At 41.0% G+C, this 57,671-nt stretch carries 48 protein-coding genes, 9 tRNA genes and 2 pseudogenes (1 of these 59 running past the window's edge); 10 read left to right on the plus strand and 49 right to left on the minus strand.

The annotated features are described in order from the left end of the window. Positions 1 to 131: 131 nt before the first annotated feature. From ACTO1Y_RS08095 to ACTO1Y_RS08135, 9 genes and pseudogenes are all read right to left on the minus strand, one after another. Positions 132 to 203 (minus strand) — tRNA-Glu (locus tag ACTO1Y_RS08095). A gap of 240 nt (positions 204 to 443) precedes the next feature. Beyond that, positions 444 to 1,055, minus strand: a complete 612-nt coding sequence (gene rpsD / locus ACTO1Y_RS08100) for a 30S ribosomal protein S4 (RefSeq protein ID WP_006151012.1) — start codon at positions 1,053 to 1,055, stop codon at positions 444 to 446. A 201-nt stretch (positions 1,056 to 1,256) separates the two neighbouring features. Then, positions 1,257 to 2,291, minus strand: coding sequence for a sensor histidine kinase (locus ACTO1Y_RS08105; RefSeq protein WP_025170046.1), 1,035 nt, complete (start codon positions 2,289 to 2,291; stop codon positions 1,257 to 1,259). Then, positions 2,288 to 2,985 (minus strand): annotated as a pseudogene (locus tag ACTO1Y_RS08110) (response regulator transcription factor). The gene ACTO1Y_RS08105 and the pseudogene ACTO1Y_RS08110 overlap by 4 nt, the downstream one beginning before the upstream one ends. A gap of 80 nt (positions 2,986 to 3,065) precedes the next feature. After that, entirely contained in the window at positions 3,066 to 3,476 is a 411-nt protein-coding gene (locus tag ACTO1Y_RS08115) for an LPXTG cell wall anchor domain-containing protein (protein ID WP_441348908.1), read from the minus strand. After that, a pseudogene (locus ACTO1Y_RS08120) lies at positions 3,450 to 4,388 on the minus strand (SSURE domain-containing protein); the annotation flags it as partial. The gene ACTO1Y_RS08115 and the pseudogene ACTO1Y_RS08120, both read right to left, overlap by 27 nt. A gap of 150 nt (positions 4,389 to 4,538) precedes the next feature. Next, positions 4,539 to 5,204, minus strand: coding sequence for a potassium channel family protein (locus ACTO1Y_RS08125; RefSeq protein ID WP_254804375.1), 666 nt, complete (start codon positions 5,202 to 5,204; stop codon positions 4,539 to 4,541). A gap of 13 nt (positions 5,205 to 5,217) precedes the next feature. Beyond that, complete coding sequence (locus ACTO1Y_RS08130) at positions 5,218 to 6,594, minus strand: TrkH family potassium uptake protein (protein ID WP_441348882.1); 1,377 nt, start codon at positions 6,592 to 6,594, stop codon at positions 5,218 to 5,220. A gap of 33 nt (positions 6,595 to 6,627) precedes the next feature. Next, positions 6,628 to 7,392 carry a nucleoside phosphorylase gene (locus ACTO1Y_RS08135; protein ID WP_441348883.1) on the minus strand — a complete coding sequence of 255 codons (765 nt, stop codon included), beginning with the start codon at positions 7,390 to 7,392 and terminating at the stop codon, positions 6,628 to 6,630. 191 nt (positions 7,393 to 7,583) lie between these two features. Here ACTO1Y_RS08135 and ACTO1Y_RS08140 point away from each other — a divergent pair, with 191 nt between their 5' ends. The 3 genes from ACTO1Y_RS08140 to ACTO1Y_RS08150 all read left to right on the plus strand — a co-directional run bounded on the left by ACTO1Y_RS08140 (position 7,584) and on the right by ACTO1Y_RS08150 (position 8,986). Beyond that, a complete protein-coding gene (locus ACTO1Y_RS08140; protein ID WP_006147789.1) occupies positions 7,584 to 8,036 on the plus strand; it encodes a DUF3290 family protein in 453 nt (150 codons plus the stop codon). Continuing rightward, on the plus strand, positions 8,033 to 8,665 hold the full coding sequence (locus ACTO1Y_RS08145; protein ID WP_441348884.1) for a DUF421 domain-containing protein: 633 nt from the start codon (positions 8,033 to 8,035) through the stop codon (positions 8,663 to 8,665). Before ACTO1Y_RS08140 ends, ACTO1Y_RS08145 begins: the two co-directional genes overlap by 4 nt. A 117-nt stretch (positions 8,666 to 8,782) precedes the next feature. Continuing rightward, positions 8,783 to 8,986, plus strand: coding sequence for a CsbD family protein (locus tag ACTO1Y_RS08150; RefSeq protein WP_006151004.1), 204 nt, complete (start codon positions 8,783 to 8,785; stop codon positions 8,984 to 8,986). 60 nt (positions 8,987 to 9,046) lie between these two features. Here the strand turns inward: ACTO1Y_RS08150 and ACTO1Y_RS08155 are convergent, their stop codons facing one another. The 5 genes from ACTO1Y_RS08155 to rpoB form a co-directional block, all read right to left on the minus strand. Next, positions 9,047 to 10,261 (minus strand): carbohydrate-binding domain-containing protein, encoded by a 1,215-nt coding sequence (locus ACTO1Y_RS08155; RefSeq protein ID WP_006151006.1) that lies wholly within the window; start codon positions 10,259 to 10,261, stop codon positions 9,047 to 9,049. Between the two features lie 153 nt (positions 10,262 to 10,414). Beyond that, positions 10,415 to 10,978 (minus strand): sugar O-acetyltransferase, encoded by a 564-nt coding sequence (locus ACTO1Y_RS08160; protein ID WP_441348885.1) that lies wholly within the window; start codon positions 10,976 to 10,978, stop codon positions 10,415 to 10,417. 145 nt (positions 10,979 to 11,123) lie between these two features. Then, on the minus strand, positions 11,124 to 17,351 hold the full coding sequence (locus tag ACTO1Y_RS08165) for a CshA/CshB family fibrillar adhesin-related protein (protein ID WP_441348886.1): 6,228 nt from the start codon (positions 17,349 to 17,351) through the stop codon (positions 11,124 to 11,126). Positions 17,352 to 17,594: 243 nt separating this feature from the next. Continuing rightward, positions 17,595 to 21,242: a DNA-directed RNA polymerase subunit beta' gene (gene rpoC, locus ACTO1Y_RS08170; protein WP_441348887.1), complete on the minus strand. Its 3,648-nt coding sequence runs from the start codon at positions 21,240 to 21,242 to the stop codon at positions 17,595 to 17,597. A 32-nt stretch (positions 21,243 to 21,274) separates the two neighbouring features. Then, a complete protein-coding gene (rpoB, locus tag ACTO1Y_RS08175; RefSeq protein WP_441348888.1) occupies positions 21,275 to 24,877 on the minus strand; it encodes a DNA-directed RNA polymerase subunit beta in 3,603 nt (1,200 codons plus the stop codon). Between the two features lie 532 nt (positions 24,878 to 25,409). Between rpoB and ACTO1Y_RS08180 the strand changes: the two genes are divergently transcribed. Genes ACTO1Y_RS08180 through ACTO1Y_RS08190 form a run of 3 tightly spaced genes read left to right on the plus strand, consistent with a single transcriptional unit; the run spans position 25,410 to position 27,674 of the window. Further along, positions 25,410 to 25,715 carry a rhodanese-like domain-containing protein gene (locus ACTO1Y_RS08180; RefSeq protein ID WP_441348889.1) on the plus strand — a complete coding sequence of 102 codons (306 nt, stop codon included), beginning with the start codon at positions 25,410 to 25,412 and terminating at the stop codon, positions 25,713 to 25,715. A 20-nt stretch (positions 25,716 to 25,735) separates the two neighbouring features. Continuing rightward, positions 25,736 to 27,391: an FAD-dependent oxidoreductase gene (locus ACTO1Y_RS08185; protein WP_441348890.1), complete on the plus strand. Its 1,656-nt coding sequence runs from the start codon at positions 25,736 to 25,738 to the stop codon at positions 27,389 to 27,391. After that, on the plus strand, positions 27,381 to 27,674 hold the full coding sequence (locus ACTO1Y_RS08190) for a rhodanese-like domain-containing protein (RefSeq protein WP_441348891.1): 294 nt from the start codon (positions 27,381 to 27,383) through the stop codon (positions 27,672 to 27,674). Before ACTO1Y_RS08185 ends, ACTO1Y_RS08190 begins: the two co-directional genes overlap by 11 nt. Positions 27,675 to 27,771: 97 nt before the next feature. On the opposite strand, the gene ACTO1Y_RS08195 is transcribed toward ACTO1Y_RS08190, so the two are convergent. The 11 genes from ACTO1Y_RS08195 to ACTO1Y_RS08245 all read right to left on the minus strand — a co-directional run bounded on the left by ACTO1Y_RS08195 (position 27,772) and on the right by ACTO1Y_RS08245 (position 37,276). Further along, a complete protein-coding gene (locus ACTO1Y_RS08195; RefSeq protein ID WP_006150993.1) occupies positions 27,772 to 28,029 on the minus strand; it encodes a metal-sensitive transcriptional regulator in 258 nt (85 codons plus the stop codon). Positions 28,030 to 28,115: 86 nt separating this feature from the next. After that, positions 28,116 to 28,970 carry a VOC family protein gene (locus ACTO1Y_RS08200; protein ID WP_441348892.1) on the minus strand — a complete coding sequence of 285 codons (855 nt, stop codon included), beginning with the start codon at positions 28,968 to 28,970 and terminating at the stop codon, positions 28,116 to 28,118. A 130-nt stretch (positions 28,971 to 29,100) separates the two neighbouring features. Next, positions 29,101 to 30,603: a zinc ABC transporter substrate-binding protein AdcA gene (locus ACTO1Y_RS08205; protein WP_441348893.1), complete on the minus strand. Its 1,503-nt coding sequence runs from the start codon at positions 30,601 to 30,603 to the stop codon at positions 29,101 to 29,103. 9 nt (positions 30,604 to 30,612) lie between these two features. Further along, positions 30,613 to 31,419: a metal ABC transporter permease gene (locus ACTO1Y_RS08210; RefSeq protein WP_006150990.1), complete on the minus strand. Its 807-nt coding sequence runs from the start codon at positions 31,417 to 31,419 to the stop codon at positions 30,613 to 30,615. Next, the gene (locus ACTO1Y_RS08215) at positions 31,412 to 32,116 is read right to left on the minus strand and encodes a metal ABC transporter ATP-binding protein (protein WP_441348894.1); all 705 of its coding nucleotides are present in this window, start codon (positions 32,114 to 32,116) and stop codon (positions 31,412 to 31,414) included. Before ACTO1Y_RS08215 ends, ACTO1Y_RS08210 begins: the two co-directional genes overlap by 8 nt. Beyond that, entirely contained in the window at positions 32,116 to 32,556 is a 441-nt protein-coding gene (gene adcR / locus ACTO1Y_RS08220; protein ID WP_441348895.1) for a zinc-dependent transcriptional regulator AdcR, read from the minus strand. The genes ACTO1Y_RS08215 and adcR overlap by 1 nt, the downstream gene beginning before the upstream one ends. Positions 32,557 to 32,804: 248 nt before the next feature. After that, entirely contained in the window at positions 32,805 to 34,073 is a 1,269-nt protein-coding gene (gene dltD / locus ACTO1Y_RS08225) for a D-alanyl-lipoteichoic acid biosynthesis protein DltD (protein WP_441348896.1), read from the minus strand. Then, positions 34,066 to 34,305 (minus strand): D-alanine--poly(phosphoribitol) ligase subunit DltC, encoded by a 240-nt coding sequence (gene dltC, locus ACTO1Y_RS08230; RefSeq protein WP_006153996.1) that lies wholly within the window; start codon positions 34,303 to 34,305, stop codon positions 34,066 to 34,068. Before dltC ends, dltD begins: the two co-directional genes overlap by 8 nt. A gap of 30 nt (positions 34,306 to 34,335) precedes the next feature. Then, positions 34,336 to 35,580, minus strand: a complete 1,245-nt coding sequence (gene dltB, locus ACTO1Y_RS08235) for a D-alanyl-lipoteichoic acid biosynthesis protein DltB (protein WP_441348897.1) — start codon at positions 35,578 to 35,580, stop codon at positions 34,336 to 34,338. After that, on the minus strand, positions 35,577 to 37,127 hold the full coding sequence (gene dltA, locus ACTO1Y_RS08240; RefSeq protein WP_441348898.1) for a D-alanine--poly(phosphoribitol) ligase subunit DltA: 1,551 nt from the start codon (positions 37,125 to 37,127) through the stop codon (positions 35,577 to 35,579). Before dltA ends, dltB begins: the two co-directional genes overlap by 4 nt. Before the next feature lie 17 nt (positions 37,128 to 37,144). Continuing rightward, positions 37,145 to 37,276, minus strand: coding sequence for a teichoic acid D-Ala incorporation-associated protein DltX (locus tag ACTO1Y_RS08245; protein ID WP_006150987.1), 132 nt, complete (start codon positions 37,274 to 37,276; stop codon positions 37,145 to 37,147). Positions 37,277 to 37,562: 286 nt separating this feature from the next. On the opposite strand from ACTO1Y_RS08245, the gene hslO reads away from it, so the two are divergent. Together hslO and dusB are read left to right on the plus strand one after the other, a co-directional pair. Beyond that, a complete protein-coding gene (gene hslO / locus ACTO1Y_RS08250) occupies positions 37,563 to 38,435 on the plus strand; it encodes an Hsp33 family molecular chaperone HslO (protein WP_441348899.1) in 873 nt (290 codons plus the stop codon). Further along, positions 38,422 to 39,402, plus strand: a complete 981-nt coding sequence (gene dusB, locus ACTO1Y_RS08255; RefSeq protein ID WP_441348900.1) for a tRNA dihydrouridine synthase DusB — start codon at positions 38,422 to 38,424, stop codon at positions 39,400 to 39,402. Before hslO ends, dusB begins: the two co-directional genes overlap by 14 nt. A 47-nt stretch (positions 39,403 to 39,449) precedes the next feature. Here the strand turns inward: dusB and ACTO1Y_RS08260 are convergent, their stop codons facing one another. Continuing rightward, positions 39,450 to 40,136 (minus strand): YoaK family protein, encoded by a 687-nt coding sequence (locus tag ACTO1Y_RS08260; protein WP_441348909.1) that lies wholly within the window; start codon positions 40,134 to 40,136, stop codon positions 39,450 to 39,452. A 122-nt stretch (positions 40,137 to 40,258) separates the two neighbouring features. Next, positions 40,259 to 40,945 (minus strand): hypothetical protein, encoded by a 687-nt coding sequence (locus tag ACTO1Y_RS08265; RefSeq protein WP_441348901.1) that lies wholly within the window; start codon positions 40,943 to 40,945, stop codon positions 40,259 to 40,261. Between the two features lie 255 nt (positions 40,946 to 41,200). Here ACTO1Y_RS08265 and ACTO1Y_RS08270 point away from each other — a divergent pair, with 255 nt between their 5' ends. Continuing rightward, the gene (locus tag ACTO1Y_RS08270; protein ID WP_441348902.1) at positions 41,201 to 41,431 is read left to right on the plus strand and encodes a hypothetical protein; all 231 of its coding nucleotides are present in this window, start codon (positions 41,201 to 41,203) and stop codon (positions 41,429 to 41,431) included. Between the two features lie 51 nt (positions 41,432 to 41,482). Here the strand turns inward: ACTO1Y_RS08270 and ACTO1Y_RS08275 are convergent, their stop codons facing one another. The 3 genes from ACTO1Y_RS08275 to ACTO1Y_RS08285 all read right to left on the minus strand — a co-directional run bounded on the left by ACTO1Y_RS08275 (position 41,483) and on the right by ACTO1Y_RS08285 (position 45,229). Continuing rightward, entirely contained in the window at positions 41,483 to 42,256 is a 774-nt protein-coding gene (locus tag ACTO1Y_RS08275) for an NUDIX domain-containing protein (RefSeq protein WP_441348903.1), read from the minus strand. Positions 42,257 to 42,331: 75 nt separating this feature from the next. After that, on the minus strand, positions 42,332 to 44,764 hold the full coding sequence (locus ACTO1Y_RS08280; RefSeq protein ID WP_441348904.1) for an ATP-dependent Clp protease ATP-binding subunit: 2,433 nt from the start codon (positions 44,762 to 44,764) through the stop codon (positions 42,332 to 42,334). Between the two features lie 6 nt (positions 44,765 to 44,770). After that, positions 44,771 to 45,229: a CtsR family transcriptional regulator gene (locus ACTO1Y_RS08285; protein ID WP_006150983.1), complete on the minus strand. Its 459-nt coding sequence runs from the start codon at positions 45,227 to 45,229 to the stop codon at positions 44,771 to 44,773. A 270-nt stretch (positions 45,230 to 45,499) separates the two neighbouring features. On the opposite strand from ACTO1Y_RS08285, the gene ACTO1Y_RS08290 reads away from it, so the two are divergent. Then, positions 45,500 to 46,060: a hypothetical protein gene (locus ACTO1Y_RS08290; protein WP_006150958.1), complete on the plus strand. Its 561-nt coding sequence runs from the start codon at positions 45,500 to 45,502 to the stop codon at positions 46,058 to 46,060. Positions 46,061 to 46,183: 123 nt separating this feature from the next. Here ACTO1Y_RS08290 and ACTO1Y_RS08295 read toward each other — a convergent pair whose 3' ends face one another. From ACTO1Y_RS08295 to ACTO1Y_RS08385, 19 genes are all read right to left on the minus strand, one after another. After that, on the minus strand, positions 46,184 to 46,477 hold the full coding sequence (locus tag ACTO1Y_RS08295; RefSeq protein ID WP_303941940.1) for a DUF7675 family protein: 294 nt from the start codon (positions 46,475 to 46,477) through the stop codon (positions 46,184 to 46,186). 364 nt (positions 46,478 to 46,841) lie between these two features. Continuing rightward, the gene (locus ACTO1Y_RS08300; RefSeq protein ID WP_006150998.1) at positions 46,842 to 47,570 is read right to left on the minus strand and encodes an ABC transporter ATP-binding protein; all 729 of its coding nucleotides are present in this window, start codon (positions 47,568 to 47,570) and stop codon (positions 46,842 to 46,844) included. Then, the gene (locus ACTO1Y_RS08305) at positions 47,570 to 48,577 is read right to left on the minus strand and encodes an ABC transporter substrate-binding protein (protein WP_254727432.1); all 1,008 of its coding nucleotides are present in this window, start codon (positions 48,575 to 48,577) and stop codon (positions 47,570 to 47,572) included. Before ACTO1Y_RS08305 ends, ACTO1Y_RS08300 begins: the two co-directional genes overlap by 1 nt. 36 nt (positions 48,578 to 48,613) lie before the next feature. After that, complete coding sequence (locus tag ACTO1Y_RS08310; RefSeq protein ID WP_006150980.1) at positions 48,614 to 49,372, minus strand: ABC transporter permease; 759 nt, start codon at positions 49,370 to 49,372, stop codon at positions 48,614 to 48,616. Beyond that, positions 49,335 to 49,625 (minus strand): thiamine-binding protein, encoded by a 291-nt coding sequence (locus ACTO1Y_RS08315; protein WP_006150971.1) that lies wholly within the window; start codon positions 49,623 to 49,625, stop codon positions 49,335 to 49,337. The genes ACTO1Y_RS08310 and ACTO1Y_RS08315 overlap by 38 nt, the downstream gene beginning before the upstream one ends. A 255-nt stretch (positions 49,626 to 49,880) precedes the next feature. Further along, a complete protein-coding gene (cls, locus tag ACTO1Y_RS08320) occupies positions 49,881 to 51,413 on the minus strand; it encodes a cardiolipin synthase (RefSeq protein WP_441348905.1) in 1,533 nt (510 codons plus the stop codon). Between the two features lie 171 nt (positions 51,414 to 51,584). Then, positions 51,585 to 52,529, minus strand: a complete 945-nt coding sequence (locus ACTO1Y_RS08325) for a 3-oxoacyl-[acyl-carrier-protein] synthase III C-terminal domain-containing protein (protein WP_441348906.1) — start codon at positions 52,527 to 52,529, stop codon at positions 51,585 to 51,587. Between the two features lie 14 nt (positions 52,530 to 52,543). Further along, positions 52,544 to 53,806 (minus strand): F390 synthetase-related protein, encoded by a 1,263-nt coding sequence (locus tag ACTO1Y_RS08330; protein ID WP_254727420.1) that lies wholly within the window; start codon positions 53,804 to 53,806, stop codon positions 52,544 to 52,546. Next, on the minus strand, positions 53,784 to 54,599 hold the full coding sequence (locus ACTO1Y_RS08335) for an MBL fold metallo-hydrolase (RefSeq protein WP_247913372.1): 816 nt from the start codon (positions 54,597 to 54,599) through the stop codon (positions 53,784 to 53,786). Before ACTO1Y_RS08335 ends, ACTO1Y_RS08330 begins: the two co-directional genes overlap by 23 nt. Beyond that, the gene (locus ACTO1Y_RS08340) at positions 54,574 to 55,554 is read right to left on the minus strand and encodes an NAD-dependent epimerase/dehydratase family protein (RefSeq protein WP_303941953.1); all 981 of its coding nucleotides are present in this window, start codon (positions 55,552 to 55,554) and stop codon (positions 54,574 to 54,576) included. The genes ACTO1Y_RS08335 and ACTO1Y_RS08340 overlap by 26 nt, the downstream gene beginning before the upstream one ends. Beyond that, positions 55,554 to 56,825, minus strand: coding sequence for a glycosyltransferase (locus tag ACTO1Y_RS08345; protein WP_441348907.1), 1,272 nt, complete (start codon positions 56,823 to 56,825; stop codon positions 55,554 to 55,556). The genes ACTO1Y_RS08340 and ACTO1Y_RS08345 overlap by 1 nt, the downstream gene beginning before the upstream one ends. 188 nt (positions 56,826 to 57,013) lie before the next feature. Continuing rightward, positions 57,014 to 57,087 (minus strand) — tRNA-Pro (locus ACTO1Y_RS08350). Positions 57,088 to 57,101: 14 nt separating this feature from the next. Further along, positions 57,102 to 57,175: transfer RNA gene (locus ACTO1Y_RS08355), tRNA-Arg, on the minus strand. Positions 57,176 to 57,186: 11 nt separating this feature from the next. After that, positions 57,187 to 57,272, minus strand: a tRNA-Leu gene (locus ACTO1Y_RS08360). Positions 57,273 to 57,279: 7 nt separating this feature from the next. Then, positions 57,280 to 57,351, minus strand: a tRNA-Gly gene (locus ACTO1Y_RS08365). 27 nt (positions 57,352 to 57,378) lie between these two features. Next, positions 57,379 to 57,451: transfer RNA gene (locus ACTO1Y_RS08370), tRNA-Thr, on the minus strand. Positions 57,452 to 57,463: 12 nt separating this feature from the next. Continuing rightward, positions 57,464 to 57,545, minus strand: a tRNA-Leu gene (locus ACTO1Y_RS08375). A 5-nt stretch (positions 57,546 to 57,550) separates the two neighbouring features. Further along, a tRNA-Lys gene (locus tag ACTO1Y_RS08380) sits at positions 57,551 to 57,623 on the minus strand. A gap of 18 nt (positions 57,624 to 57,641) precedes the next feature. Further along, positions 57,642 to 57,671: transfer RNA gene (locus ACTO1Y_RS08385), tRNA-Asp, on the minus strand (it continues 43 nt past the right edge of the window).

Raw genomic sequence — 57,671 nt, forward strand, 5'->3', positions numbered from 1 at the left:
GTCTTGTTCAGTTTTCAAAGGTCTTTGTCGCGCTTGCGACAACTATATTAGTATATCACAGTCATTTTTCTCTGTCAACAGGTTTTTTTAACTTTTTTAAAATCCTATCAACCTTAACCGCGATACACCCATAGTCCGTACGGGATTCGAACCCGTGTTACCGCCGTGAAAAGGCGGTGTCTTAACCCCTTGACCAACGGACCCTGAGCTTTTCAACTCTTTCTATTATACCTACTTTTTGACGCTTGTCAACTGGTTTTTCTCATTTTTTGTAAAATTTTTGTTTTTATCTTTTCCTACATATTAACTACCATCTAATAAACTTACTCTTTATATAAGATAAAACACTATTAACTTTTTATTGTAAAATAGGAGAGATCTTGATTTAAAGTGTAAAACAAAAAGCCCACTGTTGTAGGCTTTTCGTAAGATATTTCTTAAAATTAAAGCATTTTGTTGTAGAATTCAACGATAAGTGCTTCGTTGATTTCTGGGTTGATTTCATCACGTTCTGGCAAGCGAGTCAATGAACCTTCCAATTTTTCAGCGTCGAATGATACGAATGCTGGACGTCCAAGAGTTGCCTCAACAGCTTCAAGGATAGCTGGAACTTTCAATGATTTTTCGCGAACTGAGATCACTTGACCTGGAGTTACACGGTATGAAGGGATATCAACGCGTTTTCCGTCAACAAGAATGTGACCGTGGTTTACGAATTGACGTGCTTGACGACGAGTAGTCGCAAGACCAAGACGGTAAACAACGTTATCCAAGCGACGTTCCAAAAGAAGCATGAAGTTGAAACCAAGGATTCCACCTTTGATTTTTGTAGCTTCTACGAACAAGTTACGGAATTGTTTTTCACCAACACCGTATGTGAAACGAAGTTTTTGTTTTTCAGCTAATTGCAAACCGTATTCTGACAATTTTGAACGGTTGTTTGGTCCGTGTTGACCTGGTACGTAGTTACGACGTGCCAATTCTTTACCTGTACCTGTAAGTGAAAGGCCAAGGCGACGAGCTTGTTTCCAAGATGGTCCTGTATAACGTGACATATGTATGTCCTCCTGATATAAATAATATTCGGTGGAAATAGTCACTTAGAAAGCCCTGATTCGTGCAGATGCCCTTCGCCTAAACAGCCAAGGTTACTTATCATAAGACACCTGTTGACGAGCTTCATGCTTGCCTGCTGCTATTTCACACAAAGGCTATTGTATCATGAATCCGTCGATTTGTAAAGAGATTTTACGCCTTTATTTCAAATTAAGGCAGAATGTGAACTTGCTTCCTAAGCCATATTGACTTTCTGCTGTGATTTTGCCACCAAGCTGATGGGCCAATTCTTGTGCAATCGCAAGACCTAATCCATGCCCACCTGTCTTCATATTTCGTGAAGTTTCTACACGATACAATCGGTTAAAAATTTTTCCCAAATCTTCAGGAAGGATACCCTGCCCCTCGTCTTTCACACTGATTGTCAGCTCTTGTTCTGTTAATTGAGCAAGAACCTCGATTCTGGTTCCTGGTTCTGAATATTTAAAGGCATTGTTTAACAAATTGACCAGAATACGAGAAAGTTTGTCAGAATGGCTCTTGATTTTCGCCGACTCAGGTGATACTTGAATGTAAACATCACGCTCCTCTTGTTCAATCTGGAGTTGAAATTCACTCATTGACTCAATCAACAGCTGATCTAAAAAGACCTCTTCGACTTCTTCATCAGCAGTATCTTGAGGTTGTCTGTTAAGAGTCAAAACATCCAATTCCTCCACTAGCTTGTTTAGACGCTCAGTTTGCCGACCAATCGTGGTTAAATAGTGGAACCGCTCCTCTTCTTTAATCACTCCATCTAGAATTCCCTCCACAGTAACCTGAATGGAGGTAATGGGAGTTTTAATATCGTGAGAGAGCTGCGCAATCATCATTCTCTTTTCTTGCTCGCTCTCATCAAGTGATTGAAAGGTAGCCTGCAAATTGTGGGACATGTCATTAAAAGCCTGGCCTAGCTCTTGAAATTCTAATGGGCCTTTGGTTTCGATTTCTGTACTGAAATCCTTGCTTGCTATATCCTGAGCTTGTTTTTTCAAATGTTTCAGAGAAGAGAAAACGGGCGACAAAAGAAAGATGCTCACTGCAGCGCCAATGAAACTAGCAATCAAGGTCATTCCAACTAGAAAGTAAACTTCACTTTTATCAATCAACATTCGTTGGATTGCCCAGAAAACAACCAAAATCGTTAGTAGAGTCGAAACTAGATACCCCACTAAAATATAGCTTTTTAATTTCATTTTTTTTCTCTCGGTCTTTCCATCTTATAGCCCAATCCCCAAACAGTTTTGATAGCAGGAGTGTTTAAATTCGTATACTTACTCAACTCTTGTCTCAAAGCATGAATATGAACATTGAGTGTATTGGTATCATCCACATAGTCCTCTTGCCATACCTTCTCATAAAGTTCAGTCTTTGAAAAGACTCTCTCAGGATTGCTAGCTAATATCCATAGAAGTTCAAAAGATTTCACTGTCAATTCCAAAGGCTGTTCCCCAATGCGAACCTCATGAGTCACATGGTTGATCACTAAGTCACCAAACTCAATTTGCTCGGTCTCTCCGCCACGACTAAGGCGGCACAAGATATTATTCACTCTCAAAACCAATTCCCGTGGGCTAAACGGTTTAGCTATAAAATCATCTGCCCCCAAACTTAATCCATAAATCTTATCTTGTTCGCTTGTCTTAGCAGTTGTAAAGAGAAAGGGTTGATCAGGAGCAATATACTGAACTTCACTGATGAAATCATAACCGTCCATATTAGGCATCATGATATCTGTGATAATGAGGTCGATAGTTTTTTTCTAAAAAGTTCCAATCCTTCCTTACCATCATGGGCGACTAAAACATCGTAGCCTGCCTGTAAAAGATAACGATTTTGAATATCTAGAATATCTATCTCATCATCAACCAACAAAATTGTCTTTTTCATCTGACACTCCTTTGACAAAAACAGTGTTATGCTTGCTTTAGTATAACACTATTTTCCGTAATGTTTAAATGATTTGAACCTTAATCTTCTCTTTTGGTTTTCCAACCCAAAAATCCAACAAGACCGGCCAAGGCGAGTCCAAAGAATCCAAGAGTAGCCATTGCGGTTTGGGCTTCACCGGTATATGGAAGCATGTCTTTTTGGTCTTTCATTTGATCAACCATCATTGGACTTGACACCTTGTTATTAGATGCCATCTTGCCTTCATCAGACGCTTTGCTTGAGGCTGCTAGAGCTTGGTCTTGTTTCATGCTTGGTGTTGCCATTGGCTGGCTAGCGTTCATGGTTTTGTCCTGCTCTTTGCTAGGCATCATCTTATCCTGGCTAGCAGCTGGCATTTGAGATTTCATATTAGACGCATCTTGATGACTATTTATCATTGGAGTCGGCATAGCTGAACCATTAGAAGATGGAGCAAAGCCTGACTGCATCGGAATAGGGGACTGTTGTCCGTTCAAATTCACTGTCAAATCCTTAGTCGCTACGAGGTTGCTCAAATCTGCTTTACCATCTTTCGCACCGTACACCTTAATTGTAGCTTTATAACTTCCGTTTTGTTTTAAGAGGTCAAGCAAGTCTTTATCAGATTTGCCTTGGGTGCCTGCTAAATCTACTTCATAGAAGTAGAGACCTTTGCCCAATTTCTCTACTGGTGGGAGAGCAGGATTTCTTGCTAAACCGTTGTCTGACCATGGAGCCTTGTCTGATGCCTTCAGAATCAAACGAGTCAACATACCGTCACCGGCAAAGAATTCATATGGGATCACTTGGTTGACTCCGGCTGTGAATGGACCTGGGAAATTAGCTCTATCCAAGTAAGAAGCTGGGACTTCTACTGTGTCTTTGGTGTTGTCGGCCACACCTTTTTGCACTTCAGCTGGAGTGGTCGCTGGTTGCGCTTCACTGGCTTCGCGGTCTTGTCCAGAAGCTGTAGACATAGGATCTTCCACAGGTTTAACTGCATCTTCTGTTGGTTTCTTAGAGTCAGGTTGTGCTTGCACTTCTTCTTTTGGTGCTACTACTGGCTCTTTAGCAGTTTCGTCCGCTTTTTCTGAAGAACTTGTCGTATCCACACTTGCTTGAGGTGTTGGAACAGACTGTTCTGAAGGAAGAACTACATCGACTGCTTTTTTTAGAGCCTCTGTTGGTAAGTCGCTCTTTTAACTCACCGAAGTGTCGTTTGGCATGACTTGGGCCGGTGTCGGATTGACGACATCTGCACGTACAGAACCTGGTTGACCGACTAGGACAAAGAAGCCACTAGCCACAACAACTGAAGCAACACCTACACTGAGGTGGCGAATAGACCAACGAGTATATCTCTGATTTGGATTGAATTTCATAGGATTCTCCTTAGAGTTTTCTTTTTTTGATAGCTCTAGTATAATCTCCTAAAATTAAAAAGGATTAAGAAAAAGTTAAAATTTTTCTTAAATCCTTCTTATAAAATACTTATATTGGCTCAATAGGAAAAAAGAATGGTCATTTCTCTTTTAATCATTGAGGTGTGCTAGATTATCCAAATATTGGTTATTGATTACTGCCATCATATAGCCATCAGCTTTCAATTGATCATTCGGCCCAAATTGAACATCCAAGGGAGCATTTTCATAGTCACGAAAACCAAGAATATTGAGATTGTATTGTCCTCGAAGATCAAGTTCACTTAGACTCTTACCTGCCCACGACCTTGGAATTTTCATTTCGACTATCGAGACATTTTTGTCCAACTGAAAAACATCAACGCTGTTATTAAATAAAATAGTCTGTGCCAACGAACGACCCATCTCATATTCTGGTGAAATAACTGAATCTGCACCAATTTTTTCAAGGACTTTTTTTGCTGTATGGCTTTTAACCTTAGCAATAACAGTTGGTACTCCTAGACTCTTGCAATGCATGACTGCAAGCACACTAGATTCTAAATTTTCCCCAGTTGCCACCACAACTGTATCGCAGGTATCAATTCCTGCTGAGAGTAAGAGCTCTTCATCGGTAATATCTCCAACAACTCCACGTACCAAGACTGGTTCGAACTGATTGATTCGTTCCTCATGGTCGTCAATGGCGATAATATTTATATCATGCTGAGCGAGAGCGGTAAGTACACTACTCCCAAAAATACCCAAACCTAAAATTCCAATTGTCCGATCTGACATAGTTTATCCTTTCTTATCCTATCGTAATATCTGCTTTCATATAGTGGATCATATCTTTCTTATCTGGTTGATACTCAGCCAAACTAACTAATAGTGTCAGTGGCCCAATTCGTCCGATAAACATCAGTAGCATGATAATGCTAAGAGCTAATCTGCCTAACTCTGGTGTCAGATTGGCAGTCACTCCGACCGTGGCAAGCGCTGAAATTGTCTCGAACATGATGTAGATAAAGCGCGGATTCCCTTCTGCTGTTACCCCTAACAGGATCAAGCCCAGCAAGAAAGTTAGCAAGAAGATAATAAAGACACTGAATGATTTTTGGACTGTCCGAGGTAAAATTGTTCTTCGAGCTACATTGGCATGAGGCAAGCCTAAAAGCTCACTGCGTGCAAATACTAATAATACAAAGAAGGTTGTGATTTTAAGCCCCCCGGCTGTTCCACCAGGCGCCCCACCGAGAAACATTTGTAAGATATAAATCAGCAAAGTAACAGGCCTAGCCTGAGTAAAATCAATAGAAGCGAAGCCTGCCGTCCGCATGCTGACAGTTTGGAAGAAACTGACTAGCAATTTATCTGGGAAGTTGAGATTTCCAATCGTTCCCGGATTGTTCCACTCTATCAAGAGGGTTGAAACTGTTCCAGTAAATAAAATTCCAGCTGTCAAGAAGAGAACCAACTTGGTATGGAAGCGAAGCCGACGTTTTTTCTTGCTCAACTGCGTGGCCAGGTCAAACCAAACCATGAACCCTAGACCACCTGTGATGATCAAAGCAGCAAGCACTAGATTAATCAAAGGATCAGTTTGAAAAGCTACTAAACTTGTACTTCCAAAATTATCAAAACCAGCATTACAGAAAGCTGAAATAGCTACGAAGATAGATGTAAAAATTCCTCGGCCCCAACCAAATTCCGGAACAAAACGAAAACTTAACAGGAAGGCTCCGAGTCCTTCAACGATAAAAGTCGTCAAGAAAATCGAACGTATGAAAACCATTAAAGACTGAGTTTCTCCATAACTAAAGCTCTCCAGAATTGTTTCACGGCTACGAAGGCTGAGCTTTTGCTTACTTTGAATATAAAAGACCCCTATAAAGGTCATGAGACCCAAACCACCAATCTGGATCAAAAACATACAGATTAACTGACCCCAGATGTTATATGTAGTAGCTACTGGTTGAGTAAAGAGTCCTGTCACACAGACCATGGATACTGCTGTAAAGAGATGGTCGAAATAGGTCGCTTGGGAGCTTGTTGCTTGCACAAATGGCAGACTCAAAAGGAGAGAGCCTGCGAAAATAACCAAAGCAAAACTTAAAAAAATTCGACGAGCAGGTGATAAACGTCCCAAGGTCGTGTTTATTTTTTCCGAAAATGATTTGAATAACATAGTTACATTGTACCATAAAAACAATTAAAGCAGTCACATATGACTAACGATTTCAAGACATAGTTCTAAGGCCTTGTTAAAAGCTTCTGCACCCCAATCACGGCTATCATAATTTTCTAAATCCGCTAGAGAGTCGGCTGTAAATAGAAGTTGACCCCAAACGACTCCTCGAAGCTGGGCAACTGCTGCAAGAGCTGCACACTCCATCTCCACAACTGCACAGCCTTCTTTCTTACGATAGGCAACTTTTTCAGCTGTTTCTCGGTAAAAACCATCTGTCGACCAAGTCATAACCTCTTCATAAGGAATGCCTAGTTGTTCCAAGACTTGCTCAATGGCAGAGATAGCCTCAATCTGCATCTCCATATAACGAGAAGGCGCTACATAGTGGTAGCTGGCCCCCTCATTTCGCAGAGCGCGAACAGGGACGAGAAAGGCATTTTCCTCTATATCGGCTAGGACTCCACAAGTACCAGTGGAAATGATTTGCTGCACACCATAGCCAATCAACCAATCCATAAACTGGGCCGCTGGAGCGGAACCGACAGGCGCTTGGGCAAGACACACTTTTTCACCTTTGTAGTCCATGACATAAACCGGGTAGGTCTTAGTGGCAGAAACAAACTCCCCTACGCAATCTGCTTCTACTTCCTGAGCATAGCGGTCAATCTCTTCTTCCAAAAATGCATAGATGCACTTCTTTGGTAACTGTAAATCCAAGCCTTCGTGATTCGGCACGATGACTGCCTGAGGATTATCGTCAAACTCTAAAATAGGAATAGCATGTTTTTGAATCATAGAATACCTCCTCTAAATTTTTACTATTATAACAAAAGCCAAACGAAAGTCAAGACGGGAGGCTAAGTCAAATCATAAAAAACCTACCTTAAGTAGGAAACAACAATTAAATGCTTTTTCCTCTACTAACAAAATTGCTAAAACTTAGGAATTAGTTTATAATAGATTGAATTTGAAAAAGGGAGGTTCTTATGAAATTCTATTCATATGACTATGTTCTAAGCCAGATCAGTCAACAGGATTGGGTCATGATTATTGTGTCGACGCTCTTAGTGATTGTGACTGGATTCTTTGCATTTAAGGCTTTCAAAGATAAAAGAGGGAGTAAGTTCCGTGAATTATCGCTCATTTCTATTTTGACGTTAATTGCTTTTGTATTGATTAGCATTACGAATCTTCAAAACAACCAATCCAATGATAATCAATTTCGTAGTTCCTTGCACTTCATCGAAATTGTATCAAAAGAGTTAGGTGTTGATAAGAAAAATGTTTATGTCAACACATCAGCAGTGACTGATGGGGCGATTATTAAAGTAGGTGACAATTTTTATCGTGCCATTAGTGGGACTGACCAAGATAGCTATTTATTAGAAAAGATGGAACTCTATAAATCAGATGTGGAACTCGTGGAGGTTGAAAAATGATAAGCTTTTTTGCTACAATTGCAATTAAATTAGCCTTGGGGCTACTTTCTCTTGTTTTTGTTATTAACGTAACAGGTAAAGGAAATTTAGCACCAAGTTCTGCAGTAGATCAAATCCAGAACTTTGTTCTCGGGGGTATTATCGGTGGGGTTATCTACAATAGCTCGATTACCATCATCCAATACGTAACAATCTTAATCATCTGGACTATTCTCATCCTGCTCCTTAAATGGTTGAATACCAATATTTCCTTTTTCAAACACTTAATTGACGGGAAACCAACTATTATCATCAAAAATGGTAAGTTAGATCCTGAAGCCTGTCGCACAAAAGGTCTAGCTGCGGCTGATGTTGCTCTTAAATTGCGCTCTCAAGGAATTTTCCAATTGAAGGATGTCAAGAGAGCTGTGATTGAGCAAAACGGACAGCTGATTGTCGTAAGAATGGGTGACGAAAATCCAAAATATCCTCTCATTACCGATGGTGTTGTCCAAGTTGAAATCCTAGAAACCATTGGCAAATCCGAGGAGTGGCTAACTGAGAAATTGAAAGAAGAAGGTTTCGAAGAAGTCTCAAATATCTTTATTGCTGAATATGATAAAGGTCAATTGAATGTTGTAACCTATTAAAAAAATAAACTGATGCTTTTCGTATCAGTTTTTTGCTTTTTAGCATAAAAGGGTATATACTTAAATTAGTATCTGATGTAATTTAGATAATACAAAAAATTAACGGAGGTATCCCCCATGTCAATCGAAGAAAAATTCAACCAAGCTAAAGGTTCTGTCAAAGAAAGTTTTGGTAAACTTACTGGCGATACTAAAACTCAAGCGGAAGGAGCTGCAGAAAAAGTAGCTTCAAAAGCTAAAGAAGTTGCTGAAGATGCTAAAGAAGCTGTCGAAGGTGCAGTATCTGGCGTGAAAAACATCTTTAAAAAAGACGGAGAATAATTCTTTCTCATCCTAATATCATAAAAATCTCCCTTCTCTTTCGAGAAAGGAGATTTTCTTTTATGGTCGTCCACCAGGTGCACCACCAGGTGCTCCTCCGCCTCCAGGAATAGAGTTAACGATTTCAGTTTGTTTTTCACCATTGAGGTAGATATCTCCACCTGTATAGCTAGCTGTTCCATCAAAGTCAAATCCTGTTTGACCAGTCATCTTAATAGTTCCACCTGTGACAGTGATATTCCCATTTGAGTCAATCGGATCAGTGTCTCCTTGACCAACTTCAACGGTCAAGTTCCCACCATTCATGGTGAAGAAGATTTCACTTTGCTGGGCATTTTTGTTGGCTGCATTAACACCATCGTCTGTCGCGTAAATAGTAATGTCCCCACCGTTAATAGTGATTGACTTACCTTCAAGACCTTCTGTAGAATTCTTAACTGTGTAGGTTCCGCTATCGATAACCAAATCACCTGATGCATGGATACCATCATCACCAGCAGTAACAGTGATAGTATTATCAGAGAGATACATGGTTCCAACAGATGTATCGTCATCATTGTCTACCTTGACACCGTCCTCCTTGGCATCTACGGTCATGGTTGTGCCAGTAATGTTAAGTTCATCATTGACATTAAAGGCATCTCCGACTGCTGTGATGTTGTAGGTTCCACCTGTGATGTGAAGTGTATCGTTAGCCTTGATAGCATTGTTTTTCTTGCCATCTACATTGAGAGTTCCTTTACCGTTGATGGTTAAGTCCACTTTAGAGAAGAGTGCTGCATCCGCCTTTTCATCACTATTCGTTGCTGAATCTGACAGGCTATTGGTTGTACCATCTGCTAGAGTTAAGTAAACATGACCGGCTGATGTGGCAGAAATAGCTGCATTAGTATTGGTCATGGTAACGCCATTTAGAACAATATGTACATCATCAGTCTTTTCAGCTTCAATTTTGATTTGAACACCGTCAGATTGACCTGAAATCACATAGGTACCAGACTTAGAAATTGTGACGGTAGAATCTGATACGGCAACTCCGTCACCAGATACTGTCGCTGTTGATCCTGACAGCGTTACAGTTGATGCAGACTTTTCATCGTAAGAAGTATCATAGTCTTTATCCGTAAAATAGCTAGTTTTCTTAGCGTTTGTAGTTGATGTGGTGCTTGTTGCGGTATTGCTAGTTGTTGAATTTGATGTTGACTGGGCACATGCCGTCACCAGAGACAGAGTAGCAATCGTCGTTAATAAGAAAGTCCATTTTTTTGTTTTCATACTAGTTTCCTCATCTTCATTTTACTTAGTATCATTCTATAGAAACTCCCTAAAAATAACCTAAATTTTTTCTGAAAATTTTCTTAAACCTACTTAGCACTATTGATAAGTAAAATCATTTACAAATAAAAAGAACAGCTTTTCGCTGTTCTTTTAGTTTTTTTTGACTGGAATTTCTTTGATAACTCGTGCTGGATTTCCTGCAAGGACTACATTGTCGCCAAACGACTTAGTAATAACTGCTCCTGCTCCTGCAAGAACATTATCACCTAAAGTAACACCCGGTAGGACAATGACTCCACCACCTGCCCAGAAATTTTTCCCAATCGTAATGGGTTTCCCAAATTCTATCCCAGAATTTCGTTCGTCGGGATCAAGGGGATGAAGAGGGGTTAAAAATTGGCAGTTGGGTCCAATCATGGCATTGTCTCCAATGGTAATCGGACAAACATCCAACATGGTTAAATTCCAATTGGAATAAAAATTCTCTCCCAAATAGATATTGACACCATAATCAACCATCAAACGAGTATTGACATAGAGATTTTCACCAGTTGAGCCAAACCATCCTTTGATGATTTCCAAACCTTTTACTGGATCGACTTCTTCATTAAATGAGGCTTGCTTTTGTCGTGCTATTTGTGCTAGAGCACGAAGTTCTGGATCGAACGGGTGATAAGGTTCTCCCGCAATCATTTTTTGATATTCACTTTTCATCGTTTGACTTCCTTGTTTGCTTTACAAGATTGTAGCATAGTTCTATCCTTAAAACAAGCAGCAAAGAGATTAAAAAAACTAGTACATCTAATGATGTACTAGTTTTTAAGTAGAAAGTTAACTATTCCTATCTTTAAAAGTCAGATTAGTCTTCTTTCTTTTTACGAGCGATAAGTCCAAATCCACTCAAGACACCTACTAAACCAAGGGCAGCAAGGCTAGCATGATCTTCAGTACCAGTATTTGGCAATTGGTCAGTTGTCCAAACGACCTCTTCAGCAACTGGGGCTGGTTTTTCTTGAACTGGTGCTGGCACCGGAGCTGGTGTTGGTGCTGGCGTTGGCACTGGTGCTGGCGTTGGCACTGGTGTTGGTGCTGGCGTTGGCACTGGTGCTGGTGCTGGCGTTGGTGTTGGAGTTGGTGTTGGAGTTGGTGTTGGAGTTGGTGTTGGCGTTGGTGTTGGAGTTGGTGTCACTTTCTTCTTGTAAATGTGTTGGACATTACCATCTTTATCAACAACTGTCTTCACAAACTCGTAACCTGGAATATCTTTCTTAGGTTGTTCGCCATCTTCTGTTGGGTAGCCTGGAATTGGTTTACCATTTTCATCAACATATGAAGTTGTTACTTTTTCGTAGACATGGACTGTATCCCCGTTAGGCAATTTCTTAGTTTCAACGAAGCGGTAACCTGGGATATCTTTCTTAGGTTGTTCACCGTCTTCTGTTGGGTTACCTGGAATTGGTTTACCATCTTTGTCTACAAACGTAGTAACTGGGGTTACAGTTGGTGTGTAAGTTGCAGAAACTTTTGTTCCGTTAACATCTTCACGCACAACTGTCACTGATGGAGCAGTTCCAGTAAATTCTGGTTCTGGTTTAAAGGTTACTGTTCCATCTGGAGCTACTGTGTATGTACCAACTCCTTCAACAGTCTTAGTTGTTGAACCATCTTCAAATGTAGCTGGAACATCATTATTCATAGGCACATCTGGGTTACCTGGTGTAAAGGTTGGTTTACCAGATTGTTCTTTACCTTTTGGTCCAATAGATGTAGCTGGTTCCGCTGTAGGAGTTACTGGAGTTACAGTTGGTGTGTACTTAGCTGTAACTGGCGTACCATTCTTGTCAACACGTTTAACAGTCACGCCTGTTCCTGTTCCTGTGAATGATTTTTCTGGTACGAATGTAACGGTTCCATCTGGGGCTACTGTGTATGTTCCTTCGCCTGGAATTACCTTAGTTGTTGAACCATCTTCAAATGTAGCTGGAACATCTTCATCCATCGGCACATCTGGGTTACCTGGTGTGAAGGTTGGTGTACCTGTTTGTGTCTTGCCTTGGATATCTGTTGATGTTGTTGGTTCCGCTGTTGGTGTTACTGGAGTTACAGTTGGGGTGTACTTAGCTGTAACTGGTGTACCGTTCTTGTCAACACGTTTAACAGTCACGCCTGTTCCTGTTCCTGTGAATGATTTTTCTGGTACAAATGTAACGGTTCCGTCTGGAGCTACTGTGTAAGTTCCTTCACCTGGAATTACCTTAGTTGTTGAACCATCTTCGAAGGTTGCAGGTGTATCATCATCCATTGGTACACTTGGGTTACCTTCTGTAAAGTTTGGTTTGCCTGTTTGTGTCTTACCTTGGATATCTGTTGATGTTGCCGGTTCTGCTGTTGGCACAACTGGAGTAATCTTAGGTGTGTATGTTGTTTCAGCCGGAGTGCCGTTGGCGTCTTTAGCTTGAACCTTAACTGGAACGACTTCACCTGAGTAAGATTTATCAGTTGGTGTGAAGGTTACAAGGCCTGTTTCTTTATCGACTGTGAAAGTACCGATTTCTTTCCCTTCTGGTGATTTAGCGACTACTGATGCAGCTGGTTGACCGTTTTCATCAAGGAGAGTAATGGTATCCTTGTCGATTGGTGCTACTGGATCACCTTCTGTGAAGGTTACAGTTCCAGTTTGAACGACACCTTGAGGTGCTTCTGATTCAGCTGGAGTTGCTGTAGGAGTTACTGGAGTTACAGTTGGTGTGTACTTAGCTGTAACTGGTGTACCATTCTTATCTACACGTTTAACAGTTACGCCTGTTCCTTTACCTGTGAATGATTTTTCTGGTACGAAAGTAACAGTTCCATCTGGTGCTACTGTGTAAGTTCCTTCACCTTCAACTGTCTTAGTTGTTGAACCATCTTCAAAGGTTGCAGGTGTATCATCATCCATTGGGACATTTTCATTACCTGGTGTGAAGGTTGGTTTACCTGTTTGTTTTTGACCTTGTTTGTCAGTTGATGTTGCATCTTCAGCTGTTGGTTTAACTGGTGTTACTGTTGGTGTGTATGTCGCAGAAGCTTTTGTTCCGTTCTTATCTTCGCGGACAACTGTCACGGCTGGAGCAGTTCCTACGAATGATTTTTCTGGTACAAATGTGACAGTACCGTCTGGAGCAACTGTGTAAGTACCAACACCTTCAACGGTCTTAGTTGTTGATCCATCGTCAAATGTCGCTGGAACATCTTCGTTGATTTCAACAGTTTTCTCAACGCCATCAACCGTTACAGTTCCACCCTTGAATTCAGGCTTACCTGTTTGAGTAGCACCTTGGATATCTGTAGTTTCAACTGGTGTTGCAGTTGGTGTTACTGGTAATACTGTTGGTGTGTAGGTCGCTGAAGCTTTTGTTCCATTCTTATCTTCGCGGACAACTGTCACTGCTGGAGCAGTTCCTACGAATGATTTTTCTGGTACAAATGTGACAGTACCGTCTGCTGCTACTGTGTATGTACCAACACCTTCAACTGTCTTAGTTGTTGAACCATCGTCAAATGTTGCTGGAACATCTTCGTTGATTTCAACAGTTTTCTCAACACCGTTAACTTCAACTGTACCACCCTTGAATTCAGGCTTACCTGTTTGAGTTGCACCTTGAATATCTTTTGTTTCTGCTGGTGTTGCAGTTGGTGTTACTGGTAATACTGTTGGTGTGTATGTCGCTGAAGCTTTTGTTCCATTCTTATCTTCGCGGACAACTGTCACTGCTGGAGCAGTTCCTACGAATGATTTTTCTGGAACAAATGTAACTGTACCATCTGCTGCTACTGTGTAAGTACCAACGCCTTCTACTGTTTTAATTGTTGAACCATCGTCAAATGTTGCTGGAACATCTTCGTTGATTTCAACAGTCTTCTCAACACCGTTAACTTCAACTGTACCACCCTTAAATTCAGGCTTACCTGTTTGAGTTGCACCTTGAATATCTTTTGTTTCTGCTGGTGTTGCGGTTGGTGTTACTCCTACCACAGTTGGTGTGTACTTAGCTGTAGCAGTCTTAATGTACTCTTCTTGAATCTTACCGTCTTTATTTCGACCAACTGGCGCTGACAATGTAACTTCCACACCTTTGGCTGTACCAGTAAAGCTTGGTTCTGGAGTGAAGGTTACTTCACCAGTTGTAGGATTGATAGTGTAAGTTCCTTCTCCTGCTACTGTTACAGATGTCGCATCAATAGTACGACCAGTTGCTGGGTCTACCAACTTAGCAGGATATTCTGCACTTGGGGTGATGGAAATCTTGTCACCTTTTGCGTTAGACGCAGTTGTGTTAAAGGTTGGTGTTTCTTTTTGAGTCGCACCTTGAATATCTTTAGAAGTCTTGTCAACTCCTTCAATGTCAATCGGTGTTACAGTTGGAACATATTGACCATCCATGGTATTCAACTGACCATCAATGTTTGCTTCTTTGTCTGGGAATTTTGATGACCAACCCGTATCGTAACCATTGTTATCTACACGACGGATAGAGATACCATCTGCAGTTCCTAGGAAGTTATCCTCAGGAATAAACTCAACGTCTACGTCTTTACCGTTGGCAGTGATCTTGTATTTACCTTGACCTGGAACGACATAGTAACCATCTGCATCAAGAGTTGCACGGTTGCCATCTTTATCAACGATGTATGGTTCTACAGTTTCGTCGATGACTGCCTGAGAGTTACGTTGATACTTGTGCTCTCCACGTGCTGTAAAGGTTACTGTTGCTGTTTGTTTAGTAGCTTGAGGACCAGAAGTTTCCTTAAATTCCCCTTTAGGTGGGTGGGTGATTTGAGTCTTGAAGTCTTCTACTTCCCCTGAAAAGGCCATACCCGTTGGACTTTCAATCTCAGTAGCTTTCTTAGCAATACGGACACGAGCACCAAGCTCGTTGACGCTAGGATCGATGTAAGTCTTGCTGTTTGCAAAGGTCAACTCAACAGTGCCATCTTGTGTGATTGTAGCGAGATTTGAGCGTTCATCCTCATCGAATTTACCATTTTGGTTAAAGTCTACCCAACCATAGATATGTGCTTCTGAAGCTCCATCCAAATGGGCTTGAACTGACATCTTGTAGTTCCCTGGGCGTGTACGGTCCATCTTGATCATCTCATTGGTTGTCCCTTTGAGTTCATCCGGAAGCAATTGGTTAATTCCTTCATCGGCCGTAGTTGAGTTGTCATCACCGAACCAGTCGAGAGTTGTGTTCTCATCCATATCTGGGCTCACGCTACCAAGATACGGTTGATTTACTTTAGCTCCAGTAACACCGTCAACAGTTGCAATGGTATGGACTGCCTTACCGTATGACTCAGGAGCATCCCCTTCATCAAGTGGGAAGAATCCTAGCATAGCAGACTGTTTACCACCCGAAGCGATGTAAAGTCCAACTTCAGAGGCACCACGTGTCATCACGAGTGGAACAGTATAATTACCTGCAGAAATGTTTGGTCCAAAGACACCAGTCCCAAGACCACCAGTTACTTGGTCAGGATTTCCGAAATATTTCCAAGCTACTGGTTTCTTTTCTGGTCCAACTTGATCAGAATCACGAAGTTGTCTTAGGTTAATGTTATTATATTTAGGTTTAGACCCCAAAAGATTATCTGTATCTTGCGGAACGTAAGTTTCAGAGGTGGATGGTCTGGTAGACTTTTTCCATTCTCCAAGGTGTTGCCAACCTCCTCCATTGGTAGTGAACATAACAAATTCACCAGGGTTAGCAGATTCCCCATCAGCCATAACAATAGCTGGCTTAACTGTCTTACCACGGAAGGTCGCAGAGATTTCAAACTGAACTCCAATATTTCCACCATTCATAGCTGAACTCATGGTAGTCTTCTTGGTTTTCGTATCAACATTTTCAAATCTAATTTCAGTCCAATTATTTTGAGCATCAGCGACAACGTCGGCTTCCATGCCATCGTTAAAAGCTTTTTTAGCCCCTGTTGAAGTAACACCCTTTACATAGCCATTTTTTGCATTTGGATCATAGGTTGCTTTTTCAGCTTCTGTAGCCCCTTGGTCTTCCATCCGTTTTTTGTAGATTTCAGTCGCTTGGAAAGGCTTCAAGGATTTGACTTTTACCGTAACTACATAGCCAGGCATGATTTCCTTGGTATAAGTAGCGCCAACTTGAAGAGCTAGTTTTTCTTCTAAATCTTTATCAGGATATTGGTCATTTTTAGGAACGAGGACTGTTTTTGCTCCCTTCCAGTTAGCAACATCTCCAAAGTCCAACCATGTAATCTGGCTAGTCATAGATTTGGCATCAACATCTGTTGTAAAGCCAGGTTTTTCAACCTTTGGAGTTGATGTTGCGTCTACAACGTCTGCACCAATTCCAGTAGCTGTTGCAGTATCTGCACGGAAGGCAGTATTCTTATCAATCTCTTTACCATTACGAGGGTCATTTTCCCCTGTATTTGCGATTGCGTTTGTAGTTTTGGCTGGTGCTGTGTTTTCAGCTGGTTTTCCAGTAGTTGCTTCTGTTGTAGCAGGAGTTTCAACTACTGGTTTTTCTACTTTAGCTACTTCCTTGTTTTTAAGTTTCGCATTGACAGTCGTTACGAGTGATTGGTAAGCTGCGTCCAATTCAGCTTGGCTTGTAGCAGTTGCAAGAGCATTTTGAGCGTTTGCAAGACTTGCTTTGAGAACTTCTACACTCTCATCTGTCTTGTTACTGTATTTACCATTTGCCAAGTTTGCTTCAACTTCAGCAACATAAGCTGCTAATGTTTCAGTTTTAAGCTCAGGTTTTACCTCAGTTGAAACTGCAGGAGCTGCTTCTGCTTGGTAAGTTACTTCTTTAGCTGTTGTAGTTTCTTTAGCTGTTGTTGCTTCAGCCACAACTGGAGTTTCAGCTTTACCGACTTCTGTCGTTGCTGCAACACCATCAGCTTGTTGTTCTTCCGTCACTTCATCGGCACCAACACCTGTGGCAGTTCCGAGCATCACTAACGTTCCAAGTAGGACCGAGCAAACTCCTACATGAAGTTTACGGATCGAGAATCGACTGATTCGGTCGTTAAACAAATCATTTTTCACGATTTTTTCCTCCATTCCCCTTTTGGGAGTATATTTTTTTATCATTTATGCATTGTTTTTTACAAAATCCTAAACATGCGACTGTCTTATTTTATCATGACAAAGTCTAAAAAGCAAAGCTTTTTGCTCACTTTTTTCAAAATGAAATTAATATGTTTTAATTCCATAATATTCCTATTTTTTTAGGAAAATATACATTACACTTTCATGACCAACACACACCAAAAGAGGGAAGTTCCCCTCTTTTAGATGAGTAGATTATTCACTTGTTTCAACAGTCTCAACTAGGACATCTACTTGCTCTTCTTGTGAATCTGCAAGGAGTGACTCTTCGTTGACTGCTTGTGGTTCAAGGTTACGGTAGCGAGCCATACCAGTACCAGCTGGGATAATCTTACCGATGATAACATTTTCCTTGAGACCAAGGAGATGGTCTTTCTTACCACGGATAGCTGCATCTGTAAGGACACGAGTTGTTTCCTGGAAGGAAGCAGCTGACAAGAAACTATTTGTTTCAAGTGAGGCTTTTGTGATTCCCATTAGGACTGGACGACCTGTTGCTGGAACTCCACCTGCGATAAGAACATCTTTGTTAGCATCTGTAAAGTCGTTGATATCCATGAGAGTACCCATGAGAAGATCCGTATCACCTGGATCCATGACACGGACTTTACGGATCATTTGACGAACCATTACCTCGATGTGTTTGTCTCCGATTTCTACCCCTTGGCTACGGTATACTTTTTGTACTTCACCAAGTAGGTAGGTTTCAACTGACAAGACATCACGTACAGCAAGGAGACGTTTTGGTTGGATAGAACCTTCTGTCAAGGCTGCACCGCGAGAAACTTGGTCTCCAACTTCTACACGCATACGTGCTGTGAATGGTACCACGTATTCGCCTTCGCCAGTTTCACCTTTAACGAAGACTTTCTTAGTACGAGTTGAAGCATCTTCTTCGATTGCTGTAACTTCCCCTTTGACTTCTGTGATGACCGCTTCCCCTTTAGGATTGCGGGCTTCAAAGATTTCTTGGACACGAGGAAGACCTTGAGTGATATCGGTATTTGAGGCAACCCCACCCGTGTGGAAGGTACGCATTGTAAGCTGTGTACCAGGTTCCCCGATAGATTGGGCAGCGATTGTACCAACTGCTTCACCAACTTCAACCGCATCACCAGTCGCTAAGTTAATACCATAACAATGACGGCAGACACCATGACGAGTGTTACATGTAAATACGGAACGGATTGTTACTTCTTCAACACCAGCATTGACAATTTCACGTGCTTTGTCTTCTGTAATCAATTCATTTGGACCGATGATAACTGCACCAGTTTCTGGATGCTTAACAGTTTTCTTAGTGTAACGACCATTGAGACGCTCTTCGAGAGACTCAATCATCTCTTTACCTTCAGTGATAGAACGGATCAAGAGACCACGGTCAGTTCCACAGTCATCCTCACGGATGATAACATCTTGGGCAACGTCAACCAAACGACGAGTCAAGTAACCTGAGTCGGCTGTTTTAAGGGCCGTATCGGTCATACCTTTACGAGCACCGTGAGTTGAGAAGAACATTTCGAGTACTGACAAACCTTCGCGGAAGTTTGAAAGGATTGGCAATTCCATGATACGTCCGTTCGGAGCAGCCATCAGACCACGCATACCGGCAAGCTGTGAGAAGTTCGAGATGTTACCACGGGCTCCAGAGTCCATCATCATAACGATTGGGTTCTTAGGATCTTGGTTGGCAACCAAACGTTTCTCCAATTTTTCACGGGCAGCACGCCATTCAGCTGTAACAGCATTATAGCGTTCATCATCTGTGATCATACCACGACGGAATTGTTTTGTGATTTGTTCTACACGTTTGTGTGATTCTTCGATGATTTCAGCCTTATCTTCAACGACTGGGATATCGGCAATACCCACTGTCAAACCTGCAAGTGTTGAGTGGTGGTAACCGAGGTTCTTCATACGGTCAAGTAGGGCAGAAGTCTCTGTCGTACGGAAACGTTTGAAGATTTCAGCAATGATATTTCCAAGGTTTTTCTTCTTAAATGGGGCGTTAATTTCAAGTTTGCTAATAGCTTCCTTGATATTTGCACCTAGTGGCAAGAAGTACTTATCTGGAACACCTTCTGTCAAGTTCGCATTTGTAGGTTCTTGCAAGTAAGGTAGGCCTTCTGGCATGATATCGTTGAAAAGGATTTTACCGACAGTTGTAAGCAAGATTTTGTGTTTTTGCTCTTCTGTCCATGGTTTGTTGAGGCTATCTGTTGCAATACCAACACGTGAGTGAAGGTGAACATAACCATTACGGTAAGCCATAACAGCTTCGTCACGGTCTTTGAAGACCATTCCTTCACCTTCACGACCAGCTTCTTCCATGGTCAAGTAGTAGTTACCCAAAACCATGTCCTGAGATGGAGTAACAACTGGTTTACCATCTTTAGGATTCAAGATATGCTCAGCAGCAAGCATCAAGATACGAGCTTCTGCTTGAGCTTCTTCTGAAAGCGGTACGTGGATGGCCATTTGGTCACCGTCGAAATCGGCATTGTAGGCTTCACAGACAAGTGGGTGCAAACGAAGGGCTTTACCATCAATCAAGACCGGCTCGAAGGCTTGGATACCCAAACGGTGAAGGGTAGGTGCGCGGTTCAAAAGAACTGGGTGTTCTTTGATCACTTCTTCGAGGATATCCCAGATGCGTTCATCTCCACGTTCTACCAAGCGTTTAGCCGCTTTAACGTTTTGCACGATATCGCGCGCTACGATTTCACGCATAACGAATGGTTTAAAGAGTTCGATGGCCATTTCACGTGGCACACCACATTGGTACATCTTAAGAGTTGGACCAACGGCGATAACAGAACGTCCTGAGAAGTCAACACGTTTACCGAGCAAGTTTTGACGGAAGCGTCCTTGTTTCCCTTTGAGCATGTGGCTCAATGATTTAAGCGGACGACTACCTGGTCCTGTGATTGGACGACCACGACGACCATTGTCAATCAAAGCGTCAACTGCTTCTTGAAGCATACGCTTCTCATTTTGAACGATGATACCTGGTGCATTCAACTCAAGCAAACGAGCCAAACGGTTGTTACGGTTGATAACACGACGGTAAAGGTCGTTCAAGTCAGATGAGGCAAAACGACCACCATCCAATTGCAACATTGGACGAAGATCTGGTGGAATAACCGGAAGGATATTAAGAACCATCCATTCAGGTTTGTTTCCAGACTTGTGGAAAGCATCCAAAACATCCAAACGACGGATAGCTTTGACACGTTTTTGTCCAGTAGCTGTTTTCAACTCTTCTTTGAGTTCAGCAATTTCTTTTTCAAGATCAACTTGTTTCAAGAGATCTTGGACAGCCTCAGCACCCATTTTGGCAACGAATGATCCTTGACCATATTCACGCAAGCGTTCACGGTATTCACGCTCTGTCATGATAGATTTGTGCTCAAGTGGTGTATCTTTTGGATCGATCACCACGTAAGCAGCAAAGTAGATAACTTCCTCGAGGGCACGAGGACTCATATCAAGGGTCAAGCCCATACGGCTTGGAATTCCCTTGAAATACCAGATATGAGATACAGGAGCTTTCAACTCGATGTGTCCCATACGTTCACGACGAACTTTTGTACGCGTTACTTCAACACCACAACGGTCACAAACAATCCCTCTGTAACGAATGCGTTTGTATTTACCACAAGCACATTCCCAGTCTTTTGTAGGACCAAAGATCACTTCATCAAAGAGTCCTTCACGTTCTGGTTTCAACGTACGGTAATTGATTGTTTCAGGTTTTTTGACTTCTCCATAAGACCATGAACGGACTTTGCTTGGAGAAGCTAGTGTGATTTGCATACTTTTAAAACGATTTACATCAACCACTATTTCTTCCCTTTCTATTTTAAGTGAACTGCTTATTCTTGCTCAGCAGCTTCTTCTGTTGCTTCCGCTTTTGCATTTTCTTCAGCTTCAAAGGCTGCTTTTGCCTCTTGAGCTGCTCTTTCGCGGGCTTTTTCAAGGTCATCTACGTGGATGACATCATCGTCTTCCACTTCATCGAGGTCACGAAGTTCCACTTCTTGATCATCTTCGTCAAGGACACGCATGTCAAGACCAAGAGATTGCAATTCTTTTACAAGAACTCGGAACGATTCTGGAACACCTGGTTTTGGAATTGGTTTTCCTTTTGTAATAGCTTCATAAGCTTTCAAACGTCCGTTGATATCGTCAGACTTGTAGGTCAAGATTTCTTGAAGGACATTTGATGCACCATAGGCTTCAAGTGCCCAAACCTCCATCTCACCGAAACGTTGTCCACCAAACTGAGCTTTACCTCCAAGTGGTTGTTGTGTAACGGTTGAGTATGGCCCGACTGAACGTGCGTGCAATTTATCATCAACCATGTGGTGAAGTTTGATCATGTACATGACACCGACTGACACACGGTTATCGAATGGCTCACCTGTACGTCCATCGTAAAGAATTGTCTTAGCATCACTATCCATACCTGCTTCTTTGACAGTGTCCCAAAGATCTTCAGAACTTGCTCCGTCAAAGACTGGTGTTGCGATGTGGATACCAAGAGTACGAGCAGCCATACCTAGGTGAAGCTCCATAACCTGACCGATATTCATACGCGATGGCACCCCAAGTGGGTTCAACATGATATCGACTGGAGTTCCATCTGGAAGGTAAGGCATGTCTTCTACAGGAACGATACGAGAGACAACCCCTTTGTTTCCGTGACGTCCGGCCATCTTATCTCCGACCTTAATCTTACGTTTTTGAGCGATATATACGCGAACCAGCATATTAACACCAGATTGCAATTCATCACCATTTGCACGTGTAAAGATTTTAACATCACGAACAACACCGTCGGCACCGTGTGGTACACGAAGAGAAGTATCACGAACTTCACGAGATTTGTCTCCGAAGATAGCGTGCAAGAGGCGTTCTTCAGCAGAAAGGTCTTTTTCACCCTTAGGTGTTACTTTACCTACAAGGATATCTCCTTCTTTAACCTCAGCACCGATACGGATAATCCCCATTTCGTCAAGGTCTTTAAGGGCATCTTCACCAACGTTTGGAATTTCACGAGTGATTTCTTCAGGGCCAAGCTTTGTATCGCGAGTTTCTGATTCGTATTCTTCAAGGTGGACAGATGTGTAGACATCATCTTTGACCAAGCGTTCGCTCATAATAACGGCATCCTCGAAGTTGTAACCTTCCCATGTCATGTAGGCAACGATTGGGTTTTGTCCAAGCGCCATTTCACCTTTTTCCATAGAAGGTCCATCAGCGATAAAGTCGCCTTTTTCAACGACATCACCAACTTTTACAAGGGTGCGTTGGTTGTAGGCAGTACCTGAGTTTGAACGACGGAATTTTTGGATATGGTAAACATCAAGCGAACCGTCTTCACGACGAACTTCTACCTTATCTGCATCTGCATAGGTAACTTTACCATCGTATTGAGCGATAACAGCCGCTCCAGAGTCGTGAGCTGCTTGATATTCCATACCAGTACCAACAAATGGTGCTTTTGGATCAATCAAAGGCACAGCCTGACGTTGCATGTTAGCACCCATGAGGGCACGGTTGGAGTCATCGTTTTCCAAGAAAGGAATACATGCTGTCGCAACGGCAACTACCTGTTTTGGAGAAACATCCATATAATCAACACTTGATGCTGGATATTCTTGGTTAACCCCTTGGTGACGTCCCATGACAACTTTTTCTGCGAAAGTTCCATCAGCATTCAATTTAGAGTTAGCCTGAGCAACTGTGTACTCATCTTCTTCATCGGCAGTCAACCAAACGATTTCGTTGGTTACTTTACCAGTCGCACGATCAACCTTGCGGTATGGTGTTTGAATGAAACCATACTTGTTCAAGTGTCCATATGAAGACAAGTTGTTGATCAAACCGATGTTGGGTCCTTCAGGCGTTTCAATCGGACACATACGACCATAGTGAGTGTAGTGCACGTCACGCACTTCATATCCAGCGCGGTCACGTGTCAAACCACCAGGTCCTAAGGCAGATAAACGACGTTTGTGTGACAACTCAGAAAGTGGGTTGTGTTGATCCATGAACTGTGACAATTGAGATGAACCAAAGAATTCTTTGATTGCAGCAGTTACTGGACGGATATTAATGATTTGTTGAGGTGTTAACACTTCGTTATCTTGAACAGACATACGTTCACGAACGTTACGTTCCATACGTGAAAGTCCAAGACGTACTTGGTTGGCAAGCAATTCACCAACGGCACGGATACGACGGTTTCCGAGATGGTCAATATCATCGACACGACCGATACCTTCAGCCAAGTTGAGGAAATAGCTCATTTCAGCAAGGATGTCTGCTGGTGTGATAGTTCGAACTTTATCACCTGGATTTGCATTACCGATGATTGTTACAACACGATCTGGATCAGTTGGTGCTACAAGCTTGAATTTTTGGAGTACGACTGGTTCTGTCAATACCGCTGAGTCATTTGGAGTGTAGACAATCTTGTTCAAATCACCATCCAAGTGACCTTCGATGCTTTCGATGACATCGCGAGTCATGACAGTCCCTTTTTCAACCAAGATTTCACCAGTTTCTGGGTCTACCAATGGTTCAGCAATTGTTTGATTCAACAAACGGTTTTTGATATTGAGTTTCTTGTTGATCTTGTAGCGTCCAACAGCTGCCAAGTCATAACGACGTGGGTCGAAGAAACGAGCTACAAGCAAGGTACGTGAGCTCTCAGCAGTTTTTGGTTCACCTGGACGAAGGCGTTCATAAATTTCTTTCAAAGCCTCGTCTGTACGAGAGTCCATTGGATTTTTATGGATATCTTTTTCAACAGTGTTACGAACCAATTCGCTGTCACCAAAGATATCAAAGATTTCGTCATCACCTGAGAAACCAAGCGCACGAACCAAGGTCGTAAATGGAATTTTACGCGTACGGTCGATACGAGTGTAGGCGATGTCTTTTGAGTCACTCTCAAGTTCCAACCAAGCTCCACGGTTAGGGATAACTGTTGAACCGTAACCTACTTTGCCGTTTTTATCTACCTTGTCATTAAAGTAAACACCTGGTGAGCGCACCAACTGTGATACGATGATACGTTCACCACCGTTGATGATGAAAGTACCCATCTCAGTCATGATTGGGAAATCACCAAAGAAAACTTCTTGAGTTTTGATTTCGCCAGTTTCTTTGTTAATCAAGCGGAAAGTTACAAAGATTGGTGCTGAGTAACTTGCATCATGGATACGAGCTTCTTCAAGCGTGTATTTTGGTTCTTTGATTTCGTAGCCAACAAACTCTAACTCCATAGTGTCAGTAAAGTTTGAAATTGGCAATACATCTTCAAACACTTCCTTCAGACTATGGTCTAGGAAATCTTTGAATGAATCAGTTTGAATTTCAATCAAATTTGGTAAGTCAAGAACTTCTTTAATTCTTGAAAAACTACGACGGGTACGATGTTTCCCGTATTGAACGTCATGTCCTGCCAAGATGATTCTCCTTTGTAAATAAAGTTCCAAGCTTAGTTGTCTAAGCTAATAATTATCGTTAAATGGTCCTAAAACCCCTATCAACTTATCCTTCTCGACTAATTTTCAGAATCTTTAAATCTCTGTTACAGATGCAAAAAATCCCGAAAAAAAGCACAAAAAGAGCAGTTAAATCCGACTTTTTTCAGGAGATTTAACTGCTGTGAGCCTTGCCCGGACAATATTTCAGACAAAACCTACGACAAATGATTACTCATATTATACCCGATTTTCTCTAATTTTTCAAGTCCTTTGAAGGATTTTTCTTGCTTTAGTATAGTTGTAGCTTGCTTTCAGAAAAGGTTATTTTCTAGACAACTAGTTGTTGAATAAATAGAACAGGTTCTATTCATTAACCTACCAACCAACTCTTTAGTTTGTAAGATAGCATCTTGTATACTGAAAAAGAAACAATACTAATCAATTCAACTTGCTTGACAAAAGCGTTGCTTAGTGGTTTAATATACCCCATAAGGGTATATCGGAGGTGCCTATGTTTCATTTATTTACAAAAATTGACAGTATTTCTACCAGCGAGTTAGAAGCTAAACTCAGAGAACCGATTCAGCTACTGGATGTTCGGACGCCTACGGAATTCCATAGAGGTCATATCAAAAATGCCAAGAATGTCCCTCTATCCGATATCGGATCTTATACACCAACGACAAAAGAAACACTCTATGTCATTTGTCATTCTGGTGTGCGCAGCAAACTAGCTGCGAAGAAGTTAAAGAAAAAAGGCTACGATGTCATCAATGTCCGAGGCGGTATGAGCGCTTGGACAGGTAAGGTCATCTAGAAGCATAAAGGAGAAAATCAATGAAAATTATCATTGTCGGGGGAGTCGCAGGCGGGATGTCAGCAGCAACCCGTCTCAGACGTCTCATAGAAGACGCTGAAATCACTATTTTTGAGAAAGGTCCCTTTGTTTCCTTTGCAAACTGCGGACTTCCTTACTATGTTTCAGGAGAAATTTCTAAACGGGAAGATTTGTTAGTCCAAACCCCTGAAAGTCTCAAGGCACGGTTTAATCTGGATGTACGACCTTTCCATGAGGTCATCAGCATTTCCCCAGCAGAGCATACTGTGACTGTCCGCCATGATGGACAGGAATTCACAGAAGGCTACGATAAGTTGATTCTCTCTCCAGGAGCTAAGCCATTTGTTCCTGCCATTGATGGCTTGGCAGAAGCTAAGAATGCTTACGCACTCCGAAATGTTCCTGATCTCGATGAAATTATGGCCGCCTTGGACAAGCATCCAAAGGAAGCTGTCGTCATCGGTGCAGGTTTTATCGGGCTTGAAATGGCTGAAAACCTGGCAAAACGTGGGTTGCAGGTTACTATTGTGGAGAAAGCACCTCATGTCTTGCCACCATTAGATCAAGAAATGGCAGCCTTTGTCCAAACAGAATTGGTTAAAAACGGCGTTCACGTTATCACTTCTCAGTCTGCGACTCGATTTGAAGACCAAGGAAAAATCATCGTTCTCGAAAACGGTCAAAAAATCACTTCTGACCTTACCATCCTTTCTGTCGGTGTTGAACCTGAAAATAGTCTGGCTAAAGCTGCGGGGATTGAACTGGGACTTCGTGGCGGGATCCTGGTCGATGAACATTACGAAACCAGCCAAAAAGATATTTTTGCAGTTGGGGATGCCATCGTCGTCAAGCAAGTGATTACGGGCCAAGACGCTCTCATCTCACTCGCTTCTCCTGCCAATCGTCAAGGACGCCAAGTGGCGGACGTCATCGCAGGACTTGGTCGTACAAACAAAGGCAGTATCGGCACTGCGATCGTTCGTGCCTTTGATATGACAGCTGCTTCGACTGGTCTCAGCGAGCGTATCCTTACCGTGAATCAACTTCCTTACAAGGCACTTCATGTCAGCGGTAAAGACCACGCTGGTTATTATCCTGGCGCTACTGATATGACCTTGAAGCTCCTCTTTGACCCAAACACTGGAAAAATCTATGGTGCCCAAGGAGTTGGGAAGAAAGGTGTTGACAAACGAATCGATATCCTAGCAACTGCTATCAAGGGAAATCTCACCATCTTTGACTTACCAGAGTTAGAGTTTACCTATGCGCCACCATTTGGTTCTGCCAAGGATCCCGTCAATATACTGGGTTACGCAGCCTTGAACCTTATCGAAGGTCTCAGCGACAACGTTCAATGGTACCAGCTCGAAGACGAACTGGCTAAGGGTAAGAAATTTCTTGATGTACGGACAAGTGGCGAATTCCAAAGTGGTCGACTTAAGGTTGACACCATCCACATCCCCCTAAACGAACTACGGGAACGCTTGGATGAACTAGACAAGAACCAAGCCTACATCGTTAGCTGCCACAGTGGTTTACGCAGCTATATCGCAGAGCGTATCCTCAAGCAAGCAGGATTTACCGTCCAAAACCTTGACGGCGCTTATTCACTATACAAAATGGCGAATCCAGAAGGAGTAAAATATGCTAACTAATATCAGCATGGCTGACTTTTATGAAAAATATCAAAATGAAAATCTAGATCTTATCGATGTCCGTGAAGTACATGAATTCCAAGCAGGACATGCACCAGGTGCCAAAAATCTTCCGTTAAGTACCTTGGAGCAAGGCTACAAAGAACTCAAACCTGACCATGAATACCATGTCATCTGTCAAGGAGGTGTACGTTCTGCCTCTGCCTGTCAATTTCTCAGCGCCCAAGGCCTCACCGTTACCAATGTAGAAGGTGGCATGAATGCCTGGCCAGGTGATATTTAATAAATAAAATTCAAAAAGAGCAGTTGGTCTAATTTCAAGAAAACCAACTGCTCTTTTAATCATTTGTTCACTATTTAAGAGAAACGTATGTTTTTTATTACTTGCGTTTAATCAAGTATTTAACCGCCTTTTCCAATCTTTCCTTCTGTGCTTGAGGATCCTCTAAAGGGTCGTTAATACAAGATGTTAAATTCTCCGTTATCATCAGTTCAATAATACGATCAACACTGGATCGCACTGCTGTTAATTGAGTAATGATATCGACACAATCACGCTCTTCCTCCATCATCTTTTGAATACCTCGCAATTGACCCTCTGAGCGTTTGAGGCGTGTAATGTATTTTGAATTTGTCATGTCTTTATCCTTAAACGATTTTTCTACATTATATCTCTAATACAGACCTTTGTCAAAAGGAGCACTTATCTTAAAGGTAAAGACTTCTAGTCCCCCACTCTAACTCGCGTAACGATACCGTCTTTGTCTGTAACGGAGAATTCCGAAGAGGAAATCCATTGAAGTTGCCCTTGCCTATCCTGTGCTTGCGTAAACAAATTGACCAAAAACTCTTTATTCTCAACTTCAACCACATAGTAGGCTAGTCCTGGCATTCCTTGCTCACGAGGAGCCAAGTTTTTACCTCCCCATTCATTGACAGCCAAATGATGATGATAGTCGCCTGATGCTATCCAACTGGCGTGTGGAATCGTGAATTTATCCTCAAGATCAAGAGACTCTTGGTAGAATGCACTAGATTCACGACTATTCTTAACGGATAGATGAACATGGCCCATACGAGTCCCACTTGCGATTGCAAAAGGCTCTATTTCTTTTCCTAGTTGGTAGATATCTTGGGCAGAGAGTTCTTCTGTCACACCAATAATACGGCCATCCTCACGAATATCCCACTCCGCCACTGGCTTGTCGCTATAGAGTTCTATGCCATTACCCTCCAGGTCTTCTAGATAGATAGCCTCACTATAGCCATGATCAGCTCCACCAACTAGTGGGATCTTTAAATCTAACAAGTGTTTAAAAACATTAGCCAAGTCTTCTCGGCTCGGTAAGAGCAAGGCCATATGATAAAGTCCGTAGCTCTGCTTAAGATTGCCTGTATTTTCTGTTTGAATAAGCTTCACAAGCGGTTTTTCTCCCGCACCTAAGATGACCTCCTCTTCCGATTGATGTAATATTTCCAAACCAAGTAATTGGTGATAAAAAGCAGTCTGACCTGCTAAATCTCTAACATTTAAAGCCACCTCAGCCAAATGAATGCGACTATTATACTCGTATACCATAGAAAACCTCTCTTTGTTGTAACTATTTTTATTACACCTATTATACTCCCCTCTCAGCCAATGTCAATCCAGATGCTCAACCCTGATAAAACAAGAAAAATCCTCCCCATGTAGGAAGGATTGTTTGGATTTAATGAGCCAACATTTCTTGGGCAATCTCTTGACCTGATAAGCCATCTGGATAGTAAGTTGGCCAGTTGTCCATCTCTTCAAAGAGGGCTTCTTGGCTAGTGCCTCCAAAGAAGATATGGAAATGCTCTGCCTTGACTGGAGCAATATTATGGTCGCTAAACTGAACATACTTAAATTGTCCAGCATCCGCATCTGTCGCTTCAAAGAGGAAGCGTACTCCACGATTGCCTTTCTTATAAGTCAAGATTTTCTTGCCGACATACTTGTAAGTGTATTTCTTACTTTGACCACCTTGGATGAATTCCATAGTATTATCCGTGATGTTAATCTTGGTCACATCTGTTTGGTAACCCTTTTGATAGTAGGCCTTATACTCATCCTTGGTCATCTTACCAGTCAATTTAGCCTTGTAGTCAAAGACTTGGTCAAGAGTCCCATCCTCAAGGAAAGGATAGACAGACTGCCAGTTGCCAGCATAGTCACTCAAAGTACGGTCCTTAACATCTGCATCCTCAAAGTAGCCATTTTGAACGGTTTTAGTTTCCTCGGCCTTTTCTGGTTCAATCTCTGCTCCTGCCTGATCAGTTGTCTGCTTGAGAGACTTGAGATTTTTCTCCATGACAGAGATATAGTTTTCTCCAGCCTTCATGTCCTCTTCGGTCAAGCTTTCAAGAGGATTCAGAACATCTAACTTCACTCCTGTTTCTTTTGAGAGGGTATTCGCTAGGGCTTGAGAAGCATTTTCTTCAAAGTAGATATAAGAGATTTTATTTTTCTTGATGTACTCGGTCAATTCTGCTAAACGGCTTGCTGAAGGCTCCGCATCTGGTGAAAGACCTGAAATAGAAACTTGATTGAGTCCGTAATCCAAGGCTAGATAACGGAAGGCAGCGTGTTGGGTCACAAAACTCTTTTGTTTAGCATTAGAAAGCCCTTCAGTATAGGCCTTGTCCAAGGCTTGTAGTTTTTCGATATAGGCTGCTGCATTTTGCTCAAAAGTCGCCTTCTTATCTGGATAGTCATCTGAAAGACTATCACGGATATGTTCTACAAGTTTGATTGCACGCGCAGGAGACAACCATACATGAGGGTCATACTCGTGATGATGGCCTTCTTCACCATGGTCATGGTCCTCCTCTTCTTCACTTCCTGGAAGAAGCAACATATCTCCAGTCGCCTTGATTGTTTTTACTTTTTTTGCATCTAGAGATTCTAAAAGCTTAGGAACCCAAGTTTCCATATTTTCATTCTCATAAACAAAGGCATCAGCATCTTGGATTTTAGCGACTGCCTTAGGTGATGGTTCATAGTCATGTGGCTCTGTTCCAGCCCCGATTAAGAGTTCGACATTGGCTGTATCCCCTGCCACTTGCTTGGTAAATTCGTAGACAGGGTAGAAAGTTGTGACAATATTTAATTTTCCGTCTGCTTGTTTTTGATTGGAACAAGCGACTAAGAATAGTGTTACAAGACTTGCCAAAAGTAGGCCTAGTTTTTTCATTTTCTTCTCCTATTTGATAAAACGTTTGAGTAAGCTGACTAACAAAAAGACAACTACAAAGATAAGGGTAATACTTGCACTCGGCGGTGTCTCTGCATAATAGGATATATAAAGCCCTGCTACCATACCTAGAAAACCAATAACGCTGGCAAGAATCATCACCGAACTAAAGTTCTTCCCTAGACGTAAAGCGATACTAGCTGGCAAGACCATGATAGTTGATACCAAAAGTGCTCCTGCGGCTGGAATCATGAGTGCAATGGACACACCCGTTACCATGTTAAAGAGAATGGACATAGTACGCACTGGAAGGCCATCTACAAAAGCTGTATCCTCGTCAAAAGTTAAGATGTACATGGGTCTCAAAAAGAGGAAGGTCAGAATTAAAACAACTGCTGCAATGACAAAGAGTCCAATTACCTGTTCTTGACTGATGGTCACAATAGAACCAAACAGATATTGGTCCAAACTCATCGAGCTAGAGCTCTTACCCTTACTCATAACAATGAGTGAAACCGCAAGACCTGTTGACATGAGGATGGCTGTTCCAATCTCCATAAAGCTCTTGTAAACCGTACGGAGATATTCAAGAAAGACCGCCGCAATCAAGACAATGGCAATCGTCGAGATGGTCGGAGAAATCCCTAAAACCAAACCAAAGGCCACACCTGATAGCGATACGTGACTCAATGTATCACTCATGAGACTTTGACGACGCAAGATGAGGAAGGTCCCAAGTACTGGTGAAAAGAGGCTCATAGCGATAACAGCCAAAAAGGCCCGCTGCATAAAATCATAAGACAATAGATTAAGCATGCTCCACCTCCTGGTCACTTTCATGGACATTGAAGCAACGCCATGGCGAATCTTGGTCTCGGACCAGGTGAATATTACGATCTGCGTAGTCCTTGACTTCTTCAGGATCGTGTGTAATCATCAAAACAGCCTTGCCATGATGGTGAGCACTATGGTGCATGAGCTTATAAAATTCATCCTTGGTTCCCGCATCCATCCCTGTCGTTGGCTCATCCAAGATAAAGATATCGGGATCTGAAGCAAACATACGTGCGATGACAGCCCTTTGCTTTTGACCACCAGAAAGGGAACCAATGCGTTTGTCCCGATGCTCCCACATACCAACCGAGTTTAAACTAGCCTTGATGTGTTCTTCATCATGGGCGTTAAGACGACGGAACCAACCCTTTCTAGGATAACGACCTGATTTGACAAATTCATAAACAGTACTTGGAAAGCCTGCATTGAAACTTGCAATCTGCTGAGGAAGATAGGCAATTCTTAGTTTTGTCCCACGAGTGTTGGTCTTTGAAATGGTAACTTTGCCAAATCTTGGTTGCAAAATACCCAGACTAGCCTTGATTAGCGTTGTCTTAGCTGCTCCATTTTCTCCAGTTAGGGTGACAAACTCCCCACTATCAACACTGTAATTGATATGTTCAAGCACAGGTTCCTTGTCATAATAGAAGGATAAATCCTCTACTGTGATGTATCTCATTACTTGATTTCTCCTACTAAAGCAGTTAAAAACCGCTGGATAATTTCTTGTTCATCTGGCGCGAACTGAGTCGCGACCTGCTCATAGGTCGAGAGGGTATGTTCATGATGGTGATGGTGTTCTTCTGCGATAGGTCGAGCCAAATCTGTCAATCGATAAAAAATCACTCGAGCATCCTTGGGATCCTTAGAGGTTTCAAGCATCCCCTCTTTAATCAAGGATTTGATAGCCTTAGTGACAGCAGCTTGACTGACATTGAGACGTCGAGCTAACTCAGAATTGGTTAATGATTCTTCTGACAAGAGCATGAGAATATGCTCCTGGGTATTTGTCAAAGCAACTTCACTCGTGCAATGACCAATCAAAATTTCATGCTGGTTTTCAGCTTTTAGGATAATCTCATTTAAAAATTGATCAATATCCTTCGCCAATTGTCTCATGATTCTCTCCTTTCTCAGAACAGAATTACTTTAAAATACAAGATTTTTACTTCGTTCCTTTACCAGTTAAGTATATCACATCCCGGTTAAAAGTCAAGAAAAAAGATGAAAAGATCTGATATGTTTTCATTTTCTCTACAGACTGTTTACTTCCTTCATTCAAAAGGAAACTTCACTTCTACACCAACCTTTAGCCAAAATTCATTGATTACAAAAAGCCCAAACCAAGGTTCAGGCTCTGTTGCTATTTATTGAAAATCTTTGATGTTCCCATCGTAATTTGCCCAATCCTGGCTGAAGAATCGATTATTCATTTGGTAATTAGGTGCTGTTGTTGGATTGCTCAAAAAAGGATTTACAACCTTGTCAAACGCCAACCAACCTAACCAACCGATATGAATCGTATCCTTGACAAAGTATGGTTCATCACCATCTTTTGAAAAGTCAGCGATGTTGGTGAACCCTTGACTTTCCAATTGGTATCGAATTTTTTCGACAGTGTGTTGATACATTTCTTCACTCAAGCCTGTATAATCCATCCATTTTTTATTGACAGGTTGAAAAACAAAAATCACATTGACCTTAGACTTGGCAAATTGATCGAGTACTAACTGTAGATCATTGTACTCAGGCGATTTTAGAAAGTTAAAATTCTTTTGAGAGCCTTCCCACTTTTTCAGATCCTTCTTTAGCTGAGTATTGTAAAAATGGTTTTCCACACCCAAATCATTATTGGTCGTATTTTCTTCACCCTCTTTTCGAGCGATAGCTTCCAATTCTTCATATGAAAATTGATCTGGGAGAGTACCCAAATATTTTTCAACGTGATCTTTGTAACTTAATCGCCCTCGAATGGAGAATTGCTCAAAAAGGGCTGCTTGCTTTTCATTGAATTCAGCAGAAGCTGTAATTATTGAATGGTCGAGGTCTGACAACTGTTCATTCTTAGCCAACTTTTCAACAATCCCTTTCAGAGAGATTCCTGGATTTTGTTTCAAAAGTCTGTTGGCAGCAAACTGAGAGGCAGCATCTCCAGATTGATTTTCCAAAAAAGCAGTTAGTTGATCATTATTAAAGTAAGTTTGGAAAATAGTCGGGTCATGATCCTCTTTTGTAAACCATTGTGGAGAGATTACAAATACCGCTTGTTTATTCTCAAGTTCAGATGTGATTTGTTGCATCCCAAAATACTGGCTAAGAGACGCTGCTCCTGCCTGCCCCAGAAAGTAAGGGCGATAAGAACGATTATACTTTTCAGCTAGTACCGCCGGGTGCATATTATCAAAGCGATTCCACTCACTGGACCCAAAGAAAGGGATAAAACGCATGTCAGGGTCTGTAAGAGCTCTCACTTTTTGACTTCTCTCCTTAAAGCTTTCTGCACTTATTGAGGCTGCAGAGTATTTTTCCTCCATAAGATTGTGACTTTTGCTACCAGGATAAAAAAGGATAAGTAGAAGAAGCAATAAAGCAGCAACAAGGAGTGGCCCAAAAATTAACCACAGACGTTTAAGCATTCTTTAACTCCGTAATCCCTGCTACGATTTTATTGGCTGTATTCCAATCATCACGACCAAATTCTGTAACCGGAACACGGATATCAAAGCGATTTTCAATTTCTACAATCAATTCAACTGTTCCCATGCTGTCCAAGACACCCGCATCAAAGAGATCTTCATCCATCATGCCAGAAACATCTTCCATGAACAACTCATCTATAATTTCAATAACTTCTGATTTGATATCCATTTTTTAATTCCTTCTATTTTTTAATTCCATTTATTTTTTAAACCATAAATCATTCAAAAATCCAGAAAAGATTAAGAATGAAATCATCACGACATGGAAGGTTATCACCATGCCAAGTAACTGAGCCCAACGATTCTCAAGCAATGGAGGTCGCCCTGCTTTCTTACGTTCCTTATTGAGCGTTTTTTTCTTCCGACCCCAGGCATCATTAATGACTAAGCCTAGTCCATGAAAGAGTCCGTAGGCAATGTAAAACCAAGTTAGCCCATGCCAGAACCCCATAAGGAGCATGTTCAGGATATAAGCAACACTTGAAGTCATATTTCGATTCTTAAACAATCTCTTTCTCGTCATCAACATAACCATACGCATGAAGACAAAGTCACGGAACCAGAAAGATAAACTCATGTGCCAACGATTCCAAAACTCTTTCAAATCTCTCGACAAGAAAGGTTTGTTGAAGTTGATTGGACTACGAATTCCCATCAGATTTGAAATCGCCAAAGCAAACAGAGAATAACCCGCAAAATCAAAGAAAAGCTCCAAACCAAAGGTATACATGACTGCGACCACATAATAGTTAAAGAGACCACCTGTCTGCAAAGCTAGATTTTTTAGCGGAGGTAATAAGATTTCACCTAAAATATGAGCTAGGATAAATTTATACAGAAACCCCAACATGATATATCGAACTGACTCAGCTAGCATGTCCATCAACTCATCACGTTCTGGAATCGTCTTATAATTTTCATTAAAACGCTTGAAACGATCAATAGGACCACTTGAAAATGTCGGCATAAAAAGGAGAAAACGTAAATACTCCCACAACTTCAATTCCTTAATGACCCCATCTCTGAGTTCAATAATGATTCCCACCGAACGAAAAGTCAAATAGGAAATACCAATAAATCCTAATAAAGACTGTGTGCCGTTAATAGCCGGTTGCACTTTCACAAAAATGATGGGAAGTAACGATAATAGACTCACTAAGTAGAAAATCCATTTGCCATCTCGGACTTTTCGATACTGCTTGTAAAAAAGTACCAGTAATATTTGCCATATCAGATAAATTCCTAAGGCAGCTATTTGATTAGTCTTGCCCCCCGTCAATATAGTAACGATAAAGAACAAACTAACCAATATTTCATACCAGACAAAACGTTTTTTGAAAAAAAGTCCGATAAAGATTGGCAAGGTAGCCGTAATTACGTACAAAAAGTACTGTGGATTCCCATAAGGCTCAATATGAGGTAGCTGTTTTAGGAAATCCATCATCTATTGTTTACCTCGCTAATCAACCCTTTGATATCGATTTTTCCATTTGGAGTTAGTGGCAAATCTTGTCTATAAAGGAACTTAGACGGCATCATGTAAGACATCATGATATCTTTCAAGTCTTCTTTGATGGCTTTCGTGATATCAATTTCGCGCTCAAATTGTTCTTTGACGCCCTCTTTTAAGATGACATAGGCCAAGAGATTTTGGACCTTGTGATCTTTATTATAACGCGGTACTGCGACTGCTGAGTCAATATACTTCGATTTGTTTAAGTTTTGAGAAACATCCTCTAGCTCAATACGATAACCATTAAACTTGATTTGGAAGTCCATCCGTCCACCGTAGAGAAGGAGACCTTCATCTGTCATGGTTCCGACATCTCCCGTATGGTAGGCTGGAAGACCTTCAAATTCGAAGAAGGCTTCTGCTGTTTTCTCTGGATTATTCATATAACCTTTTGAAACGGCTGGACCAGATACGATGATTTCTCCTTGCTCTCCATTTGGCAATTTGTTCCCTTCCTCATCAATGATAAAGGTTGGAGAATCTTCTTTGGTATAACCGATTGGCAGACGTTTCAAAATCGCTAACATCTCATCTGTGATTGCTACTGCCGACAAAGCAACGGTTGCTTCCGTTGGGCCGTAGGCATTGATGATGCGTGCATTTGGGAAACGCTCGCGCAATTTCTGAGCGGTTTTAACAGTCAACTCTTCCCCATCAAAGTAGAAATGGGTGATGCCTGGCATCTTTTCAGCATTGAAATCATCAGACAACATGGCCATATCTGCAAAAGATGGTGTTGAAGTCCAGATAGCAATCGGAAGAGAAAAAATCGTCGCAAAGAGTTGTTTGAAGTCTTGAGTGATGGCTGATGGGAGAGCAAAAAGGGTTCCTCCAAGAGCCAAGGTCGGTGCCCAGTACATGACAGACAAGTCAAAGGAATAGGGCGGTTGTGCCAACATTTGCGGACGCTCTGGCGTTGCAAATTCCTTGTCCGTAATCATCCAGTTGGTAAAGCTGAGCAAGTTGTCGTGCGAAATTTGCACCCCTTTTGGTTTCCCAGTTGTCCCTGAGGTAAAGATGATGTAGTAGTTATCATCCCCTTTGACCGGATGTTGCAAGTCATAGGCATGCTGAGCTGCATAAGCTTCACGCACTTGCTCCAAGGACATGATTGGAGCAGCTGGGTTTTTCAATGGAAATTCATTGATGGTCATAATCAAGCTAGGCTCTGCTACTTCAAGAATAGCAGACACTCGCTCCAAGGCAGAATGGCTATCAATTGGGATATAGGCATGACCAGATTTTGTCAAGGCCACAAAAGTTGCTAACATTTCATATTCTTGTCCACCAAAGACCACAACAGGAGATTTTTCAGGTATTCCTAGCTGATCAATGACTGCAGCCAGGCTATCAGAATCGGCTTTCAAATCACCATAGGTATGTTCCTCACCAAGGACATTATAGACCGGAAAATTGGGCTGAGTTTGAGCAAAATGCTCAATTCTTTCAATCATATCTCTAATCGGCTTATTAGACACGACGCTCTCTCCTTAAACTAAAATTCATTGTAAATAAAGCTTCCCTGACTTTGCCCTAAATAACTAAAGAAATAAAGTAAACCCAGCAAAACAATAAAATACAGGACAGTTTGCCCTAAAAAAACATAGTATGATTTCTTTTTATTCATGATTGATTTCTTTTCTGTAAATTTTCATCAATTTTTTGCAAAAATACAATTACTATTTTATCTCGTTCCCATTTTACCACTTTATTCCCTTTGTTTTCAACTGTTTACCATTTTTTAGAAGTTGATTTTAGCTTATTTTAAGACAAGGCAAAATCTTGATAAAAACATCCTTTGAAAATCTAAATCTTATGACATCCTAATAGCAGCAAATTATAAATCAAACAATTTGAAAGACTAGCAAACACACGGCTCCCGCTTTGGGCATTTTTATGCTAAAATAGTTGTTATGGATAAAATTATTAAAACAATATCAGAAAGTGGATCTTTTCGTGCTTATGTACTAGACAGCACTGAAACCGTCCGCACTGCTCAAGAAAAACATCATACACAAGCTAGCTCCACGGTCGCACTTGGCCGTACCCTCATTGCCAGTCAAATTCTCGCTGCCAACGAAAAGGGAAATACCAAAATTACTGTCAAAGTCCTCGGAACTAGCTCACTCGGAGCCATCATCACCGTTGCAGATACTAAGGGAAATGTCAAAGGTTATGTACAAAACCCTGGTGTGGATATTAAAAAAACTTCAACTGGTGAAGTACTAGTGGGACCTTTTGTCGGCAATGGACAATTCCTAGTGATCACAGACTACGGTACTGGAAATCCATACAATTCCATGACCCCTCTTATTTCTGGAGAAATCGGTGAAGACCTAGCTTTCTACTTGGCAGAAAGCCAACAAACCCCTTCAGCTGTAGGGCTTAATGTCCTTTTAGACGAAGACGATAAGGTTAAGGTTGCAGGCGGCTTCTTGCTACAAGTATTGCCAAATGCCAAGGAAGAAGAAATCGCCCGTTTTGAAAAACGCATCCAAGAAATGCCAGCCATTTCGACTCTTCTAGAAAGCGACGACCATATCGAAGCCCTTATCAAGGATATCTACGGTAACGAACCATACAAACGCCTGTCTGAAGAAGAAATTCGTTTCCAATGCGACTGCAGTAAAGAACGCTTTATGGATGCTCTTGCCAGTCTTCCAAGTTCAGATTTGCAGGAAATGAAGGATGAAGATCACGGGGCTGAGATTACTTGTCAATTCTGTCAAACTACTTATCATTTTGATGAAAACGATCTGGAGGGACTCATTCGTGACAAATCTTAATACACCTTTTTTGATTGGTAATGTTGAGATTCCCAATCGTACTGTTTTAGCACCCATGGCAGGAGTAACCAACTCTGCCTTCCGCACTATTGCAAAAGAACTCGGGGCCGGACTTGTTGTTATGGAAATGGTCTCTGACAAAGGGATCCAATACAACAATGAAAAGACCCTACATATGCTCCACATCGATGAAGGGGAAAACCCAGTATCGATCCAGCTCTTTGGAAGTGACGAAGATAGCCTAGCACGCGCAGCAGAATTCATCCAGGAAAATACTAAGACCGATATCGTCGATATCAACATGGGCTGCCCAGTTAATAAAATCGTAAAAAACGAGGCTGGTGCTATGTGGCTTAAGGACCCAGACAAGATCTATTCTATCATTAACAAGGTTCAATCAGTCCTTGATATCCCTCTCACTGTCAAAATGCGTACAGGCTGGTCTGACCCATCCCTAGCAGTAGAAAATGCCCTTGCCGCTGAAGCTGCAGGTGTTTCTGCCCTTGCCATGCACGGTCGTACACGCGAGCAAATGTATACTGGCCATGCGGACCTTGAGACTCTTCATAAGGTTGCACAAGCTCTGACTAAGATTCCATTTATCGCTAATGGTGACATCCGCACTGTCCAAGATGCCAAACAACGCATCGAAGAAGTCGGTGCTGATGCCGTCATGATTGGTCGAGCTGCTATGGGTAATCCTTATCTCTTCAATCAAATCAATCATTACTTCGAAACGGGAGAAATCCTTCCTGATTTGACCTTCGAAGATAAAATGAAAATCGCTTATGAACACTTGAAACGCTTGATTGATCTCAAGGGAGAAAAGGTTGCTGTCCGTGAATTCCGTGGACTAGCTCCTCACTATCTCCGTGGAACATCTGGAGCTGCTAAACTCCGTGGCGCTATTTCACAAGCAAGTACTCTAGCAGAGATTGAAACTCTCTTACAGTTAGAGAAAGCATAATCTTCTATCTCACAAAAAAGGCGAAGCTCAAAAAGAGCCTTGCCTTTTTATATATTTTCATCTTGCAAATCTAGTTGCTTCACTCTAGCTATATAGTAGGACATAATCAAAAACAAATTGAAGCTGACAATCCAAATAGACCATTCATGGAAAAAATGCATCGATACAGCCAAACTAACTGCCCCCAAAACAAAACTCCCTACAACAATTCCATAGTTCAAGGCTTGGCGACGATATTCTTGAACATCTCCCTCTCCTCTAACGATGCGATACAAAGCAGTCAACATCTTTCGGTAATTTCCAGAGGTCATAAAAATGACATAGGGATGATCTTCAATCAAACTACCCGTAAATGTTAGCATCATCATACCTGTTCCAAAAGCAATAAAAGGTACTTCTAGTAAAGGAAATCGAGAAAAGAAGGGCAAAAGAAGAGTTCCAATAAATAAGGGAAGCAACATCTTAACCCGCCAATAGGCTGTTTTGCGATATTCTTTCATGTGTAAGGCAAAAACAAATCCTAGGGAAAAGAAAATAATGGAGCAGAATCGCAACATGGTATTGAGGACATTCGAGTCGTGCCAATCTGATATCAGTAGGAGAATGTTCCCAGTCTGTGTCGCCACCAAACTATGGTACTGGATGTGACAGAACACATCCAAAGAACCACCTATAAATCCAAGAAACACTCCCATGAGTCGTGTATTTTGAGGTAAAATTAATTTATCCGCCATTGATTTATCACTCATTCCCTTTTGATTCATTTATTATACCACTTCTATTAGAGAAATTAAGTGAAAAACAGTTGAACTACTCTTTTATAAATCTAAGTCTAGACAAGATTTGAGACAGCTTTTTATGGTTGAAGCAGAATAACACTAGATACCGCACCATCTGCACCTGTTGTAATTTGGATGACTTTTCCACCACCTACTTCAGCATTGTATTTCCCATCATCAAGAGTATAAGAATAGCTTTGGATAGAATAGTTTTCTTTCTTACCATCAGCAGATTCTACTGTAAATTGACCGCCTGATGAGACAGTGATAGTTTCACCATTCGCACCCTTCCAATTCCCAGCTGCAGCTGAAAAATCTTTGTCCACCATAGTCAAGACACCTTTATAACGTTTGTTATGTTCTGCCTGCTTGTCTTGAAGTTTGCGATCAGTTGCTGAATCATAAGTTGACTGATTCGGTTTTACTTGTGTTCCTTGTTGATTGGATGGGGATTGAGAAGGGGCTTGCTTAGCAGAAGATTCTTGGCTCTGCTTTGTTTCTGGTGCCGTTGTTGCTTGCGATTGATTAGGAGTAGACGTCGACTGATCAGAAGATGACGACTTAGTGTTTTCTGATGAAGTTGATGACTTCTGAGTCTTGTTATCTTTACTTGAAGAACTTGCCTTAGAACTAGAAGATGCTTGTGTTGTCTTACTAGAACTATCACTCGCAGTGTTCTCTTTCTTATTACCACAAGCTCCTAATATCAGAGTTGAAGCCAATACGGCAACTGCAAGTAATCGAATTGAGTTTTTTGTTTTCATAATATTCCCCTCCTGTAATCCTTTTGAAACGTTGTGTAATATTTGTACTGGTTTTTGTCAACTATTTATATAAGTTTTTTAGCAAATTTATTGATACTTTTTGTTTGCTTTCACCCCTCCTATCTCTACTATTCGTAAAGAATTCAAAAAAGAAGATTCTTTCTACTGAAATGCTATATTTTAAAAGTGTAATCGCTTGCATTTTTCTTGAAGGGCTATAATAAAATTGAAATAGGATATTGGAGGTGTAGGCCTATGTCAAGCAAATATTACAAATATCTTCCTTGGATGATTATTGGTGCTTTCTCTTCTTATGGGGTTGCTACTCATTACGCTCAGACAACATTTGATTTGTTCTACTTAACCGCTATTTTCATGATTGTCTATGTGGCTCTAATGTACTTACATGAACACTATTTAAAATATAAATACAAAGATTTATTCATTCGAACCATGAGTAATCCTAAAAAAGATAAACATCCTTAAACAAAACATAATAACAAAAAGAGGTCGGGATAAAATCCCGACCTCACTTTGTTATTTTAATCGATAAATAGTGATGACTTCCTTCTGAGGAATCCGTTTAAAGCCAACTTCCTCTAAGCTATGACCATATTTCTCTAAGAAACTCTCACTCGTATCTGATTTCCCTGGGCATAGAGTCTCAATGAGGGCTAGGCCGTCATCCACTGTGAACTCATCCTCTAGTAGATAAAGGAAACGAGGGTCATAGTCGATAGCTTTTTGAATCTTCTGGATGGATATTTGAATAATGGATAAGTGGTCAAATGCAAAGTCCTTCTCTTCCAGTTCTTTTCCATCCAAATAACACCTGCCTGTGTGAAAATCAACATCTACAAGAACGACTTCTTTTGCATCATCTCCTGCCTGGACTAAGTCAAGAGCTCGACTAGGTAGGTAAACCAAGTGGGCAATGGTAACTGTCCAACCTCTGGGATCACGACCAGGAGTAGATACTGTCACTAGCTGCTCAATCTTATCCAGTGGAAGCTCAAGATTAATTTCTTCTTTTACCTCACGCTGACAAGCATGGGTAGCGTCTTCCCCTTTATCCATAAAACCACCAACTAGCGCTAAGCAATTTTGAAAAGGGTGGGCCTTTCGACGAATCAGAAAGAGTTTCATTTTCCCTTCTACAAAGCAATAGGCTACCATATCCACAGTCACGCTTGGTTTTTCGTACTGAGGGAGTGCTTGCTTGTGGTACCAGTCTAAGAATTCAGCTTGACTAGCATGAACTTCAAAGTACTCTTTTTCTGTCATCCCGGTTGGAATAGTTTGATTCATCATCTTCTACTTCCTTTCTGCATTGATGGCAATGAAGGGTTTCTCTCTACTGTAACTGGAGTATCCTAGTTCTTGTTTTTATACAATGTCAAATTTCAATTGACCAGCTTTGACGCCAATCTTAAGTGTCTTACCTTCTTTCAGTTCACCTGTGAGAAGGAGCTCTGCTAGTTTATCTTCTACTTCTGTTTGCAAAGTTCTGCGAAGTGGACGAGCTCCCATCTCTGGATCATGTCCCTTCTGAGCTAGAAGTTTAAGAGCAGATGCTTGAAGTTTCAAGTCTATCCCTTTTTCTGCCAGACTTGAAATCAATGGTTTGACCATAATCTTAACCACTTCCTGCATATCTTGACTTGACAAGCTATGGAAAACCACTTTTTCATCAATACGGTTGATAAACTCTGGGCGGTAAGTTTTTTTCAACTCTTCAAACATTCGTTTTTCCATATTTTCCTGGTCAAAACGAATATCCTTAGCTCCAAAACCGACTGTCTTGTCATCACGAAGAGCTGTCGCACCAAGGTTTGACGTCATGATAATGATGGTATTTGAAAAATCAACCTTACGGCCTTTACTGTCCGTCAAGACACCATCATCCAAGACCTGCAAGAGCACATTAAAGATGTCTGGGTGAGCCTTTTCTACCTCGTCAAAGAGCAAGACTGAGTAAGGTTTGTTACGAACCTTCTCGGTCAACTCTCCGCCCTCTTCGTAGCCTACATAACCTGGAGGAGCTCCGTTGAGACGGCTGGCTGCAAATTTCTCCATGTATTCACTCATGTCAAAGCGGATAAGGGCAGATTCGTCATCAAAGAGGACTTCTGCCAAAGCCTTAGCCAATTCAGTTTTACCAACACCAGTTGGCCCTAAGAACATAAAGGATCCAATTGGACGTTTGTTATTGCGAATACCTGATTGATTTCGGCGGATGGCACGACTGATACTAGATACAGCTTGTTCCTGTCCAATAACACGTTTATGCAGTTCAGCTTCAAGGTTGAGATACTTCTTGGCATCCGTTTGTGTCAATTTTTGAACTGGAATACCTGATAAGCGACTCAAGGTTGTCAAAATATCAGATTCTTTTACTACATCTTTGTAAACAGGTGCTTCCTGCTCTTTTGAAATGAGCTGCGCTGCTTGCTTCCATTTGCCATCCATCAAGGCCTTGTCAGCTGCTGTTAAGCCTGACTCGTCTTTTTTAGCGTGTTTTGATTTGTTTTGGACAGTTGCTGCGGCTTCATCCAAAAGGTCAATCGCTGAGTCTGGCAAGTGACGACTTGTCAAATAACGATGCGCCATTTTAACAGCTGTTTCGACAGCATCGTCTGTAATTTGGACATGGTGGTGCTTCTCATAAGTTGCTTTTAAGCCCTGTAAGATAGCCATACTATCAGCTACGCTCGGCTCCTCAATCATCACTTTAGCAAAGCGACGAGAAAGGGCTGCATCTTTTTCGATATGTTTTTGGTATTCTTCCTGAGTAGTCGCTCCGACAGTTCTCAGAGTTCCACGTGCCAAGGCAGGTTTCAGGATATTTGCCGCATCCAAAGTCGAGTCAATCCCACTTCCTGAACCCATAATGGTATGAAGCTCATCAATAAAGAGGATGACCTTGCCATCTTCCTCGATATCTTTGATGATATTGTTCATACGTTCTTCAAAATCTCCACGGAAGCGAGTTCCTGCAACCACATTCATCAAGTCAAGCTCTAGAACACGCATCTTAGCCATTTCAGCTGGAACATCTCCATTAGCAATTCGTTGCGCAAGCCCAAGTGCCAAAGCTGTTTTACCGACACCTGCATCTCCAACTAGAACTGGATTGTTTTTGGTCTTACGGCTCAAGATTTGAATCATACGAGAGATTTCTTGATCACGTCCGATAACTGGTTCCAATTTGCCTGAACGAGCTTGCTCTGTGAGATCATGAGTGTAATCTTCCAAACCGCCACTTGGAGTTTGAGGCATGCCCATCATATTAGCCATGGAGTTTTGCTTATCTGCTACTGAGCGATGGCGCTGACGTAGAGCCTTCAAATCTTCCTTTGTCCAACCAGCACGCGCTTCAAGACTACGACGAAGTCCAGCAATCTTGACTTGATCTTTCTGGTCTTCATAAGAAAATCCTGCTTTTTCTAAAATGCGAGTAGCTAGGGCATTGCCATCATGCAAGATTGCGTAGAGAAGGTGCTCAGTCCCCAATGCTTTTGCATGTACAACGGAGGCAACATGTTCCGCCTCCAACATCAAGACGTTTAAACGATAAGAAAAAGGGAGTTCCTGATAATCTTCCTTGTGGCTATAGTTGGTCTCTGTTAATTCAACAGCGACCTCCTCTAAACGATCAATTTCATATGGGAACTCGTTCAAAGTTGCTCCAGCAACACTGTAGCTATGATTAGCCATAGCAATCAGTAGGTGCCAAGACTCCAGGTAGTCTGCTCCAAAGCGACTCGCCACTAGAAAGGCACTGTCTATACATTCTCTCAATGCTTTTGAATATTCCATTAAATTTTATTTTCCTTTTCTATCTACTTCATGCAATATCTGACGAAGCATATTGGCACGAATATAATCAGCTTCCTCGCCCAAAACACGATCTGAGGCCGTTGCAACTAACAGATTCATCTCCTGACGAGTCAAGAGTTCTTGTTCAAGTAAAAGTTTTAAAACATCTTCAAAGATGACTGGGCTAACTTCTTCACCTACTGAATACAATAAATCGCGGAGCATTTCATGGTGGTTGGAGAATTCAATTCGGCCAATCCGAATATAGCCCCCACCTCCTCGCTTACTCTCAACTAGATACCCTCTACTCTCTGTAAAACGAGTTTTAATCACATAATTAATCTGGCTAGGTACGACTTGAAAGGTATCCGCTAGCTGGCTTCGTTGCAATTCTACGATACCAGATTGTTCTAAAATTGCCTTGATATAGGCTTCAATATGGTCCGATGTATTTTTAAATTTCATAGCTTGCTACCTCCTTCTTAAACTTTGACTATCTTTGACTATACTATCATTTAAGAATCCATAAGTCAAATTTTTAGGGCTCAAGCCTTGAAAATACTGACTTTTAAAAATATTTATCGGTAACAAACTATGCCTTATTCCACTCTCTATTCTACACTTATGTTATAATAAAAAAGTTACAGCTAGCTTTCAAATCCTTTGAAAGTATGTAAATGAGTAGCAAATATGTGCAAATACTGATTCACAATAAAAGCTGAGAAAGGTTTCGTTATGAAACAGGAAAATAAAATTTTTGGGATTCTAGCTATTATTTTGGGAGCTATTGCACTCCTTGGTTCTTGGATTCCTGGTATCAATCAAATTTCATTCTTAATCGCTATTCTTGCACTTATCCTCGGTATTGTAGGATTATGCATAAACCGTAAAAATAAAAAAGTATTAGCTATTATTGGTACGGTTCTTTCTGTGGTATCTATTGTTTTTGCTGTAGGTAGTCAAGTTATCTATAATCAAATCCAAAAGAATGCTGTTCAAAATGCCGCATCTACGAATCAATCAGAAGAAGAATTTACATGGACTAGAGAACAATTCGATGCTCTCAAACAAGGAGATATTCTCCAACGCGGAGCTGGTGGTACAAATTACGATGATGTCATAAAAGAACACGGACAACCATCTAAAGAAAGTACAACTAAGAAAAAAGATCGTGAAAATAAAGTCATTTCTTATGTATCAACAGGCAATAATATCAAGTCTGTTACTCTGACATTTGACAAACAAGAGGATGGTACATACTTGCTCATCTCTAAAGTATCGATGGGATTAGAATAAAGCATTGATCTACAGACGTGAATATTAAACATCTAAAAATAAAACTTCGGTATATTGATAGTATACCGAAGTTTTTTGTAGTGTGAATTGTTCACAGTTTTTTCTACTATAGTTCATATTCTATCACCGAGAGAAAAAGTCAGTCCAAAACGGATTCTCGCTATCAAAAATTTTAACCTCTTCTTCAGTCATATTGTGAGGATAGTCAAGAAAAAGGTTATAAATTTTTTTCTTATCAAAGCTGAACAGAAACTCTCCTATAACACCTATTTTATAAATCCACCAAACTTTTGAATCTTCACTATCTTTGTAAAAATCACTGTACCCTTCAAGATTAGACTCCGAAAAAATGGGTTCATCTATTTCATCGGATGAGTCTTGTTTGTTGTAGTCGTTTAGTTCATTATTTAACATCATTTAATAACTTTCTATCATCTATTGCAAGAATGTGTCCATATTTTGATTTTATGATACTTGTAGAAAAACTTCATCCCATATATCCACTAAACTTTTTCCATCAAAAACTTTAGCTTCCATAGCTTCATCAATTGTATCAAACTGCTGACCTTCATAATCATAACCAACGACACATATACTCGATAAAAAACAAGCACCTCAGCCATTTACATTAAATTCAAAATCTGTATCTAAATATTTTTTAATTTCTTATTTTTTCATCACAACACCATACCTCAATTATATCACTTTTTATCTATCAAAATTCCCATTTATAGATAAAAAAGAGCTGGCAAAGTAGCAACCTCACCAACTCCCTATCTTTCTAATTATTTAAGCCCAACTCTTCTAATATTTGACGTTTATAAGCAATTTTTTGAACTTCCTTGTCTTCACTTTCAGACCAGTCGAGTTTGATTTCAGAAACGATTTGCCCAGGCCTGTTTTTCAAGATATAAATCCGATCACTAAGGTTAAGGGCTTCCTCGATACTATGGGTGATGATAAGTGTCGTCAGGCCTAGCTGTTTATGAATATCAAGATACCAAGCATGAAGCTCCATCTTAGTCATCTCATCCAAGGCACTAAAGGCCTCGTCTAGAAGAAAGAGTTTATGCCCAAATAGGTAAGTGCGAAGTAAGGCCACACGCTGGCGCATCCCGCCGCTAAGCTCATGAGGATACTTGTCCCGTACAGCCGTCAACTGAAAGGTAGCAAGGATTTCATCCGCTCGAGCAATAGCCTCTGCCTTATCCACCTTTTGAATCAAGAGGGGTAGGATGATATTACCAAGCACCGTCTTGTGTTCCAAGAGTAGATCCTTTTGTAGCATATAGCTCACGCGCCCCTTGGGATTTTCCTCTCCGTCAAGAATGATACGCCCCGATTGGACTTCTAAAATCCCTGCAATCAGGTTAAAGAGGGTAGTCTTTCCTACACCACTGGGTCCCAAGATAGAGACCACTTCACCTGAAGTCACTTCTAGGTTAATATCCTCTAAGATCTTTTCATCATCGTAGGCATAGCTTACGTGTTCTAGTCTAATTTCTGTCATTATTTTACAAATTCGTTAGTGAAACCTTTGTCAGTCAAGTCTTCCTTGAGGATTCCATTTTCCTTATCCCATTTGTAGAAGGCATTCCAGCGGTCAGCATCAAATTGTCCCCATTTGTCCTTGTCGCTTGCGTATTCTTTTGACAAGTATTTCTGAGATTCTATGACAAAGTCACGTTTATCCTTGAGTTCGGGTGCATTCTTGATGAGGATATCGGCTGCTTCTTCTGGATGTTCCATGGCATATTGGTAGCCTTTTTTGATGGCTTGGATGACTTTGCGAGCTTCTTCTTTGTTGTCTTTCAGATAATCGTTGTTAGCGATGATAACTGGTGAGTAGTAGTCAAACTCTTTGACATAGTCCTTCAAGTACATAAAGTTGGCATCCACACCTTGCGATTTAGCAAGAATTCCATCCCAACCGTAGTAAATCCAAGCAGCATCAAAAACGCCATTGGCAATCGGTGTGATAGAGTTTGAGTCGTTGTTTGGTACTTTTTCAACCTTCTCAAAGTCTCCACCTTGAGATTCTACCAAGGTTTTCAGCATAGCAAGCTCAGTTGGGTCATTCCAGGTTCCGTATTTCTTCCCGACCAAGTCTTTTGGACTATTGATATTGTCAGACTTACGAGAGATAATCCCTGATGTGTTGTGTTCTACAATCGCTGCAACGGCAGTAATACCTGCCCCTTTTTCCAATTTCTTAGCCATATAGTCTTGGAAATAGATAGCAAATGGCGCCTTACCATTGATTACTAAATCTGATGAACTTTCTTCTGGTGGCAATTTCAAGTCAACATCCAATCCAGCTTCCTTGAAATAACCTTTTTCTTTGGCTACATAAAGCCCTGTGTGGTTGGTATTGGGCGTCCAGTCTAGGATAAAATCAATTTTTTTGAGTTCTGCATCTTTGCTGTCCTTAGAAGCAGTTCCTTGACCACAAGCCACAAGCACGACAGCTACAAGAGCTGTTACAATCGTTAAAAACACTTTCCATGTCTTTTTCATTTTATTTCCTCTTTTCTTTTTCCAAAACGCTCTATTTTAAGCACGTTTCCATTTAATCACATATTTTTCACTAATATCGACCAACTTCATACCCAAAAGGCTGATAATCGACACCAGAATAATAATCGCAAACATGGTATCATACTGAAAAAGTTTTTTAGACTGAATCATGTAAACACCTAGTCCTTCAAAGCCTCCCAACCACTCAGATACCACTGTTGTGATAAAGGCGTAGGAGACACTGACCCTCAGTCCTGCATAAAAGTAGGGCAGGCTGACAGGGATTTTAAAGTGCCAAAGGATTTGCCAAGGATTGGCTCGCATCAGACTAAACAAGGTCAGCATATCCTTATCACAATGCCTGAAACCATCTAAAATACTGACGATGATCGGGAAAGTTGTCGTCAAGATAATCAAGACAATCTTGGGCAAAATTCCATAACCCAACCATAAAACCAGGATAGGTGCTATAGCAATGGTCGGAATGGTCTGGACAACCACCATCATTGGGTAAATCAGGTCATTTAACCAGCCCAGACTATCCATAAGGACGGCCAGGATACAGGCTATCAAGACACCCAAGACCAAACCTAATAAGGCTACTCTCAAGGTTGCCCAGCTGTGGTACCAGAGAAATTCTCTGTCACGAACAAAAGACTGAAGGATTTCAAGTGGTGTCGGCAAGATAAACTTTGGTAAGAGTTTTAACAAACCCGCTACCTGCCAAAGAAATAAGACACCCAAAAATCCTAGCAGACTAATATGCCGTCTCATGATACTTTTCAAGTTTTTCATCAATACTTAAAATCTCTCCTACATTAATTTTCACATTGGCAAAAACATTGTCTGCCCCTTGACCTGCCACTTCTAATGCTTCTTTGAGAATGCGCATGAGTTGATCAAAGTCTCCCTCTAAGACCGTTTCAAAGGGTGTCACTACCATGGTCACTGATTGAGCTTGTAGATAAGCTATTACCTGATCAATCACTGCTATTCGATCAATTCCTTGTGATAAGGGTAAAACTTGCAAGGCAATGCTTGCTTTCATAAAAACCTCCTCTTCTCAGGTTTTCTTTTAACAAAAAGAAAAACCTTTTTCATATATGAAAAAGGTGCAAAATTAGGCCAAGTATTCGTTCCCTACGCTGGCATTACCCAGATCAGGTGCGGTCGAAGTTTAACACTTCCTCTCAGACTGTACACAGACTCCCATATATTATATGGACATATGATAGCGCAAAAAAAACAAGATGTCAAGGAAACTGCTTGCAGAAAAAAAGAGACGGTAATCCATCTCTTTCAATTAAAGCATTGGTGCAAATAACTGTGTAATTTCTTTGATCATCATTTGATACCATGTTGGATTTATGGTATCTGAGAAGATTTCTTGAGATTGTTCAAAAATTTCTTCAAAATCTTTGCGAATATCCGCGATTGACTCTGTTTTGTAGAGTAGTACTGCATTTTCATAGTGGTGGACCAAGCTACGATAATCCAAGTTAATCGTACCCACAGCCGCAAATCGATCATCAACAATCATTTGCTTACTATGGATAAAACCAGGTGTGTATTCAAAAATGCGAACACCCGCAGATAAAAGATCTGGATAAGCTCCCCGTGTTACAAGTTGAATGAGTTTCTTATCCGGTATATGGGGTGTGACTATTCTCACATCTACACCTCGCATCGCCGCATTTTTTATATCCTCTGTCAAATCATAATCAATAATGAGATAAGGCGTTGTGATATAGACAAAATCTTCCGCTTGATTAATCAAGTTTTGATAGACAATTTTACCCACCTTCATCTGGTAGATTGGTTTTGGCCCACTGCCATATGGGATACAAAGTCCACTACCGGATCGTGTCTGATTTTCTAAATGATACTGATCAAAGTCACTGATTTCTCCACGGTTGATGTACCAGTTCATGAGAAAGAGTCTTGTGAAGGCTTGAGTCGCCGGACCATCTATACGAATCCCACTATCTTTCCAGTGTCCAAAACGTTCAATCTGATTGATGTATTCGTCTGCAAGGTTGATCCCACCAGTGTAGGAAATCTGCCCATCAATAACCAAGATTTTACGGTGGTCACGGTTGTTATAGGCCACTGTCATACGAGGAATCACCTTATTAAACTTATGAGCATTAATCCCTTTAGACCGCAAATGAACGGTATAATCTCCAGGCAAAGTCACCATACAACCAATATCGTCATAGAGCATCTTGACTTCAACTCCCTGGGCTGCCTTTTCTTCTAGAATTTCGAGCATGCTATCCCACATCAAGCCCTCTTCGACAATGTAGTATTCTAGAAAAATAAATTTTTTAGCTCTCTTTAGATCCTCCAACATCTGCTGCCACATTTCTTCTCCATTTGCGAAAAATTGTGAATCTGTATGCTCATAGACTTCCGCATTGCTATCCATATGTAGCAAAGCGTTGATAATCCCGTAGGCAGATTTATCTGTTTCTTGTAGGTTCTGATGAAGACTATCTTCATGCTTCTCTTGTAAAGTAATCGAACGCAATTCTCTGAGTTGTTTCAGCTCTTTTTTTGATAGTCGGCGCTCACCAAACATGATATAAAGTAATGGACCAAACACAGGCACAAAGGTCACAATCAACCAAGTCACCTTGCTCTCTGGCGACATGGAACGATTGACAATCGCTATAACGGTTGCTACGCTGATAAAAAATACAAGAGTCACCCAAATAATTGGTGCAATCTGGCTCATGTAAAGAATAATGCCAAAAATAACAAATAATTCTACCAGAATTATCGCAATACTAAATCCATACTTGGACATCAATAATCGAAATTTTCTGATTCCCATATCTTCCTCTCAATTTCTAAGTATACTCCCTAATATACTGTCTGAAAACGCTTGTTACATTCTAGTATACTTAGTTTCATAAAACTTAGCAAGCTTTTTCTGTATAGGCCGATAGTTCTACGTTTAAAACTAATTTAAAAAGCAGGCCACTTATAGGTGCCTGCTCTTATTTTACAATTTCAAAGCCAACATATTAACCGTCATACCAGCTGCAGTTCCCATCAAGAAGATGGTATCTCCTTCCTTCACATAGCCATGATCTAGTGCATAGGCCAATCCAAAAGGTACCGCAACGGAAACCATATTCCCATACTCACTGACAATATTGAGATACTTGTCTTTGCTAACTCCTAATTTATCCATGACAAGTGGTAATGCTCGACTAGCTTGGTGGGGAATAATATAGTCTACAGCATCTTTAGAAATACCAGATTTCTCTTGGAATTCTTGGAACATTTCTGGAATGACACGAGCAGAAAGCAAGAGGATTTTCTTCCCTTTCATATCAAACATGAAATTGGTCTTCGTTTCTTCAGAGTACTCTTTTGGTTGATATGAAGTCAAACCTCCACGGATTTCAGTATCGTGAGCTCCCTCCGACCAAGTACGTTGAAGGCTTGCTATCACTCCCTTATCCTTGTTACTTGCTTGGAAAATAAAGGCTGCGGCCCCATCACCAAAGAGTTCATAACTTTCTTTTTGCTTTGGATTGAGACCCAAGCTACCGACTTCACTAGATACAATCAAAACGCGATGATATTCTCCTGCTTCAATCAAATATGACATTGTTGATAGAGCAGAGATAAAACTTGTACAAGTCGTATTGATATCCATAGCTGGAATAGAGAGTCCTTTTGCTACGCGCTCATGAATCAAAGCAGCTGTACACGGAATAGGTTGAACACCAACCGCACTAGCTGATACAAGGCAATCAATGTCTTTCATACTCAAATTTGCATTTTCAAGCGCAGCTTGGATAGCTGCTTCTGCCAAATCTAGCTGTGTTTCTTCATTTTCTACGACACGATAACGCGTGTGGTCTTTAAATTGCACTGTGTTTTTTGGGAGGCAAACTCCATAGCCTGCAATTTCTACATGTCTTTTTACTTCTGTCATAATCTTTTGTCCTTTCATAAACGTTGGATACGCTTGAGCTTACGACTTGTATCCCAGTGATAATCTGAAAATCGAATTTCAGGTGCTTTAAACTCTTTTTGTTGAGCCAGGAGTTTGAACTGCTCTGTAATTGCTGTTTCCAATTGCTCATCCCTTCGACTCAAATAAACCTCCACTAACTCCTCAGAATGTTGTTTAACTTGATAATCTCCAACATTCTCCACAAAGAGAATGCAACGCCTGATAAAGTCTGGATAAATCGTTACCTGACCTCCATCCAGTCCTTCAAAGTAGAAGATATCATCAGAACGCCCTTCAACCTTATCAATCCTTGTATAATAAGACCCACATGAACAAGGTTCAGGATTTTCAACCAAGATATCGTTAAGCTGATAGCGATAAACAGGTTGACTGCTCCGCTTAAAATCAGTAATGACTGGATAAAAACGTCGATCATCCAAGTAGTGCTTTTCCACAAAGATGATATCTTCATTAAGATGCAGATTCCCAGCCGAACAAGTACAAGCTAGAAAACCTTCTGTTGCTTGATAGACTTGGTCAATAACCGGTAGTGCAAAAGCCGCAGAAATCCGTTCTCTGTCACTATCTTCCAAGATTTCAGCCACCGAAACGATTTTTTGTGGGTGAATGACTAACTCCTCAGCTTTTAGACGCTTGCTCAATTCAATCAACATAGAAGCAGGCGCCACCACGATGGTCGGTTGATAATTGTTGAGGCGCTCGATATGCTCATCTGTATTCTTGAAAATATCAAAGTATTCTAAACGAATGAGCGCCGTATTGATGGTCTGATACAGCTCATTATCTGCTCTCAGGAAAAAAGCTATACGATGTCCAAAAAGGTGACCTTTGGGCAACATCTTTGCCAAGATAGCCGCCGCCCACATACTTCGTTCTTTTTCAGTCGTGATAAAAAGTCCCCGGTGTCCAGATGTTCCAGAAGACAACCCAACAGCTATTTCTCCCTTGAGCTCTGTAAAATTCCTGGTCTTTTCACTTTCGATAGCCAAAGCCAAGGCCTCATCTCGATCCACACCTTGAGTATTAAGCTCATTGAAATGCGTCATCATAAATGCTTTATCCATATAGTCAAAGTCGTTAGGTACACCATTTTTAAAATAAGGTGATTTACGTTTTAGAAATTCCATATAGGCATCTAGTTGCTTTTTCTGATAGCTTTCCAGGGCTTCTCGAGATTTAAAATTATGAAGCCAACGAGTTTGAATAAATGTTTTAAGAAAGGTTATTTTTTTCATACAAAATTCGCTCAATCCTTTCTACAGGGTCATGGCTGACTAGGACCTCTATACCATCGTTTAAAACTTCCTCTAACAGCTCTGTTCCTTTGATATAGTCTTCCTTACTATCTTGAACCAAGGAAGGAATCAGATGCATCTGTTTAGTGTAAGGCAAAAGATCAATGCCCCAACAGAGGTCTGCTGCGATAAAGAGATGATAGTCTGGAATAAAGAGGCAAGCTTGTCCCTTGGCATGCCCATCAATAGAAGCTACCAGGATACTTCCGTCTCCAAAAAGATCATAGGTCGGACGATAAGAAAAGTTGGAGTTTTGCTGATCTGCCTTGATGACTGTCAATCTTTCCTCGAAGTCACTCGGCAAAAATTCTTTAAAAATTAAATCTTTTAGTTTTGGTTTCTTGTAAACATCATACACTTCCTGGGTTAGAATAAAGCTTGCGTTCGGAAAGAAGCTAGCCCCTCCTAAATGATCTGGATGTAGATGAGACAGCAGGACATAATTAATTTCTTCTGGTTTAATTCCTTTAGCCTTCAGCAAATGCGAAATCTGATCCTGCTCTGTCATTTGAACGGGCGTCCCCAAGCGATATAAAGCATATCTTAGTTTTGTCTTAATATTGTAGTGATAGCCAGTATCATAAAGTACATAGCCCTTATCCCTATGTTTGATCAAAAAGACGCCTGCTGGGAAAATCATCTTTCTATTCTTAACACCTTTAAAGAGCAAACCGGCATAACTCGTACAATATCCCGCTGGGAAATACTCAATGCTTTCGATAATCTTGGACATATTGTTCAATCCCTTCTGAAATACTAATTTTCGGACGATACCCCAATTCCCTCTCAGCCTTGCTAATATCTAGAGTTTGACTATAACGAAGTAGATAATAGGTATATCGTGTTAAAGGTGGTTCCCCTTTCAGATTCAAAGACTTGTAAAGAAACTCTAAACTACTTGCAATCCCTGCTAATAGAGATGCTGGAATTTTTCTATATTTGATTGGGTAACCCAAACCTTTCAAACTTTCCTCTAGCAAATCCCTAAAAGCCCTCGGTTCGCCATTAGTAATGTTATAGACCTCACCTTTTGCTTCTGGTACTTCTAAGGCTAAACGAATTGCGAGAGCAACATTTTCCACGCAAGTCATGTCCATGAGCTGACGCCCATCTCCAATTAAAGGAATACCAATTTTTTGACTAAGATTGATCACCCGTGGCAAAATGCTGGTATCTCCAATCCCAAACAGTCCCCTAGGCCTCAAGATAATACTAGGAACATCTGGATAATCTTTAAAGAGTCTCTCCGAAGCCAATTTACTACGTATATAGTTATTGAGATTATTTTCCTCTGGTGCAGCACTTTCTTTGATCCCTAGTTGATCTTTTGGAGCAGCATAGATGCTTGGTGAGGATACATAGACTAAACGTTGCATACCTACTTGACGACAAGCATCAAGAACATATTTGGTTCCTAAAACATTGGTCTGATAAAAATCATCCCATGGCCCCCAAATAGTTGAAAGAGCCCCAGCATGAACAACCATGTCCATCCCTTGACAAGCCTCTAATAAATCTTCTGCCTTTGTCAAATCACCCTGAAAAAAACTGACAGAAGATTCTTCCAAGGATTGCCCTACCTGACTATTTCTACCAAAGGCTCTTACTTGATAACCATGTTCTACTAGTTCTTCTACTACATATTTACCAAGAAAACCAGTGGCTCCTGTAACTAATACTTTTTTCATTATTCTTTCTCCTTATCTGTTAACAGACGTTGGATTTCGCTTTCCAAAATTTCTGTTGGATGATAGGATTGTGCAGCCTGGCGTAAAATTTCTAATTCTGACCAATCTTCTTTAGCTAATAGATTATCAAAAGCTTGTCCAATCGCTCTCGTATCCTCTTTGTTAGCAGACAGTGCAACTCCTGCTTCTACGCCCCGAACTGCATAGTCAAATTGATCATAATCATGAGGAAGGATTAAGGCTGGTTTTCCGTAAATGATACATTGATAAAAAATACCAGCTCCTCCATGATGAATGACATAATCCATCTGAGGAATGTATTCCTTATAAGGGAGATAGGAAACTACAGAAAGGTTTTCCATAAGGTTCTCACATTGAAAAACTTCTCCACCCACACCACGTGTCACAAAAAAATGACAGTCTGGATGAGCTTTAGCAAGTTGCTTAGCTTGATAGATAAGATTTTCTTTAGCCCAAGCAAGTTGCGTACCACAAGTCACCAAGACTTTCTTCTGATTAGGAAAGATTGATAAATCTAACGGATAATCCTTTCCAGCCTCTACTGAAGCTCCTGAAGGCCCCACCCACTTGTAGTGTTCTGGAAATCCCTTTTTTAACTCTACTTCTTTCATTCCAATACCAAGAATTGAATATGGAGAATATATGGTCTCTTGATCAAGTTGATTATATAATTTAAAATCATATCTCTTTAAACGATCACGCAATAAAAAAGATACAATACGTTTAACTAAACGGGTTGCTTTTCTCCCGACATATTGTATTGAAGCGTCCCAGCCATTCTTAGGACTTCCCATTCCACCGATTAAACACGGTGGACCATCAGTCGTTTCTAAAACAAATTGTGTAGCCATGGTAGTTATCCAAGGAATACCAAGTTGATTAGCTACAAGACCACCAGATAAGGTTATAAAATCAGCAATAACAATATCAGGACGATTCTCTCGCCATTCTTCCGACAATTGATCTGAAACTAAATTAATTAAATCCAAACTAGCAGAAAGTTGTTGATAGGCTGATAAAATTCCTAACTGCTCATCATTATTTGCTGCCTTCTCAAACTCCTCAATATGACCTTCAAGTATAGTAACAACATTAAAACCAGCTGCTTCAGCCACAGCTTTCTTCTGAGGACCTGTAAATAAACGAATTTCATACTGAGGATTATTAAGCAAAGGTGCTAAGAGATTCATTGTTGGATAAAGATGGCCACTTAAAGGGACAACCACAACATCAATTTTGATACTTTTCATATGTCTAGAATACCAAAAAATAAAAAAAAGAACTATCAATAAGATAATTCTTTGCTTATTTATTAGTTTTGACATAAAAAGGTAACGAAACATTTAAGAAAGTGCAATATGAATTTACAGATAATAATGATAAAAATCAAATTTAAAAATAAAAAAAAGGCAACTGCCTCAATTTAAGTATTGACCAATCGGGAAGACAGGATTCGAACCTGCGACACCTTGGTCCCAAACCAAGTACTCTACCAAGCTGAGCTACTTCCCGAATTAAATGTTTAATGCACCCTAGAGGAGTCGAACCTCTAACCGCCTGATTCGTAGTCAGGTACTCTATCCAGTTGAGCTAAGGGTGCTCATCATTATATGCCGAGGACCGGAATCGAACCGGTACGATCGTTACCAATCGCAGGATTTTAAGTCCTGTGCGTCTGCCAGTTCCGCCACCCCGGCCTCTCTAAGCGAACGACGGGATTCGAACCCGCGACCCCCACCTTGGCAAGGTGGTGTTCTACCACTGAACTACGTTCGCATCGACTCTGCTTTAACCTAAAAAAAATGCCGGCTACATGACTTGAACACGCGACCCTCTGATTACAAATCAGATGCTCTACCAACTGAGCTAAGCCGGCTGATTTCTATTATGCGGGTTAAGGGACTTGAACCCCCACGCCGTTAAGCGCCAGATCCTAAATCTGGTGCGTCTGCCAATTCCGCCAAACCCGCAAATATGACCCGTACTGGGCTCGAACCAGTGACCCATTGATTAAAAGTCAATTGCTCTACCAACTGAGCTAACGAGTCAAATAACTTTCGTTATTACGGTCCCGACGGGAATCGAACCCGCGATCT

It is taken from the genome of Streptococcus sp. V728, from assembly GCF_052077995.1.
Taxonomy (GTDB): Bacteria; Bacillota; Bacilli; order Lactobacillales; family Streptococcaceae; genus Streptococcus; species Streptococcus infantis_B.

What these genes read in the sequence shown, in the direction of transcription:
- rpsD (WP_006151012.1), bottom strand. Translation starts at nt 1,055, where the DNA reads ATGTCACGTTATACAGGACCATCTTGGAAACAAGCTCGTCGCCTTGGC.
- ACTO1Y_RS08105 (WP_025170046.1), bottom strand. Translation starts at nt 2,291, where the DNA reads ATGAAATTAAAAAGCTATATTTTAGTGGGGTATCTAGTTTCGACTCTA.
- ACTO1Y_RS08115 (WP_441348908.1), bottom strand. Translation starts at nt 3,476, where the DNA reads ATGCAGTCAGGCTTTGCTCCATCTTCTAATGGTTCAGCTATGCCGACT.
- ACTO1Y_RS08125 (WP_254804375.1), bottom strand. Translation starts at nt 5,204, where the DNA reads ATGTCAGATCGGACAATTGGAATTTTAGGTTTGGGTATTTTTGGGAGT.
- ACTO1Y_RS08130 (WP_441348882.1), bottom strand. Translation starts at nt 6,594, where the DNA reads ATGTTATTCAAATCATTTTCGGAAAAAATAAACACGACCTTGGGACGT.
- ACTO1Y_RS08135 (WP_441348883.1), bottom strand. Translation starts at nt 7,392, where the DNA reads ATGATTCAAAAACATGCTATTCCTATTTTAGAGTTTGACGATAATCCT.
- ACTO1Y_RS08140 (WP_006147789.1), top strand. Translation starts at nt 7,584, where the DNA reads ATGAAATTCTATTCATATGACTATGTTCTAAGCCAGATCAGTCAACAG.
- ACTO1Y_RS08145 (WP_441348884.1), top strand. Translation starts at nt 8,033, where the DNA reads ATGATAAGCTTTTTTGCTACAATTGCAATTAAATTAGCCTTGGGGCTA.
- ACTO1Y_RS08150 (WP_006151004.1), top strand. Translation starts at nt 8,783, where the DNA reads ATGTCAATCGAAGAAAAATTCAACCAAGCTAAAGGTTCTGTCAAAGAA.
- ACTO1Y_RS08155 (WP_006151006.1), bottom strand. Translation starts at nt 10,261, where the DNA reads ATGAAAACAAAAAAATGGACTTTCTTATTAACGACGATTGCTACTCTG.
- ACTO1Y_RS08160 (WP_441348885.1), bottom strand. Translation starts at nt 10,978, where the DNA reads ATGAAAAGTGAATATCAAAAAATGATTGCGGGAGAACCTTATCACCCG.
- ACTO1Y_RS08165 (WP_441348886.1), bottom strand. Translation starts at nt 17,351, where the DNA reads ATGGAGGAAAAAATCGTGAAAAATGATTTGTTTAACGACCGAATCAGT.
- ACTO1Y_RS08180 (WP_441348889.1), top strand. Translation starts at nt 25,410, where the DNA reads ATGTTTCATTTATTTACAAAAATTGACAGTATTTCTACCAGCGAGTTA.
- ACTO1Y_RS08185 (WP_441348890.1), top strand. Translation starts at nt 25,736, where the DNA reads ATGAAAATTATCATTGTCGGGGGAGTCGCAGGCGGGATGTCAGCAGCA.
- ACTO1Y_RS08190 (WP_441348891.1), top strand. Translation starts at nt 27,381, where the DNA reads ATGCTAACTAATATCAGCATGGCTGACTTTTATGAAAAATATCAAAAT.
- ACTO1Y_RS08195 (WP_006150993.1), bottom strand. Translation starts at nt 28,029, where the DNA reads ATGACAAATTCAAAATACATTACACGCCTCAAACGCTCAGAGGGTCAA.
- ACTO1Y_RS08200 (WP_441348892.1), bottom strand. Translation starts at nt 28,970, where the DNA reads ATGGTATACGAGTATAATAGTCGCATTCATTTGGCTGAGGTGGCTTTA.
- ACTO1Y_RS08205 (WP_441348893.1), bottom strand. Translation starts at nt 30,603, where the DNA reads ATGAAAAAACTAGGCCTACTTTTGGCAAGTCTTGTAACACTATTCTTA.
- ACTO1Y_RS08210 (WP_006150990.1), bottom strand. Translation starts at nt 31,419, where the DNA reads ATGCTTAATCTATTGTCTTATGATTTTATGCAGCGGGCCTTTTTGGCT.
- ACTO1Y_RS08215 (WP_441348894.1), bottom strand. Translation starts at nt 32,116, where the DNA reads ATGAGATACATCACAGTAGAGGATTTATCCTTCTATTATGACAAGGAA.
- adcR (WP_441348895.1), bottom strand. Translation starts at nt 32,556, where the DNA reads ATGAGACAATTGGCGAAGGATATTGATCAATTTTTAAATGAGATTATC.
- dltD (WP_441348896.1), bottom strand. Translation starts at nt 34,073, where the DNA reads ATGCTTAAACGTCTGTGGTTAATTTTTGGGCCACTCCTTGTTGCTGCT.
- dltC (WP_006153996.1), bottom strand. Translation starts at nt 34,305, where the DNA reads ATGGATATCAAATCAGAAGTTATTGAAATTATAGATGAGTTGTTCATG.
- dltB (WP_441348897.1), bottom strand. Translation starts at nt 35,580, where the DNA reads ATGATGGATTTCCTAAAACAGCTACCTCATATTGAGCCTTATGGGAAT.
- ACTO1Y_RS08245 (WP_006150987.1), bottom strand. Translation starts at nt 37,276, where the DNA reads ATGAATAAAAAGAAATCATACTATGTTTTTTTAGGGCAAACTGTCCTG.
- hslO (WP_441348899.1), top strand. Translation starts at nt 37,563, where the DNA reads ATGGATAAAATTATTAAAACAATATCAGAAAGTGGATCTTTTCGTGCT.
- ACTO1Y_RS08260 (WP_441348909.1), bottom strand. Translation starts at nt 40,136, where the DNA reads ATGGCGGATAAATTAATTTTACCTCAAAATACACGACTCATGGGAGTG.
- ACTO1Y_RS08265 (WP_441348901.1), bottom strand. Translation starts at nt 40,945, where the DNA reads ATGAAAACAAAAAACTCAATTCGATTACTTGCAGTTGCCGTATTGGCT.
- ACTO1Y_RS08270 (WP_441348902.1), top strand. Translation starts at nt 41,201, where the DNA reads ATGTCAAGCAAATATTACAAATATCTTCCTTGGATGATTATTGGTGCT.
- ACTO1Y_RS08275 (WP_441348903.1), bottom strand. Translation starts at nt 42,256, where the DNA reads ATGATGAATCAAACTATTCCAACCGGGATGACAGAAAAAGAGTACTTT.
- ACTO1Y_RS08280 (WP_441348904.1), bottom strand. Translation starts at nt 44,764, where the DNA reads ATGGAATATTCAAAAGCATTGAGAGAATGTATAGACAGTGCCTTTCTA.
- ACTO1Y_RS08285 (WP_006150983.1), bottom strand. Translation starts at nt 45,229, where the DNA reads ATGAAATTTAAAAATACATCGGACCATATTGAAGCCTATATCAAGGCA.
- ACTO1Y_RS08290 (WP_006150958.1), top strand. Translation starts at nt 45,500, where the DNA reads ATGAAACAGGAAAATAAAATTTTTGGGATTCTAGCTATTATTTTGGGA.
- ACTO1Y_RS08295 (WP_303941940.1), bottom strand. Translation starts at nt 46,477, where the DNA reads ATGATGTTAAATAATGAACTAAACGACTACAACAAACAAGACTCATCC.
- ACTO1Y_RS08300 (WP_006150998.1), bottom strand. Translation starts at nt 47,570, where the DNA reads ATGACAGAAATTAGACTAGAACACGTAAGCTATGCCTACGATGATGAA.
- ACTO1Y_RS08305 (WP_254727432.1), bottom strand. Translation starts at nt 48,577, where the DNA reads ATGAAAAAGACATGGAAAGTGTTTTTAACGATTGTAACAGCTCTTGTA.
- ACTO1Y_RS08310 (WP_006150980.1), bottom strand. Translation starts at nt 49,372, where the DNA reads ATGAAAAACTTGAAAAGTATCATGAGACGGCATATTAGTCTGCTAGGA.
- ACTO1Y_RS08315 (WP_006150971.1), bottom strand. Translation starts at nt 49,625, where the DNA reads ATGAAAGCAAGCATTGCCTTGCAAGTTTTACCCTTATCACAAGGAATT.
- cls (WP_441348905.1), bottom strand. Translation starts at nt 51,413, where the DNA reads ATGGGAATCAGAAAATTTCGATTATTGATGTCCAAGTATGGATTTAGT.
- ACTO1Y_RS08325 (WP_441348906.1), bottom strand. Translation starts at nt 52,529, where the DNA reads ATGACAGAAGTAAAAAGACATGTAGAAATTGCAGGCTATGGAGTTTGC.
- ACTO1Y_RS08330 (WP_254727420.1), bottom strand. Translation starts at nt 53,806, where the DNA reads ATGAAAAAAATAACCTTTCTTAAAACATTTATTCAAACTCGTTGGCTT.
- ACTO1Y_RS08335 (WP_247913372.1), bottom strand. Translation starts at nt 54,599, where the DNA reads ATGTCCAAGATTATCGAAAGCATTGAGTATTTCCCAGCGGGATATTGT.
- ACTO1Y_RS08340 (WP_303941953.1), bottom strand. Translation starts at nt 55,554, where the DNA reads ATGAAAAAAGTATTAGTTACAGGAGCCACTGGTTTTCTTGGTAAATAT.
- ACTO1Y_RS08345 (WP_441348907.1), bottom strand. Translation starts at nt 56,825, where the DNA reads ATGAAAAGTATCAAAATTGATGTTGTGGTTGTCCCTTTAAGTGGCCAT.